Below are 57,671 nucleotides of genomic sequence, written 5' to 3'. Positions count from 1 at the left end.
GATTTCAACTTATCTTTCAAATTTGAATTCTCTTTGCAAATAGCATCATAATCTCCTGCTATCTTGTCAAGGAATTCATCCACTTCATCTATGTTGTAACCTCTAAGTGCCTTCTTAAATTCCTTATTGGTTATATCTAAAGTTGTTATTGCCATTATATATAACACCTCAAATCAACTGAATTTTTTTACAAGAACTTTAATTCTTCCCTTTGCTGTAATGCCAACCCTTTCAGAAAGCTTAAACTTACCATATCCTCTTATAGCTATTGTAGAATTACAATCCAAAACACTGTCCTTTTTATTGCATTCAAAATAATTTACTTGCACTTTTCCCTTTTTTATAAGTGTCTCACCATTATTTCTGGACAAATTGCAAAGAGAACTAACTATACAATCGAGCCTCATAGATGAAACATTTATAGTAATAAATTCAAAATCATAGTTTGGTATTTCAACCTCATTTAAATCTAAAATATCTACTTTACAACTCAAATTACCAACTTTAGTAAAACTAGATTCTATGTATTTGCTTATATCCCTGGAACAAGCCATATAACAGCATCCATTTTCCTTCAATATCACATCACCAAATTTTTCTCTTTTCAATCCAAGAGACATAAGTGCTCCTAAATAATCTCTATGATAAAGTCTCGAAAATTTACAATTTGAAGTTATCCTCATCAAATCAATAGGATACTCTTTTATCTCATTTCTAGAAAACGCAATCATTCTTCTCTCGGCATCCTCAAATATTCCATAGCTAAATACATTTAAGTCGATTTGGTTCTCCATACTTTTAATCATTTTCCATATATTTGGAGTATAAAACTCATTAGTATATATATTCCTGCCTGTTTTTTTTGCTAGCACTATTCTATCATATATATTAGACACAATATTTTCATGAAATAAACTTAATTCACTTATAAATTCCTTTTTATTCATAATTTACAATATAGAGAATATAATTCCTCTTAATATGTCAATTATAACAAATGCAATTATAGGAGAAAAATCTATCATAAGTCCTGGCATAATTTTCTGCTGGAGCTTTCTTCCGGGCTTCATGAAAGGTTCTGTAAACACGTGTAATAATTCTATAAAACCTCCTCTACCTCCCGGCATTACCCATGATAATATTACATCCAATAATATAGCACCTTCCAAAAATCTAAAAAGTAATTCTAGTGCAACTCTTAAAGTACTGCTTATCATATTTTCCTCCAATATGTTTTATTTCCAGTTAAACAACCCTTTTCCTGAAAGCTCATTTTTTAAATCATTACTTACTTCAACACATGATGGTGAAAGTATATAGACACCTTTTTCTATCTCTTCAAGACTTCCTCCCAGTGAATAGCTTGAACCACCCATAAAATCAAGTAATCTTTGAGCTATTCTATTTTCAAGTCCTGTAGTATTTATAACTACAATTTTTCTGTTTTTTAACTCATCACAAATATCTGCAGCCTCCTCATAAGTAGTAGGCTTAACTATTTTTATCTTAGCTGAAATAGTTGTATGTATACTGACTACTTTATTTTGCTTTTTTGAATTTATTATAGGATCCACCTCCGTAAATTCATTTACAACTTTTTTGTTGTCCTGCATTTCTGTTTCTTCAATTTCTTCCTCTAAATCATCCTCAAGTCCTAAAAAACTCATCATTTTATTTAACATCTTACCGGCCATAATAAAATTCCTCCTATGTTTAATTATAAATTATTTTTTAGAATAATTCCTTTTACCAAATATTCCTTCACCAATTCTGATTAAATTAGAGCCTTCTTCAATAGCTATCTTATAATCATGAGTCATACCCATAGACAATACATCCATATTTATGTTCCTGAAACTTCTCTTTTTCAGGTCATTGAAAATAGTATGTACTTTTTTAAAATAATATCTACAACTCTCCTCATTTCCCTTTGGAATTACCGACATAATTCCTTTAACTTTAACATTTTTGCACTTTTCACAAGTCTCTATCAAATTCTCCAAATCCTTAACATATATACCTGTTTTGCTTTCTTCTTCACCTATATTTATCTGAATAAGAGTATTTGCTATTAAATCTATAGCCTTATAATGTTTCTCTATTTCCTTAAGAAGTTTTACACTATCTAATGAATGGATTAAGTAAACCTTTCCTACTATGTATTTTACTTTGTTTCTCTGAAGATGTCCTATCAAATGCCATCTTATATCTCCTGGAAGTTCAGGTTCTTTTTTAATTAATTCTTGAACTTTATTCTCTCCAAAATCTCTGATTCCAAAATCATAAACTTTCTTTATATCTTCTATATGCTTAGTTTTAGAAACAGCCAATAAAGTTACATTGTCTCTTAGGTCCTTAATAATTTCATTCAAATTTTCTTCTATTGACAATACTCTCGTCTCCTTCATTATAAAAGCCAATTACAGAAATTCTTTATTATATTATTCTTCATTAAAGTTAAAAATCCTTCATTTTTTAATTATTTTTTTAGTTAAATACAATAAAAAATAAACAAATATAATATCTATTTATCTTCTTTCATAAATTTAATATCATAATCTCCATTATATGCAGGTATTTTTAAATTATCCAGTTCTTTTAAATTTACAAATATTTTTCTTGCCATCATTATTTTTAAGTAATTTTCATTTGCCATCATATAATTGTGAAGCACACTTTTATTGCCTATAGCATAAATTAAAAATGGAGCTGCTATCTTAACTCCATTTACTCTTAAAAAAGGTCCACTGCAATAGATTTCAGATCTGTCTATTATTCTATGTCCATTTATTGATATAGCCTCAGCTCCTGCATTATTCAGATCATTTATTACTTCTATTATATCAGTATTATGAACAATTCTCATCTGGTATTCAAAGGCATCCATGGAATCATTGGTAGATCCATCTTCTATGTTTATTTGTATTCCCTGTCCTTCTACAGCAGTTTTACCAAGTATTATCCTATTCTGTTTTAATTCTTCATCTATATTTTTCTTTACTTCTATTCGATTTTTATCATTGTTTTCATATTTTTCAAGTTTATCGGAGTATTCATTATATTGTTCCATATATCCCGATATATCATTACGCAACTTATTTCTATAATTATAGGCATCCTGATACTGTTCCGAGCTCAAAAACACCATTTTATTATCTTTTGAATTATTTTTGGTAATTGAAATATTCATGGATATAAGAATTCCAATTATAAGTGATGCCATAAATACAAATATATTGGCTTCATTGTTTTTCATTCACTTCACCTCACTGTTTTCGCGACCTTACTCTTTCCAGCAATAAACGTCGTATTATGGCAAAATTGTCAAATATTCTTCCTCCAAAAACTATAACTGCTGCCAAATATATTGGTACACCCAACTTATCTCCTAAATATGCCAAAGCAGCTGCAAGAACAGCATTTCCAAAAAATCCTGATATGAATATATCTGCCTGAAAATTTTTTGATAAACTTGCCCTTATAGCTCCAAACACTGAATCTAAACAAGCAAGGATGGCCACTGACATATATGGTGAAAATTTATCTGGAATATTTACATTCCAAACCACGCCAACTATTATTCCCAATATAAGACCTATAAACCCTATCATATTACATATTCACTCCCCAAATTAATCTTTCACTGGCTTAGCATATTGAAATTTGTATGTTTTATTGTACTTTTTTATACTTATGTTGCTTTTCTTTTCAAATTTTATATCTGCTAGATTTTTAAAATCAGCAAATACCTCTGGAAAGCTCATATCACTGTATAGGAGGTTCTGATCTCCTATGGCCTCAATTACTATTCTGCTCGATGGAGATATCTTTTCATCATTATTTATCAATATATAATTTCCTGCCGTTCTTATGCCTGTATTTGACACAATTCTTATATCATTTATAGACATCGCCTCAGCTCCTGCAAATCTTAGTTCATTTATTAAATAGGCTAGATGTTTATCTGTTATTTTATCTGAAATACTGTCATTTAAGTTATTCCCAAACATACTATTATTGGGTGTAATGTATATAACTATACCTGGCCCTTTTACATCCGTTTCTCCTGTCAATATTCTAGTATTTTCAAGTTCATCAAGGAGATTCTTTGTAGAAGTACTTGTACTTGCTGCAGCATCTTCATATTTTTTTACCTTGTCCTGCAGGTCGTCTACCTTCTTCTCCAATTTTTGCTTCTGAGTTTTATACCTTTCTATTTCAACTGTAATATCAGTACTGTTACTATTTTCAGTAAGATTTAAAGTATTGTCCTGATTCATAAGAACCTTAGACTGATAAGCAAGCATAAATCCCAATATGCAACATACAATAAAAACACTTATACCTGAACTAAATCTACGCATGCTATTTATCCTCCTGCTTACCATCAATAAAAAATACGGGATTTCCGTTAAATCTAACATCAACATAACCTTTTGCATTATCTAGCTTTTCCTGTTCTATTATATTTAAAGCTTTATTTAGTTTTTCTTTCATATCATCGGCACTCCCAAGTTTTATGCACATATTATTTATATAAGCTTTTATATTCAAAGAATCAGAAACATCTATCTGTATAATTCCGAATGACGTTTTGTTTCCTTCAATTAATTCTCCAATGTTTTTAATTCCATCAACTTTTCTATTGTTATTACTTTTTATCATATCCCCAATTCTGGTATTTCCAACATTTAATCCAGTTAATTTAACAAGTCTCATATCGGATATATCATCTTTTTTTTGAAGAAGTATTCCATTTTTATCTATTATATAGAACGCTCCATTTGAACCTATAAAAAACACGGCATTTCTCTCTGTTACATTTATATCTATATCAGAAGGTAGTTTTCTCTTTATTGTTACACTATCTATGTATGGATTACTCATTATACTTTTTTCAGCAGCATTTAAATTTATATAGAATATGTTATTTCCCCTGTATATCCTAGAGAGTTTTATGATATCACTTTCCTGTATATTTTTGTTGCCATATACTTTGATATTTCTAATATTAAAATATGGAAGTTTTATGGACAATATAAACAATACTGCTAGAAGAAATAAAAGCAACAAACAACTATTCCTTATTTTCCTCTTTCTTCTTCTCTTTATTATAAATTCATTATCAGTCTTAACCAGCTCATCACTCATATTTACACCTTTACACCAACTTATAGTAATCTAACTTACAACATATATATTAACACTTAATAAAATTAATTTCATTAAAATTATCATTCAATTTTTTATATATTTTTTATTAATTTTGTTATAAAATAGCAGCACTGATTGATTTATCAGTGCTGCTATATTTTACAATAACTATAATTTTTATTCAATTTTACATTTAAATCCTAGGTATGGTAATTTTCATTCTGCCGTGATATATTCAAGAGTATTCCCATGGCAAGCATATTAAAAAGTAAGGATGAACCTCCATAGCTTATAAATGGAAGTGGAACTCCTGTTACCGGCATAGAACCTGTGACAACTGCAATATTGATTATAGCTTGAACTGCTATTACAGAAGTTATTCCTGTAGCCAGTATTGTACCATAAGTATCCCTGGCTTTTATGGCAGTTACAATTCCTCTCCATATGAGAATTATAAACAGAGTAATTATTATAAGACACCCTATGAGGCCAAGTTCTTCGCCTATTATAGAAAATATGAAATCAGTGTGGGGTTCTGGTATATAATAACATTTTTGTCTTGACTTTCCAAGTCCTACTCCCCATATTCCCCCTGATCCCATAGCCAACAAAGATTGGATAAGCTGGTATCCCTTGCCTTTCGGATCTGCCCAGGGATCTAAAAAACTTGTAAATCTTGCCATTCTATATGGTTCCAGAATTATACCTGCAATTCCACCAATTATAACAACCAGCACGACACCTGCCATATGCTTAATCTTAGCCCCAGAAGAATATAGCACTATAAGCGTAACTATCATAATTACAGCCGCTATACTTAAATTCTTTTCTGCAAGCACAAGACCTGCATAAAAACCTGATACAATGAGATAGGGCAATACACCATAAAGAAAGCTTCCTATTTTCCTTCCACCCTTAATTTCTATACTTTTTGCCATATAAAGTACAACTATATATTTAGCTATTTCCGATGGCTGAAGTCCTACTGAACCAAACCTTATCCATCTCTGCGCACCCTTTGTAGCTGTAAAAGCAAACACAACCAGTAGCAGCAAGACTGTAACTATCATAAGTATTTTTGTATATTTCCTTATCCTGTGATAATCAAATTTTATTGCCGCAAACATCAGAACTGTTCCCAATATAGCCCATAATCCCTGCCTTTTTAGATAATACATGCTGTCCTGTATATTTTTATCAAAGAAAGCCATGTAGGAACTGGCACTGTACACCATAACAACTCCAATGGCTATAAGTAGCATTATAGTTGAAAATAGTATGAAATCTATAGACCCCATTTTCTCATTCAATTTGTACATACATATAATCCTCCTACCCAATTACTAAGCCGGCATGGATAAAGCACAGAACTACTTAACCAAATAGATAATTTTAAAGTGATAAAAATCCTATAAGGCAGAGTATAACTGTAATTATACAGAACATGGAAACCACTTTCGTTTCATGCCAACCTGAAAGTTCAAAATGATGATGTATAGGACTCATCTTGAATATTCTCTTTCCTGTAAGTTTAAAACTTGCAACTTGAAGTATGACAGATAATGCTTCTACAACATATATTCCACCAACTATTATAACCAATAATGGTAATTTTAGTATCATTGCTACAGCAGCAATTGCACCTCCCAATGCCAAAGAACCTGTATCACCCATAAATACCTGGGCAGGAAAAGCATTATATTTTAAGAAACCAAGAAGGGAGCCGGCTGTAATTGCACAAAAAATAGCAAGTGTAGTATGTCCCATGGCAAAACTTACAAGTGAAAAAAATGTCATTACTAAAATTGTAACGGATGAATCAAGACCATCAAGCCCATCCGTTAAATTTACGGCATTAGTAGTTGCCGCAAAAAATATAACTATAAACGGTATATAAAACATGCCGAAATCTATACTTCTATGAGTAAATGGAATTATTATTTCCGTACCTATATATGGATTGTTTGCTGAATAATAGGCGAAAATACAGCCAACTACAAGAAGCAGAAGCATTTTTTGATATGCTTTAAGTCCTAAATTTTTCCTTTTTGCTATTTTAAGTCCATCATCCAGTGCTCCTATTATTCCAAATGCCACAAAAGCATACAAGGCAATCATAGCTTCATCTGTAGGTCTTCTGACTATTACACACATCGTAATAAAAGATGCTACTATAAATATTATACCTCCCATAGTTGGTGTACCCGCTTTTTTTTGATGGCTTTTTGGACCTTCTTCTCTTTCACTTTGACCAAATTTAAGTTTATGTAATATTGGAATTAAAATGGCACCTCCCAAAATTGCCATAAAAAACGCCATTAATACTGAATAAATTAATATATACATATATGCGCTCCATAAAGAGCAGTGTCACCTCCTAATTATTGATCTTTTTTTCTAATTGATCTACTATTTTCTCAAATTTCATAGAGCGTGAAGCTTTTATAAGTACTACATCATCTTTTTCTATATATTTGTCATTAAGCAGACTTACTACATATTCATAATCTTTAATTTCCATTACTTCACATTTAGAGGATTTAAACTTTTTAAATCCTTCCCTGTAATCACTACTGTACTCTCCAACTGCAATCAATAAATCCACATTGCTCTTCGCTGCATATTCCCCCACCTTTTTATGAAGTTCATTTGAATCATCACCAAGTTCACCCATTGTTCCAAGTACTGCAATCTTTCTGCTTCCTTTATAATTCATAAGTACATCTATTGCCGCTATCATTGAATCAGGATTGGCATTGTAGCAATCATTTATTATAGTAAATTTGCTTCCTCTTATAGTTTCCAACCTCATTTTCGTAGTTTCAAGCTTTTTTAATCCATATCTTATCTCGTCATAACTCATATTGAAGATCCTACCTGTTAGAACTGCAAATAATGCATTCATCACGCTGTGTTTTCCTGGAACTGCTGCGCATATCTTCTCTTCTGTTATTCTATTATTTTCTCTTACATAAAATTCCACAGAATTTTCCATAAGTTTTATATTAAAAGCTGATATGTTGGCTCTCTCTTTCATAGAAACAGTCTTTATGTCAAATGTTTTGCTCTTTACTTTAGACAACATATCATTATCAATATTTATTATTAAAATATTTCCTTCTGAAAAAAAATCTGTTATCTCCATTTTAGCTTTTAATATATTCTCCCTGGACTTCAGCTTCCCGATATGCGCAGTACCAATATTAGTTATAAGCGCAATATCAGGTCTTGCAGCCTTTACCATATTATGAATTTCTCCCCTGCTATTCATTCCCATCTCAAGGACTGCAATATCATAATTATTATCCAGTTTGAATATCATATGTGGAAGTCCTATTTCATTATTAAAATTTCCCTCTGTCTTGAAAACTTTGAATCTAGAACTAAGTACAGCGGCAACAAGATCCTTCGTGGAAGTTTTTCCTACAGATCCTGTAATACCTATAATCTTCACATCAAGAAGACTTCTATAGAATTCTGCCAGATCAAGAAGAGCACGTCTTGTATTTTTTACCTTTACTATACTTGTATTTTCCTCTATTTCACTTTCCTCATATTTCACCTCATCTATAATACATATAGATGCGCCTTTTTCACTTGCCTGTTTTATATAATCATTTCCATTAAAATTTTCTCCTTTTAAAGCAATAAATATATCATTTTTTTCTATTTTTCTTGTATCTGAATTCACTTTATTAAAGCTACTATATTTTCCCTTCAATATAACCTTTCCATTTACCGCTTTAACAATATCATCAAAGCTCATATATTCCAAGATATGCACATCCTCTCTTCATATGTTATTTATGACTAATGATTTCCTTAACTATTTCTCTTTCATCAAAATGTATTGTCCTGTCTTTTAAGATCTGATAATCTTCATGTCCTTTTCCTGCTATTACTATTACGTCATCCTTTTCTGCCATGTTTATGGCCTCTTTTATGGCCTCTTTTCTGTTTTCAATAACAACATAATTATCCTTTTTAATTCCATCTACAATTTCATTTATTATATGCATTGGATCTTCAGTTCTTGGATTGTCCGAAGTAATTATTGAAAAATCCGATAATCTCGTACCTATCTCACCCATTATAGGTCTTTTGGTATTATCCCTGTCACCTCCACATCCGTACACAGCTATGAGCCTTCCTCTTGTAAATTCTCTTGCAGTTCTCAATATATTTTCAAGTCCATCGGGAGTATGTGCATAATCAACTATAACTTCATAACCAAGATTATAACCATGCGTTACTATTTCACATCTACCTGGTACCGAAAGCATCTTTTCAAGCCCAGATTTCACAGTATCCATGTCTATTCCCTCACTTACACATGCACCTATACTTCCAAGAGCATTCATCACATTGTATTTCCCTGGTATGTTTAAATTTATATGCTTTTTTTCACCTTTATATGTTACATCAAAGCCAGCACCCCTTGAATGTATATCTAGACTTCTTGCCCTTATATCTGCACAGTTGTCAACTCCATAAGTAAGTTTATTTCCAGAGACATCCTCATATACTCTCTTTCCATATTTGTCATCTATGTTTATTATTGAATTCCATGTATTCCTAAACAAGATCAACTTTGCTTCATAATAATTTTCAAAGGTCTTATGAAAATCAAGATGGTCCTGTGTAAGATTAGTAAATATAGCTTGAGAAAATTTAACTCCATAAACCCTGTTCAAGTATAGCGAATGAGACGATGTCTCCATAACACAATAATCTACTTCTAAATCAACCATATCCCTAAATAGCTTTTGAAGCTCCAGTGATTCAGGTGTAGTCCTATCTGAATGAAGCTTTTTATTTCCTATATAATTTGCAATAGTCCCAATCAATCCTACTTTATATCCGGCTTCCTCCAAAATTGATTTTATCATGAATGTGGAAGTAGTTTTTCCATTTGTACCGGTTACTCCTATTATTTTCATTTTCCCAGCTGGATTACCATAATAATTCGAAGCTGCAGCAGCCATTGTCTTTCTGCAGTCTTCTACTAAAATAACTGTACAATCTAGAAATTTTTCTATACTCTTGCTGCATACTATGGCTGCTGCACCATTTTGGCAGGCATTTTTTGCATACTTATGTCCATCCGTTTTATATCCTTCAATACATATAAAAAGATCTCCCTTTTTTACCTTTCTAGAATCGTACTGAATTTCTTCTATTTCTATATCTTCACTACCTCTGATTATCTTGTAATCTATATTAGCAAGTATATTTTTTAATTTCATGCTGATCACTCCTTAAATTCTCATTGCTGACCATAATTATTATACACATATATTTGTATAAATCAAAATATATTTAAAGTACTGGCATGTAGTACACTCTATGGTGATACTACATGCCAGAATTCAATCTCCAAGTATTTCAGTATGAATATTTATAACAGTACCCTTTTGAACTTCTTCACCTGGTTTTATGCTTTGCTCGTCAGCCATTCCACTCCCGTCAAACTGTGCTTTGAGTCCCAGGCTATTGAATACACTTACTACATTATCCGGACTCATTCCCTCTACATTCGGTACTATAACTACCTTCTTATAATCTTGACTTTGAGATGTATATAATAATACTTTACTGCCCTCTTTAATCGTATATCCAGGCTTAGGATTCATGTCAACTATATATTCACCATTATTGTCAGACTCTGGAACAAGATTCATCTTCTTTAACGTACTCTCTGCATCTGTAACTTTCATTCCCCTAACGTCTGGGACAATGATGTTTTTAAGCATGCTCTTTGCAATTTCCTCAGAACTTGCATCACTTTTCATTGCAAGATAATTGAATATATCAAGGAATAGTTGTTTTGCCGCAGGTGCTGCCGTCTGTGCTGCATAGTAATTAGAAGGATCCGGCTCATCTATGGATACTAGCAAAGTAATCTCAGGATTTTGGGCCGGTGCCATTCCTGCAAAGGAGGCAATATACTTTCCCGACTGGTATCCACCCACTCCAGCTTTCTGCGCGGTTCCAGTCTTTCCTGCTATATGATATCCGTCTATGAAGGCATTTTTACCTCCGCCCTCTGAAACTACATTCTCTAAATACCCCCTAAGCTGGGCAGCCTTGTCAGAATCTATAATTTTTTGCTTATTTTTGTCCGATAGATCATATTTTTTATCAACTACTTCTTGATTTTTGTCTTCGTTATAATGTCCTATTTGCCTCATCAAATGTGGAGTAATCAAATACCCCCCATTTGCAACGGTATTAAAAGCTCTCAGATACTGTATCATGGTAACGGTATTTGCCTGTCCAAATGATATTGTAGCCAAATCTATATCACTTATATCCTTGGTCTTTTTGACGATTCCCTTTGCTTCTCCAGGTAGATCTATTCCAGTTTTCTGACCAAATCCAAATTTTTGTATGTAATTGTTAAGCTTATCCTTCCCTATCATCTTTCCAAGCTGTGCAAATCCCACATTACATGAATTTTTCAATATGTCAGGGAACTTCTGTGTTCCATGTCCAGTAGATTTCCAGCAGTGTATCGTCCTGTTTCCTATAGTTATACTTCCATCACAGACAAAGGTATCATTATTTACGTCCACAGAATTTGTTTCAAGTGCTGTATCCGCCGTAACCACCTTGAATATGGATCCAGGTTCAAAAGTATCACTTACAGCTCTGTTTCTCCAGCTCTTCTGAAGTTCATCATAACTTTTCCCATTTACCCAGGGATCATTTGGATTATAATCCGGCTTGTTTACCATGGCGAGTACTTCACCATTGTTAGGATTCATAACAACTATACTTACAGCCTTTGCCTTGTTGTCCTTTAATGCCTGCTCTGCTGCCTTTTCTGAAAAGTGCTGTATCATACTATCTATTGTAAGCTCTACATCCTTTCCGTCTATAGGCTTTGTAAATTCCGATATAGTATATGGCAGGTCCTTGCTCTTGCTGTCTGTTTCAGCTATTCTACGGCCCGGTGTCCCTGAAAGCTCCTTGTTATAATACAATTCTATGCCCGTAAGTCCTACTCCATCTGAATTTGTATGTCCAAGTACATGAGCAAGAAAATTGTTATTTGGATAATACCTCTTTGTATCTGCAGATACAAGAACTCCATTCAAATTCAAATTTCTTATTTTATCAGCTTCTTCTTTTTCTATTCTTCTCTTCAAAGTAGCAGATGCAAGAGGAAGTCCTCCAGGAAGTCTTTTATCCAAAGTCTTTAAAATATCACTTTTTTCCATGGAAAGCGCTGAAGATAACATTGATGCAACCTGATCCTTAGATAATTTCTTATCTTTCATTGTATCCCTCAAAGCATTCATATCCAGATCAACTCTATATACATTGGCACTTACAGCTAATTCATTTCCGTTTCTATCTAAAATCCTTCCTCTTTTAGCATCAATCTTAACATCACTTGTCCACTGTGCTACAGCCATAGCTTTAAATTTAGGTGATTTATATACCATTATGTAGAACATTCTGCCAATCAGTAAAAAAAAAGTTATAAAAAGAAAACCAAATATAATTACCATTCTCTTTCTAGTTATAACTTTATCTCTATATTTATTTATAGACAACTATTTCTACCTCCATTTAAATTGCTTGATTATATTCAAAATACTGCTGAATTTTTTATTGCTTTTATCAGATGCTTTCTCTTTTACAATAGGTTTATCCAAATCTGCATATACTGCGATACTTTTTTCCGGTTCTCCCATATGAAGTTTTTTTACTGCATTGTCCTCTATGTACTGAAGATTATTGTACTTTACTAAATCCACTTTAAGATTTTCATTTTCCCTATTCAGTTCATTTACTCTACTTTGCGCAAAACTCAATTCTTTTTGCATATTGTATATAATTGAATATCGTGCAATAAGTACAATTCCTACCGCAAAAATTATGGCAATATTTCGCATTACCTTCAACTTGTTACTGGTACTTCTCTTTTTATTTTTGGTTTTAGTTTTTTTTCTTTGAACAACAGATTCATGAGACTCATATTCAGGATTTATTGCATTGTTTCCATTTATCATCTTATTTTCGTTCATCAATATCAATTTATTCACCCCACCTAAACTTTAGAACTAAATTCTTTCTGCTATTCTGAGCTTGGCACTTTTACTTCTACTATTCCTTGACAATTCATCACTACCAGGCTGTATAGGTTTTTTATTAATAACTTTTAAAATAGGAATTTTTCCACATACACACACAGGAAAATCAGGTGGGCACGTACAAGGGTTTTCAAGTTCTCTGAATTTAACTTTTATCTTTCTATCTTCAAGAGAATGAAAAGTTATAACCGCTATCCTTCCCCCAATTTTAAGTCTTTTCACACTGTTTTCCACTGCAGTATCCAGTATTTTAAGTTCACTGTTTACTTCTATCCTTATAGCTTGAAAAGTTCTTTTTGCTGGATGTCCATCTTTCTGGAACTTCATTGGTACAGCATTTTTTATTATATTTACCAACTGAAAAGTAGTCTCTACAGGAGATTTTTTTCTAGATTCAACTATGAACCTGGCAATTCTCCTTGAAAATCTGTCTTCTCCATAATCTTTTATTACCCTTGCTATATCATCTAAATCGTAGTTATTCACAACATCGTATGCAGTTAAACTTTTATCTGAGTTCATCCTCATATCAAGAGGTGCATCCTTCATATAACTGAAACCCCTTTCTGCATTATCAAGCTGATAGGAAGAAACTCCTAGATCCATTAGCACTCCATCTACGTTTTCAATATTTAGCTCTCTAAGTATATTATCTATATTATAAAAATTATCATGAACATAAGTTACATTATTATATTCCTTGAGTTTTTCTCTTGAAACTTTTATTGCTTCCATATCCTGATCGATTCCAATAAGTTTTCCATTCTTCCCTATCCTTTTTAATATCTCACTTGAATGTCCGCCTCCACCTAAAGTACAGTCTACATATATTCCTCCACTTTTTATGTCAAGTCCATCTATTGCTTCTTTCAAAAGTACGGGTACGTGTCTAAATTTCATAAAATGTATCCTCCAATTTGGATTAATTTATATTCCAAGATTACTCATCTGTTCAGCTATGTCATCAAAATCTATATTAGAATTATTATACTCAATCCAATTAATTTTACTCCATATTTCAATTCTATTTGATACTCCAATACTTACTACCTCTTTATTTATAGACGCATATTCCAGAAGCGACTGCGGTATGAGAACCCTTCCTTGTTTGTCCATATTGAGTTCATTTGCCCCTGAAAAGAAAAATCTTACAAAGGCTCTTGCACTTTTATTGGTAAGCGGAAGCTTTTCCAATTTGTCTTCTAATATTTTCCATTGGCCCTTAGTATATGCATAGAGACATTTATCCAAACCCTTTGTTATTATAAAGTCATTTCCAAGATTCTGTCTAAACTTCGAGGGTATAATTATTCTATTTTTATTGTCTAGACAATGTTCATATTCACCTATAAACATAATTACACCCTTTTCATATATTTTTACTCCACTTATTACCACTTTAAACCACTATTTTAATTTATTCTATGTTCATATAAAAAATCCTGCTTTTTTATAAAATTTTAATATTTATTTTAAATTCATTAAATTTTATATATCTAAAGATACTTGCTTACATTGAGTCTATTTTATTGAAATGATGTATTTTGTAGAGTATAATTTAAAATGAATTTTTATGAAAGGAATGTACATAGATGAAACTTGGAATCGTAGGCTTACCAAATGTAGGCAAAAGTACTTTATTCAACGCAATAACACAGGCAGGTGCTGAATCTGCTAATTATCCTTTTTGCACTATAGAGCCAAATGTAGGAGTAGTAAGTGTACCTGACAGTAGACTGGATACTCTTGAAAAGATGTATAAATCACAAAAAAAAGTTTATACTGCCATAGAATTTTATGATATTGCTGGTCTCGTAAAAGGTGCCAGCAAGGGAGAAGGTCTTGGAAATAAATTTTTATCACATATAAGAGAGGTTGAGGCCATTGTACATGTTGTAAGGTGTTTTGAAGATGAAAATATAGTACATGTAGATGGGTCAATAGATCCAATTCGTGATATCGAAACTATAAATTTAGAACTCATATTCTCTGATATTGAAGTAATGGACAGAAGAATAGAAAAAATAGTAAAATTGGCAAAGAGCGGCGCAGATAAAAATGCAAAAACAGAATATGAATTAATGCTTAAGATAAAAAAACATCTTGAAGACGGAAAACCGGTTAGAACCCTTGAACTTACAGAAAATGAAGCTATCAAGGTAAGAGGATATTTTCTTCTTACAACCAAGCCAGTGCTATATGTAGCAAATATTTCAGAAGATGACCTGCTCTCACAAAATCAGAACAATGAATTTGTAAAAAAGGTAAAAGAATATGCTAAAGATGAAAAAGCAGAGGTCATAATCATATCTGCAAAAATCGAAGAAGAACTTTCTTCTCTCGAGAAGGATGAAAAATCTGAAATGCTAAAAGAATATGGATTAAATGAAGCTGGATTGGACAAATTAATAAGTGCAAGCTATAAACTTCTTGGACTTATAAGCTTTTTAACTGCCGGCGAAAAGGAAGTAAGAGCATGGACAATAAAAAAGGGTACAAAGGCCCCACAGGCAGCAGGTAAAATACATTCGGATATAGAAAAAGGATTTATACGAGCTGAAGTCATATCCTATGATAAACTCATAGAATCCGGTTCAGAAACTGCTGCAAAGGAAAAGGGATATTTCAGACTTGAAGGAAAAGATTATCTAATGGAAGACGGAGACGTAGTAAATTTCAGATTCAATGTATAATCATTATATAATAAAGGCAATAGAAATTAATTTCTATTGCCTTTATATCTAGCTGTGCCTACTTTTTTTTTCTTGCTTTCCATAATACTTTTTACATTCTTTATTAATTAAATCTATAATATCCTCATATTCCAAATTATCCTCTCCCATTAGAATTTCCACAGCATCTTTCACTGTTCTCATAGAATATATATGAAAATTTCCTCTATTTATTTCCTCTTCCACTTCATTTTTAAGCGCCAGACTAATAATATTCGATTCGGGAATAAGTACACCTTTCCCTTTTGTATTACCGACTATACTGCATATATTAAAAAATCCCTCTATTTTTTCATTTACCCCTCCTACAGGTTGCACCTCTCCAAACTGATTAATTGAACCTGTAACTGCTATATTTTGCCTTATTCCAATTCTAGAAATAGAAGAAATAATGGATATCACCTCGGCTACAGATGCACTGTCTCCATCAATACTTCCATAGAGCTGCTCAAAACTGATATGAAAATTTACTGGAAGTTTGCTGTAGCCTCCAATTAAATTATTTATATATCCTTTTATTGTATTTATGGCTTTATTGTGTATTTTCCCGGATAGATTGCTTTCCCTCTGAACATCAAATATGTCACCATTTCCGCTAACACAGGAACAGGTGAGTTTTATAGGCTTTCCAAAAGTAAAATAACCAGTATTCAAAATGGAAAGTGCATTTACCTGACCTATCTTTTTATCATTTATATCTATAAATATTTGATTTTGCCTGTATCCTTCACTTATCTGCTGCTCTAAGAACTCCCTTGAATAAGCTGCATTTTCTATATCCTTAACTTCTATATAATCCCGACCGCCCTCTCTTGAACTGTTATCTGCAAGCACAAGCATCTTTTCAAGATCATAGTCATCTACAAATAACTTATTCCTATTCTCAGCTTTCCTCGATAAAAACTTGGCAATCTCTCTAAGTCCTTCATCAGTAACAGGTTTGAAATTTTTATTTCTACATAGATGTATTATCTTTTTCAAAAATGATTTTTTGACATCGTCATTTATATCTAAAAGTAACTTATATTCAGCCTTTATTTTAAATATTTTTTTAAAATCAGAATCATAGGAATATAAAAGATCGTAGGTATTATAATCTCCTACAAGTATTACTTTTTCATCAAGATCGATAGGTTCCGGATTTAAACCGTTCAAGGACAATATTTCAAGATATCCTTTCTTATAATTCAATTTCACTTGCCCACTTAAAAGTGATTTTTTTAAATAATAATATGAATTCTGATTATTTAGAAGACTGCTCATTCTAAGTATAAGACAGCCTCCATTAGCTTTAAGAAGTGAGCCAGGTTTTATGAGACTTACATCTGTTACATAATTTCCATCTTTATTTTCATATTCAATATTCCCAATAAGGTTTATAATACTTGGATCCTCTTCATATATTACAGGAGGTTTTTCTCTGCCATCATTGTCCACCAACACATTTACTGAATATTTAAATATTATTTTTTTTATTTCTTTTTCATCATCTTCATAGTTTATAGAATATATTTCCCTTATATTTTTTTCTATACTACTGCACATATTGTTTAAAAATTTCAATGCAGCTTCATTTCCCTGAAACATTTCTAAATATTCTTTTTTAATATCAGAAGTTTTATTATTATAGTAATTGTCCATAATTAATTTTATTTTTTCAATTTCAGTCGTTTCCATATCTTTTAATTTATCCAGTATTTCCTGTGAATTATTTTTTAAAGTTCCGACTTTATTTATTATATTCTGTTTTTCATTCAAACTTAGAAGATTATATTCTTCTTCATTCATGACATTTCCATTCTCCTTGATGGGAATAAATATAAAACCATCCTCCGTAGGCTTCAAGGTGAAATTATTCTTTTTTGCTTCATTTAGCAATTCTCCTATCAGATTATTCTTATTACTGTTAATTGACTCTATAATAAATTCCTTTTCTTCATTAGCACCATTGTAAAATTCAAATGTAATTTTAAAATAAAGCGTTTTTATTTCTTTTACCATATATTCAAGCTTTTTACCATATCCTGATTTTAAAAACAACGCTCTTGGGCTTTTTATGTCATCACAGATTACATAGCATATATCATGTACTTCTTTTCCTTCAATGTTCTTATATATGAAATCCCTGACATTTTCAAGTTTATCTTTGGAAAAGTCATCCACAATATATAAATTATACCCTTCCCTATCTATTTCAAATGCCTCTTTTATTTTCCTGTATACATCATTGTACTGTATATTGTCATCAATTCTGCTTTCTAAATCTACATTCTTTATATTAAAATCATATATAACTTCTTCAGGCTTCAATTCTCTCTTCATTTTCAGACCTCCCCAATTACATGTCCTCAGTTTTCCATATTTAACTTTATCATAGTATATTAATATTCCTAACATATATATTTAGGAACAAAAATCAAGAGTTTGGCACATAAAAATAAATTTCTCAAAGATAATAAAACTAATAAAAAGCTGCTTCAATCTATATAATTGAAGCAGCTTTCTAACTCAATATACTCATTATACTTTTGTTTTGTTATGAATAAATATTAGGAAAATTTTTAATATGAATTAAATCTAGTATTTAAAAATTCTAAGCCTATAAGAATTCATTGCCGTATAACCAAGCTTATCCATGAGCCTATAGTTTGCATATGCACCAACTACCGCTCCAATTCCGGGAACCAGCTGCAGCATCTTTGCAATATCAATATAATCTCTATACTCCTGCTGAAAAGTTTTCCAATCAAAGCCATCTTTATCCTCTGGAAGTGATTTGGCGTAATTATCCCAATCAGATATAACATCATAAACCTCAATTCTTCTCTTGTCACTTGAGAAGGCTATTTGAAATATATACAACATATACAGACGCTCTTTGTAGTTTTTCATGTTGAAACCGTAAACACCCGCTGTATCAAAGAGAAATTTCATCTTCAACCCCAAAAGTATTGGGAAATCGGCCAATCCCACCAAAATTCCTGCTCCACCTGTTCCAGCACCACTTAAAGCAGCGGTCTTTTTGTAAAATTCTATTTTTTCCCTAACAAGATCTTCTCTAGTTTTCAGATTTATCTTATAAAGAGGAGCTTTTGCTTTATATCCACTACCATATATAACTGCTTTCACCATGTTTTTTATAGAATCAGCAATAATAATATTTACCTTTTCTGGAATTATACTGTTCATTTTATTCTGAATAGTTTTTGCAAAGTCATTTGTTAGACCAGGCTTCTTTTTCACTTTCTCTTGCCAGCCCAGTAACTCTTCAAATGCTTTGTCTTCATATGGGCCCAATATGATACCTCCTTATTAATTTCTCTTTTAAAAACAAATTTCAATGACACCTGCATCAATAGTGACAATATTACAAGCTGGCTATCTTATCCAAAATTTTTCTTAATAATGGGGTTTTTATTTCAATTGCCTTTTCAGGACACATTTCCTGGCAACAGTAACATCGAATACATTTATCATAATTGTATTCTGGGGTTCTTCCACTCAACTTATCCAAGCTAATGGCTTTTCCTTCAATGGGACAACTTTTTACACATATACCACAGCGGATACATTTTTTCTCAACTACATATGGTCTCTGCCTTATAAGCTCTATAAGCCACTCTATCCTATGAAAACCTGCTTTTTTAATGTCACCTCTATAAACATCAAAATCTTTTCTACCATATTCTTCTACAATTTCATCCATTGATTTTTCTCCTTGGGGAGTTAAAATTTCTATACAATCATCCTTCCAATTTCCAAGCCCCCATTTTTCTCCATTTATATTAGTGGGTACTGAGGCCGGATCAAGATTGATAAGTCTGCAAAAAACACTGTCAAGGGCAACAGGATCCCGGGACATTAAAATAAGATTCATCTTTATAGGAGTTCCAGATGAAGGCCCATTTCCCTCCATGGCGACAATTCCATCCATGATATGAAGTCGTGATTTCAACATTTTATTTAGATCACAAAGCATTTTTGCAAACCGATCTGCATTTTGATATTTGGCATGGCTTAATCCTTTATTGAAACCATATATGCATCCAAATATATTCTTCACAGCACCTGTAATGCGTTCTAGAGCATGGGTTTTCATTTTGCATATATTTATAATGCAGTCAGAATCCAAAACTCCATTACTTATTATAAATTCTTTTGCAACTTTTCCCTCTGTAAAATCGACCTTTTTGCCCTGGCTGAAATCAGCTCCTTTAATTCCAAATTTCTCTGCTACTTTGGAAATTCCTGCATAATCGGATATTTTTACAGGGTTACCATTTCCAGGTGAATCTCCATAATATATTCTACCGTATCCCTCTTCTCTTAAAATTTTTGCCACGGCATTAAATACGACAGGATGAGTAGTTATAGCCTGATCGGGCACTGCTTTTTTCAAAAGATTAGGTTTTAAAAGAATTTTCTCATCCTTTTCTATAAAGCTCTCTATTCCTCCCAAAAGCTCCATTCCATTTTTTATGGCACTGTATACTTTGTCTTCATCATATTTCATACATTCAAGCAATACCACCCTGCTTTTTTTAGAATTACAGCTTTCCATTCTATCACTCCATGTCAAATCATTTTTTTATTATTTAGTGTAATAATTATATCATTATCAACAAAAAAGTCATCTTTTCATGTAATTCAAAGTTATAATATGATTATTGGGATTAAAAAATAGGAGCTGATTTATTTGCCAAAAAAAATTTTTTCACGCGTTTACAAAATAGTTTCAAAAATACCTGAAGGAAAAGTTGCCACCTATGGTCAAATAGCAATGATGCTTGGGGAACCAAGAAATGCAAGAGTGGTTGGCTGGGCTATGTCAAAAGCTCCTGAAAATCTTCATCTTCCCTGCCACAGGGTCGTAAAAAAGTCCGGCGAACTGTCACCGGACCATGTTTTTGGGAACTCTGATATTCAAAGATATACCTTGAAATCAGAAGGTATTATATTTAAAAGTGATGGTAAAATAGATATGAAAAAATGTTTATGGGACGGTACTTTTCTATAGGTGTCTGTTTATCAGCTCTTTTGGTATATGACAGTAGCCTCCTGGATTTTTCTCAAGATATTTCTGATGATATTCCTCGGCATCATGAAAATTTTCAAGTGAAAGAACTTCCGTTACAATTTTCTTACTATAATTTTTCTGCTGGGTTTTTATGAATTTTTCTATAATATTGACATCACTTTTATCTATATAATAAATTCCAGTTCTATATTGATTCCCTATGTCGTTTCCCTGCCTATCTAAAAGCGTTGGATCTATTATCTTCCAGTATACCTCAAGCAGTTTTTCAAGTTCTATGATTCTAGAATCATATTCCAAAAAGCAGGCTTCAACAAATCCCGTATTCCCGCTGCAAACTTCTTCATAACCGGGGTTTTTCACATTTCCATTTGCATAACCTACCTTTGTATTTAAAACTCCTTTTTTACTGTTAAAGTATGCCTGGACTCCCCAGAAACATCCTCCTGCAAATACAATACTCTTCATGGTTCACTCTCCTTACTACCTATATTATTACTATAGTATCCATTTTATCAAAATAAAATATAATTCCAATACTAATAGAAAACTATGATATAAAAATATTGTAATTCCAATATCATATGATATAATATAGTAAATACATTGATGTGAAAGAGTAATTACATACTTGAAACAAAGAGAGAGAACGCAGGTGAAAACTTCTCATGATTGATGTAATGAAGGTAGTCACGGAGTTTTAAACCGAAAGCCTTATAGGTGAGTAGACTTTAACAGAATCCCACTGTTAAAAGGGAGATAGTATCGGCACATATGCCCGTACTATACAAAGAGTGTACATTTGTACAAAATTAGGTGGTACCACGAATTTTACCCTTCGTCCTATTATAATAGGACGAAGGGTTTTTTAGGTTTCTCCAAATGCGCATTGGACAAAGACCTATAATAAACTTTAGAAAGTGGTGTAATATCAATGAATATATCATTTGCCGAAAGAATGAATAAAGTTCAAAAATCATTCATAAGAGAAATCCTTAAAGTAACAGAAAACCCTAAAATAATATCCTTTGCAGGTGGGCTTCCAAATCCATCTTCTTTCCCAATTAAAGAAATTGAAGAAGCTTCACAGAAAGTACTGGATGAAAACGGCAGTAATATCCTTCAATATAGTACTACCGAAGGTTATCTTCCTCTAAGAGAATATATCGCTAAAAGATATTTCAAGAGATTCGGATTAAAAATTAATGCTGATGAAATATTGATAACAAATGGTTCACAGCAAGGGTTGGACTTGCTTGGAAAAGTATTTCTAAACAAAAATGACAATGTTCTCATTGAACGTCCCGGTTATTTAGGTGCAATACAGGCCTTTTCACTTTTTGAACCCGTTTTTAATTCCGTGCCACTAAATAACGATGGCGTGGATACTAATGCACTTGAAGATTGTCTTGACTCCTGCAGTCCCAAATTATTTTATACGGTTCCAAATTTTCAAAATCCTTCTGGAATTACATATTCAGAAAAAAACAGAAAAACAACTGCAGATATCCTGAAAGAGCACAATACAATTCTCATTGAAGATGATCCTTATGGTGAATTGAGATTTATAGGGAAAGACCTTCCTCCTATAAAAACATATCTTGAAGATAATTCCATTATGCTTGGTTCATTTTCTAAAATAGTAGCCCCTGCAATGAGACTGGGCTGGATATGTGCCAGAGATGAAATAATGGAAAAATTAATAATAGCAAAGCAAGCGGCTGATCTGCACACTAATTATTATTCACAAAGAGTAGTATATCAGTTTTTGATAGACAATGATCTTGAAGATCATATAAGAAAAATCAGAGAACTATATAGAGGACAGAGAGATTGCATGGTATATATGATTGAAAAATATTTTCCTGAAAACATAAAAAATACAAAACCTGAAGGAGGTATGTTTCTCTGGATAACTCTTCCTGAAGAAATTTCATCACTGGATTTATTTAAAGTTGCAGCAGGAGAAAATGTTGCTTTCGTTCCCGGTGATCCATTTTATATCAATAAAAATGGAAGCAACACGCTAAGATTGAATTATACAAATTCCAATAAAGAAATGATTGAGGAGGGTATCAAAAGGTTGGCCAGAGCAATAAAAAATATTTTGTAAGCCTTAAAAGGCAGGCACAGAACGTACCCTCTAAAAATTCTGACCAGTGAATTACTTAATAAGCTTTGACTGGTCTAACTAAAACTTGCTTTAAAACATAATATTCCTTTGCTGAATCCTTCTATAATACTTTGGCTACGCTTTATATAAACTGGATTATCTCCATAAATAGGATGAATATATTTTACCTCTATCTTATGTACCTTACTAATAGAACAAAGTTCCTTCAAAATCAACAATCCCTGTACAATAGGATTTTCTGTAAGATGAATTGAATTTGTATCACCTGTCGTATGGCTAAAATCTGCAATGTCCTGTTTTGAAAAACTATGCCAAAAACTGCCTTCCTGCCTAAAATCTCCCCTGTTTTCATATTTTTTAGCTTTTACATTCATCATCAGATAAACTGTAAGCTTTTCTGCGGCTTCACCCTTAAAATATCCTGTACAGCATATTACACAAAGTCTTCTGCTGTTTTTAATGATTTCGTTTCTATAGGTTTCATGCTGCTCTTCAAAACTATCCTGAAAATTTTCATATAACACTTTGGCAATAAATGCTCCATCATAAAAAAAATCCTTTTCTGCGGCAAATGCCTTAAATAAATTTATCATTGTTTTTCTCCTTAAAAGTTATAATATTGCCACAACTCTCATATAACAGCAAATATTCCTTTGCAGCATAACTCTTCCTTAGATTTCTATTTTAACACACCCTTTTATTTGTAGGCAATTATAGCAAGCCTATAAAAAATATATATAAGGAGTTATAATATAATTATATTCTTTTGCATATTAATTAAAAAATATTTTGAATAGATATATAGTAAGGAAAGAAGGGGTTAAAGTTATGGAAATCAAAGATTTCAATATCGTTGTATCTGGTGATGTATGTGTGAACCTATTATTTTGGCAAATCAACAACGAGTATATAAGTGACTTAAGCTGGCAGCAGTACCCACATATATGCAGCAGATTAAGTGAAGGAGAAGCATTGCTTTTAGCCAAATTTGTAGCTCTGTCTACAGGTGCAAATGTTGTTTCACCAAAAATAAACTATGACAAAAATCGTCTGCCCGATGGTCTTCTAAATTCCACTATACAATTGGGTCTCTTTCCAACAGCAGCAGGCGAAAAAAATAAAAATAGGATATATAGAGTTAAGTCATTTTTGGGGTTTACAGAAATATTTTTTGGAAATCCAAAATTGTTTCCAATTATAGATGACAATAAAAATACAAACCTGGTTATACTAGACGATGAAAATAATGGTTTTAATAACAATGAAGAATTCTGGCCCTCAGCTCTAAAAGATACTAGTAGCCACCCAACAATTATATACAAGATGGATAATCCCTCTAATTCAACTAAACTCTGGAATCACCTAGAAAAATTTCATATGAAAAATACTTTAATAGTTATAAATGGAGATGACCTGCGTTCCAAAGAAGTTAATATAAGCAAAAATCTCTCCTGGGAAAAAACTGCGCTAGACTTTGTATGGCAAATAAAAAATAATCCAAGCCTTACTTTTTTATCAAAGTGCAGTCGCCTGATCGTTCCACTAGGTTTGGAAGGCGCCATATATTATAGAAATGACGGGAAAACTAAATCAAAACTGTATTTTTTGACATATGCCTTTGAAGGAGATTTAATAAAGCAAATCAATGGTAAAATGTACGGGCTCACTTCCTGTTTTGTTGCCGGGCTGGCAAAATCAGTAGCTTTTGGAAAACTAAAAAATAAATCTATCGATGAATCCATTGATGATGGTATAAGAGAGGGAATCGTTGCCACACAAAAATATTTCAGACATGGCTTCGGGAAAAATATTGTAGAAGGTATTTTCCCTAGTCCTTCAATTTTCAGTGAAGGCGAAAATGATTTTATATACAAAAAATATATACAGGATGTAGAAATACCCAATTCAAATAATCCCAAGTATCAATCATCCTGGTATATTATAAAAGACAAAAGTTCTACCAATCTCACTGAAATAGCCTACGACATCGTTAAAAATGGAGAAGAAAGTGCTCTTAAATACATACCAATAGCACAATTTGGTAAATTGAAAACTGTTGACAGAGATGAATTTGAAGCTTATAAGAGTATTAAAAACCTAATGTCAGAATACATTCTTTCCAGAAATGTAGTTCGACCACTATGTATTGCTGTATTTGGAACGCCTGGTTCCGGAAAATCTTTTGGAGTAACTGAAGTTGCTTCTTGTGTGGCTCCAAATCTGATTAAAAAACTGGATTTTAATTTATCTCAGTTTCAAACATTGTCGGATCTAATTATAAGCTTCCATAAAATAAGGGACATTTCTCTTATTGGTAAGATTCCTCTTGTATTCTTTGATGAATTTGATTCAACTTTTGAGAAAAAACTTGGATGGTTAAAGTACTTTCTGGCTCCTATGCAGGATGGTATATTCAGAGAAGACAATTCAATTCATCCTATCGGAAAAGCTATTTTTGTATTTGCAGGAGGAACAAGCAGTACATTTAAAGAATTTTGTGGAGAAAACATTACAGATGAAACTGAATATAAAGAATTCAGCAGGGAATTTCAAAGTGCAAAAGGTCCTGATTTCATAAGCAGACTAAGGGGCTATGTGAATATTTTAGGACTCAATCAAACAGATGAACAACATGATCAACTGTTCATTATACGGAGGGCAATGTTGCTCAGATCCCTTATGGAACGCAAAGTACCTCATCTCATAAGTGAAAGAGGAGAAGCACAGATAGACAGGGGAGTATTACGGGCACTCTTGAAAATAAGTATATATAAACATGAATCAAGATCCATGGAAGCAATATTGGAAATGAGCAGACTGACGAACTCAAAAAAATGGGAACAATCTTATCTGCCGCCTAAGGATCAATTAAGACTCCATGTTGACGAAGATGAGTTTTATCGTCATTTAATGAGAGAGGAATTCTTTAATGAAAAAATCGATGAACTTTCCACTGCCTTTAACTATAACTACATTTTAATACAGAAAGGCATGGATAATGTCAGTCTCAATCCCGATGAATACTGGGATAAACTTGACAATAATCAAAAGGAATTCATTAGAGATAATATACGACATATTCCTAACATGCTATGCAATGCTTACTATGATTTAATCTCCGTATCCAAAATAAACGATACTGAAATAATTGAATTTACAGAAGAGGAATCGGAAATTCTAGCAAAATGCGAACAGAAATATTTACTTCACAAAATATCGGAGTCTAATTTTACAATACTATCTTTCGACAAAATAATGGACTATGTTAAATACTGGCCGAAGATACTTGCAAATTCCAACTTTAAAATAGAAAAGTTAAAATTTGGATTATCATCAGATGTGAAAAATACCTAAGAATTCATTTTCTCCAAATTCACTTCTCATATTCTTTATTCGATGACATATAATCTGATAACACTGTGGTAATAATAATATTACAAATAATTAATTTTGTTGTTTTCAAATTATTGTGTAGAAAGGATGTATTATAATATGATTGGCTTAGCTTTAGAAGGCGGAGGTGCGAAAGGTGCTTTTCACATGGGAGCCACGAAAGCATTTCTTGAAGAAGGATACAAATTTGATGGTGTAGTAGGAACATCAATTGGAGCAATTAATGGAGCAGTTATTGCTCAGGATGATTTTGAAAGGGGCTATAATTGGTGGAGTAAAATAGATATATCTACAATCTTTGATATTGAAAAAGTTCATATAGAAAAATTTATGAATAAAAATATAGACAGTGAAACTTTCTTTTATATATTATCAACAATAAAAAATATTATACAAAACAGAGGTATTGATACAAAAAAAAATAAAAGAAATATTAAGTAATATTATAGATGAAGATAAATTAAGAAAATCTAAAATTGACTTTGGAATGGTTACAGTTTCCATATCTGATTTAAAACCATTAAATCTTTATAAAGAAGATATACCAAATGGCAAGATTATAAATTACTTAATGGCTAGTGCAAATTTTCCTGTCTTTAAAATAGAACCTTTAGAAGGCAGTTATTATATAGATGGAGGTTTCTATGACAATTGTCCTATCAACCTTCTTGCAAAAAAAGGATACACAGAAGTAATAGCTATAAGAACTTTGGGTATGGCTCCCGTACAAAAAGTTAAAAATAGAAATATAAAAATAGTAAATATTATTCCTTCTGAAGATTTAGGAAGAGTTTTAAATTTTGATAATAATCTTATTCAAACAAATTTAAAAATGGGATATTGTAATGCTATGCGCTTTATTAGAGGACTCAAAGGTAAAAAATATTATATAGAATCTAATTATACTGAAGAAATACTTTTTTATAAATTATCATCTATATCTAAAAAAGAAATAAATGAGCTAGGTATAATGATGAAGTTACCTCCAATGGAATCAAGAAAACTATTATTTGAAAAAATTCTCCCGAACATATCTAAAATTGTTAATATTCAATTTTTTTCTAATTATGAAGATATTGTAATAGGAATTTTAGAATATATGGCAGGACTAAGACAAATAGAAAGATATAAGGTGTATACCTTCAATAACTTTATAGCAGCCATTAAAAATGCAGATTTAGAAAAGGTAAATTATTCAAACAACTTAACTTTAGAGATTATGGGAAAAATGAAGTTGGCATTAACATATCCAAAAGAAATTATACTTCAAAAAATTGGAAATGAATTATTAAGAGTTTTTAGCTAGGTTAATTGGTTCTCATATTATAAGCAAAATAAGTATAAGTATTAAATTTATTATGACTTAACACTTACACTTAGACTTGCCTTTTATATGTTAAAATTTTATATCTTTAGTTTCAATCAAGTATCAGCTTTAATGTGGATAATGCATTCAGACAATCCTCCTTTTCATCTGTCAGCATTACTTGGATTGATGTTCCTAAAAGTGTACCCAACATCAACCTTGATAATGAAAGTGAAGAACATGTTTTTAGTTTTTCATTATTTGCAGAATTATTCACTACATACTTTTCAATTAGTTTAGCCAACCCCTCAAAAAGATTTTTAAGAAGCTTTTTTAAGGGTTCTGACCAAAGCGACATACTGGCTAAATCAAAAAGGATTCTAAATAATTCAGGTTTGTTACTCAGCATTTCTTTAAAATATTTTATTAGGTATAGTGAACTTTCACTTCCTGTAGTACCTTTTTTTAAATTATCTTCAATTTCATCAAAGTACTTCTTAGATAACATCTCTACAACTTTTTTAAATAATCCCTCTTTATTCTTATAGTAATAATTTAACTGACTAAGAGCAACACCAGCTTCTTTTGCAATATCTCTTGAAGAAACATTAGCATATCCTTTTGTAGAGATACATTTAAAAGCTGCATTTAATATTCTTTCAGATTGATTGATATTTTCAATTTTTTCACCCATTTGATTTCAACTCCTACATAGCTTACATATATAAATTACCTGCTTGGAAAATTAAATAATTTTACAAATATATATTAGCATACTGGAATACATTTTTAAATTGGAGTTAGATATTCTTTTAACCTTTGGACATGTTGTAATTGCCTTCATCATTAAAATCTTCCTTGAATGCTTTGTCTGAAAAAGGTTTAAAATCTTTGGCCAATTTATCTAATTTATACATGAATTCTTTATCCTTTACCATCAATTCGGCACTGGGGTGAGTGGCATAGGCACCAAGTCTCCTTTACGATATTACGAATATACTGCGGATCGTCGATCATCGGGCACGGCATTAACAGATTTTTATTGTAAGGCTGATTAGCTCTTAAGCTTTTAAAATAAGGCGATTTAAAAGCGTCTATCAGAGATTTGTTTTTTACATTTGTTACAGCAAAATGGGAAAATATACATGGCTCCACATCTTCTTTTGAATTTATATGACAATAACATTTACCTGAAATACATCCTCCAACATAGGGTGCATCATTGAAAAAATCAATTGTAAATATTTTTTTGCTGGTTCTAATTTGTCTGTTCCTTCTCCCCAGGTATATCCTTCCCTCCGGCGAAAGCATATAATTCATCTCCTCCACAGGACTATCTCCCACTGGCATAAACATATTTATAACTAAATCGTAGATTCCACTTCCTCTTCTTTCATCTGTTTCCTTTTTCCATCCTTCAATTGAAAACATTGGCATCACATTTCCCAGTTCAACCAACTTTTGGGCTAATTTTTCATCAAACAGAGTTCCATTGGTAAATGATGTAAAATACATATCATTATATTTTCTGTAAATATCCAGCATATATTCGTTAAAAAATGGTTCTCCGCCTAAAAACCACTATATAATATATTCCCATATCTCTTGCCTCTTTTATAAGCCTATCTACTTCATCCCGTGAGATATCGTCTTTTTTACTGTAGTTTGCAGCATAACAGCCAGTGCATCTTAGATTACACCTCATTGATGGACTTATAAGCAGTACAAAGGGAATTTTTGTGCTATTCAGGTTTCCGATTTTTTTCTTTTGTGGATTCCATACCACATGGCATTGCCTATAAAATCTGAATAAAAATTTTTCAAACAATTTTTATCTGTATTTTTCAGTATATCCTGGACATATTCTTTTATTGAAGGAATTTCATCATAGTATTCTTTAACACTTCTAATTTTGTCTTTTGTAAATTCATCCTTTCCAATTTTCTCTGTGAGTTGAAATAATCTATCTACATTCTTTTCAGGGTTTTGATCAATTATTTTGAACCCGACCTTTATGGTCATTTCTTTTATACTCTTGTTAAAATTGTCTAAATCAAATTTCATATAAAAATCCTCCTTGAGTTTAATAGCAAAGTTATTTTATCAATTAATATTCTTTTTTGATTTTGCTGACCTTATTGTTGTATTTGATTCTTTTTTTATAATAAATTTGTTCATGAACATCTGTTGAAATATCTGATATATATTGCTTATTATCCAGTAAAGCCCCATTCCTGCAGGTACCTGAAACGAAATAAATCCAGTCATAACCGGTGATAACAAAAGCATATTCTTTCGAATTGAATCCTGCATTTTATCTTCAGATGAAGGCATATCCTGTGAAGAATATTTAGTGGATATATAAGTAGTTATTACAGCTAGAATAGGTATTATCATCAAAGTCATGTCATGGGTACTAATATTGTGAAAATTAAAAGTTGGTATATAGCCCAGATTTATGCCAAAAAAGTTCATATTCAGCAATTCATTTTTATTCAGCATTGAATTCACAAGAGTTAATTTATCCATATTATTGTTGTAATAATTTATTATACTTAAGTCATGCATATTTTTTACAGTTACCATATTTTGAGGTATAGTATTGAATAATTTCTCAATTATCGATGACTTTATTCCGAACATATATTTTAGAGGCTGGGATATAACATAATAAAGAGAAAATAAAATAGGTATTTGCAAAAGCATAGGAAGGCATCCTCCTGCCGGATTTATGTTATTCTCCTTATACAGTTCAGCCATATGCTGGCTCAACTTTTCTCTATCATTCTTATACTTTTCCTGAATCTTTTTTATTTTTGGTTGAATTTCACCGATCTTTGAAGTCGACCTGTACTGTTTTATATACAGTGGAAGCAGCAATGTTCTTATAATAACTGTCAACATAATAATGGAAATCCCGTAATTTTTAAATGATGATATTTCATATATGAATTTCAAAAGGTGTCCTATGGGATATGCAATAAAATCAAACATAGTAGTTTATCCTCTCTTATCTTTTTCAATATTTTAGGTATATATTTTTTCTATCTCTTTGATATAATTTTTAGTTTTACTGCTGCAGGTTTCTGTAAAAGCACAATATTTATCTACGAATGATATTAGAAATGATTCTTTGTATTTTGGAAATTTTAAGGTTAATGGCCACATATGCTTTACTATTATGTCTTTTTCTACATCATTTAAATTAAAATACATACTGGCATTTTTCAATGCTGCAGCAGGATGGGTAAAAGCATGTAATCCATTTCCAGGCTTTGATATATGCCAATCATATAAAAACAAATCATGAAGCAGACCACCTCTGGCTGCAAAACGATAATTCAAATTTAAATATTTGCATATGACATAGCTCTTATAGGAAACATTAATGCAATGTTCAAGGCATGATAAATTGCTGTGCTGTACAAAATTCCTCATGGATAACACAATCGGGCTAGTAATTAAATCATCAATACATTGCCTGTATTCATTATTAAGATCAATTTTAGAATATATTCTTAAATGCAATTTTGATTCTATAGATTTTATCATTTACTACACCTCTTATATTCTGATTTGCCATTTCTAAAATCAAAATGACTATTCTAGGGCATGCCTTTAAAAATCTTTCATATTTCATTATTTTTTTGTAGTAAGTATTTACAGGAAAATTCAAGTAGTTGATAATTATATTTCTAAGTTTCAATGCATCAATTGTAGATTTTATTGTATCCAATATAAAATAAATCATCAAAAATAGTAGAATATAAATTTTACTTTTATGAGGAACATACAAAAATGCTGATAATGCCAATGGTTGAATTATTTGAACTACCATAAATGCAAGTATTCCCCATAGCAATGAATATTTTGGGCAAACATATCCTTTGATATTTCCATAATTGTCACTGTAATCCCACCATTTGCAATTAAAAAGTTTTTCCAAAATAAAGCCAGTTACATACTCCAGCAATGTAACCATGATAACAGATAATAAAATGCCTATAAGTAAAGAATAATTTTCAGAATAAGTGCCTGTTAGTGAGGGTATCTGCAATACCAGAACAGCTCCAACTCCATATATTGGACAAAAAGGTCCGTTTAGAAATCCTCTGTTGACAAAGCTTTTTTTATTTATACTTGCAAAAGTGGTTTCAATTAACCATCCCAGGAAAGAGTAAAAAGTAAAAAACAAAAATAGAATACTGTAATCATTCATAATATTTCACTCCTAAATGCATCTAGTTTGTAAAGTATAAAGATATTTATTAATTCGTACGTTTGAATGATAACATTTTATCATGATATCTACAGTGCAGTCAATACCATAAATGTGGAAAAGAAAAAAGTTAAATGTTAAGGAATCTGGAGAATATCTTTACCTGGACTCTGGTACCCTGACACCAGTTTTAAAAAAGCTGGAATCCAAAAGATGCATTACACTTACCAGTTCAAAAAATGATAGAAATAACCTAGTGGTTACATTAACTGATGATGGGATCAGACTTAAAAAGCAGGCGGTTGAAATTCCCATACTGCTTAAAAAATATGTGAAACTGAAATTGGAAGAAATGGATGAACTGTATAAGCTACTTTATAAAATGCTGAACAATATGACAGAATAATTCAAGTCCATCAAAAGAAAAATTCTCTTGATGGACTCCAGTTAAAAAACCTTATGAAGTGAAACCACCTTCTTTGAAATCATCAGTGGAATTTAATTTCAATCCTATTGGGAATCTGCACCAAAAACTTTACGCATACCTTGATAAATTTCTATTAAAAACCTCATCTGATTTTCTAGCGTATCTTCATACTGATCAGTTCTTCGATTATAATATGGTGATAAGAATTGGTTCACTAAGTAGCCGTGGATTCCATGGATTGGACACATGTTCTTTTGAAAGAGTTCTTGGTGCTCATATTCAACAACTACATTGCCGGGTTCGTCTAATGCATTGTGTTCAAAAATTTCTGAAATTCACTATGCTGAAATTCAGATTAAAAGTGCACTAGGTAAAGGCACTATAATAAAGCTTCATTTTATGAGTAACTGTGACCTATTAGGCGTAAAATCCGATGATAATATTATCTAATGTGTACTCAAATCAGTTTTTCAGGAATAAACCTAGAGGAAATCCTTTTTATCAACATGTAATCAAGTATTAGCAGAACGCCGCCGCCTATAAACATTACAAGATTATTGAGCAAAAGTACTCCTGTCATCTGACCCACCAATAAAAGAATTACCGGAATGATAAGAAACCCGCTTACCTGCTGTGCCTCCTGGAAGGTTTCCGATTTTGCAGATACCATCACAGTAAATGTCAGCGACAATAAGTTGACTGCAGGTGAAATCCAGAATATGATTATGAGCCATTTTATATCCGGGAAAATTAGTTTTCCAAAATAGATGAAACCACCAATATCAAATATAATGCCAAAGATTATAAATGAAATAAAGGTAATTACATAAGATGGCACAAAGACACCTAAAATCTTGGCTCTGAGCAGCTGTTCCATGGATATCGGCGTATAAAGCAGGGACTCCATGGTCTTGTGTTCCTTTTCCCCCACAAAACTGCTGGCTCCGATAACTCCTGAACACATTATTGGAATTATAAGAAAATATGACGGAAACATAAAGTTCAGCGATACCTTTATTAAAAGCTGAGCAGGAGTATATACACTATATTCTGAAGGCAGCTTTTTTAAAAGAGGAGCCATCTTTGTAAACGCACCTGAATCACTTCCGATAAAATTAGCACCGATAAGTATTGACAGAGGTATGATTACAATCAGAACAATTGGTACGATAGTCATGGTAAGAATAATCCGCTTTGAACTTGTTATTTCATTTATATCTTTATATATCAACGCTTTTTCACTTTTATTCATCATTCTTTCAGTCACCTCAAATTTATAGTGTTGTATCACCGGATACACCTTTTATCCGATCGCTACCATTGCTAATACTTCCCAGCTTCTCAAAGTAGGAGATAAGCACTGTTACGCGCCTGGATAAGTTCTTCTAAGGTTCAGGTGGAGAAAAGTATTCCTTATTAGCAAAACTCCACCTGAACCTAAGAATCACTTGATATATTTAAAGTACAGCTGCTCCAGGGACCATTTCTGCTGTACTGCCTCATAGATTTCACCACCATCTGCTAGTATGCTTTGTATTAAAGTATTTACCTCTTTGTCTCCTGCAATGGATTTGCTGTATATGTCACTATCTTCATGAATAAATCCGAGTTTCTTCGAAATATTTTTCCCTCTTATCTTCAACTGAAGAGCTGCATTTTTTCTTGAAGCAAGCTCGTCAAAGGTACCAAGACCAAGGACATTGCCATTATTTATAAAACCATATAGTGTACAAATATCCTCAGCATATTTTAGTTGATGGGTACAGAGAAATATCGTAACCTGGTTTTCCTCAGCAAGTTCTTTTATAAGCCTTGTAACATTCAATGCATTTTCCGGATCCAAACCCGAAGTAGGTTCATCAAGAAATAAAATCTGAGGATTGTGAATTAATGCCACAGCCAGTGAAACCCTCCTTCTCATTCCCGTACTGAAAGATTTTACCTTCTTGTCCTTTACATACCAAAGCTCCAGCCTTTTTAATATAAAATCAACTCGTTCGTCAATCAGTTTTTCACCCATCTCGTGCATTTTCCCAAAGAATATCAGATTTTGCATTGCAGTAAGATTTTCATAACAAGAGGCACTTTCAGTCATAACTCCACACAATCTATGAATCTCAATATTATTTTTCCCCAAAGGTCTTCCGAAAATTTCAGCATTACCTGATGTGGCTGAAAGAATCCCATTTAGTATTCTGACTGTGGTGGTTTTTCCCGATCCATTGGGCCCGAGAAAACCGAATATCTCACCTTTCGGTATGCTCAAACTTACATTGTTCAAAGCATTGACCTTCCCATCATAGGATTTTCTAAGATTTTCTATATTTATGGCATCCATCTGTCTCACCTAATTTCCCTTTCAATCTTTCAACAAGCAAATTGTACCGCTCATCACCTCTTAATGATTTGAACACAGGATTTTCAGCAATCGTATCAACAAAATTTTTCTTGATTGTTATCTCATCTATTGGAGTATTTGTTCCGATGCAGCTATTGTCCTCAAACCATTCGACTACCTGGTTAAAATACTCATTTCCTTTAAAATACAATGGAAATTGAATTTTGCATACAGTATCCACATATCGCTCTAAAGCATCAATTGCCTTTTCTTTCCTTTGCTCCGTAAGATATCCCTGCGCGGCAGTAATATGAATTCCAAAACATCATTTGTCAAAATCTCCGTGAGCTGAAAAGAATCGATGATTTGAAGACCCTGGGAATAGATCTTCTCAAATAGAACTGGTTTTCCCACATTCAAGAAAAGATAATTGTTTAAAAGTGTCAATGTGTTTATTATGTTGTTATAAAGCAGTATCTGATTCACGAGCTTTGCCTGGTCAGCTTTTCCCTGCATCCTGTATGCATTGACAAGTATGACATCATCTCCGCTGTAGGGAGCCAATTCATTATCCAACAGGCGGATGACTTCTTCACTGTTTCCCAATGCCATTTCTGCCAACGCTTCCTTGGTATTTGCATCTTTTATATCAGAAATATTCTCCGACTCCTCTTTTATCCTCTTACTCAGCAATATGCACTGTTGAAAAATTTGTTTTTTCACCTCTTCCGTTTTTGCCAGTATGGAGTAATTTAATAACAATTGAATCATGGAGAGCAAAAAAGGAAAACATGAATAATACTTTTTTATTAATTTGTTACACTGCTTTATCACTTCATCAAAGGACTTCACGGAAAATTCATGTGAAAGATTATTATATATTTTTTTAATCTCTTCCTTTGTAAGTTGCGGTGAATATCCCAGTAATTCATCCACTGAAATGTTAAAATAGGATGCAAGCTCTGGAAGAAGCAAAATATCAGGGTAGCACAAGCCAGACTCCCATTTGGAAACAGATGCTTTGGAAACTCCAATGTAATCTGCCAGCTGTTCCTGTGTTATTCCCCTCTTCTTTCTCATCTGAACAATGTATTTGCCTATATTAAGCACCTTCATATCCATCACCTCTAATAATATTTTACATGTTCATCTGTTTACCGTAAATGGATTTATAGTTGATTTTAGTAGAAAAAGTCAACCTGAAGGAAACCTGAAAACAGCTGCTATCTCTCATCCAAAAGAAGATGCACTTGGTTCTCATTTTTGCCTCTAAGTTCTCCTTTTATGAATAAAAGGCCTTTCAGCTAGGTAATTGCTGGAGGCCCTTCCTTTTTGTGCTTAAAAATATTTTACCTACTTGTTCTCGCGTTGGATTGTACTTTTAATGTAATCCATAAAGTCATCTCTGCCATTGAAATATGAGGAAGACTTCAATTTAATATTAACATCTGGATAAATTGAATCCAGATCTTTATCACTTGTTTTAAAATAGTTACTTGAATACTGTATATCAACATTTACATTTGACAAATTGAGCATTTTTACTTCTCCAAAATGATTTGGCTTTCCCCCTGTTGGTTCTCCAACAAGAATTGCATTAGTACCATTTTTTAAGTCCATAGCATTTAATATAGCAGATGAAAATGTTTTTCTACCTATTATGACAAATAGATGTCCTTTACTATTTATATTGCCTCTCTTTTTAAGTTCATCCAGAAAAGTATTGAAAATTTTAGAATTTCCCCCTCCATTGTCTCTTAGATCTACAACAAGTATACTTGCTTTTTTATTATCAATAATTTTAAATGTATCCCCGGTAAACTTTGAAAATGAATAACCTTTCATATTCTGACAGCTATTGTATTTAACATAAGCTATCTTACCGTCTTCAATATACTTGAACCAATAATTTTCATCCATTTTTTGTTTTGTAAAAGGAATCTTTGAAACATATTTTGAGTCATTTGATAAAAACTTTATATTTTCATAGTCAGATTCTTTCAAAGGCTCTACCTTTACATTATTATTTTGATCTCCTGAAAAATTCATGACCACATTATTTCCTTCAGCTATTCCTGAAATTCTAAGAACTTCATTAGATCTTATCAAATTACAAAATTGATTTTTTAAAATGGCATTATTGTCTTTGGATATAAACGGATCAATTTTGGAATGCAGCTGTTCTATTGAATATCCATTTATTCCAGTCAATTTTTTCTCCCATAAACTCTCATATTTAAGAGGTGCATCCACTACATATATACCATCTTCAAATTCAAAAAACTTTATGGGATAAGCTGAATCACCATATATATCAACAGCTGTATGACTATCATTCATAGAACTTACTATTTTTGAAAGCTGTCCTTTCATTTGCATATCATTATATTTTCCAACTCTGCTTATAAGTAAATCCATATCCCTATCAAATTCAGTTTTACTCTTTGAAAAAAATAAATTTTTATGTTTTTTTTGTAATTCTCTTTTTACAAACTGCAAATCCACCCTCCACTTCTCATTTCTATCTGCTGATTTCAATACAGGTGAGTTTGTACTTCTATTAAATAAATTATATATAAAAATACCAGCTGTAATTATTATTATCAGTATTATTATTGATACAATGATCATTTTTCTTTTTTTTAATTTCATAATTTACCTCTTTTTACCTAGAATTATATATAGAAGAATACAATTTATTAAAAAAATCTATAAGGTTACTTTTTTATACATACCATTTACTTGATAATACATCATTCTTATTATCATAAGATATAACATGTATTTTATCAGAAAATAAAATTAAGGTTTGATAAGCTATTTTTATTGAATATATATTCCCCTCTAAATCATCTTTTAAATTTATGGTATCTATATTCTCTTTTAAAAAATTCTTATTTATATTTACATACATTAAATATAATAAAATACAATTCTTAAGATTTTCTTGCATACCAGCTTAAAATTTGCATTAAACATGCCGCTGTATACTAGGCCATTGTAGTATTTCCAAAAAAATAAAATGTACTTCCTGAAGAATATGCTTGTTTATAACATTCATAAGCAGGATACATTAGAACTAATGCATTATCATCCTCAGATGTTATCCATCCATTTATGACTGCAGCATGATCTTCTATAGTAGAAGTTAACCTCATATATACGACTTTATTATATATATTATAACAATATAGGTAAATACTTTCAATTTATTTGCACTTTATGGATTGCAGAAAGTAATATCATAATATTAAATACTGTATTAAAAGAATCAGTGCAGTAGCCAAAGACAGGATTAACAAACAAATTTATCATAATGCTCATTGCTAGGCGGGCGGAAACTGATATTCCGGAAACAATGAGCGACATGCCGTAAATAGAGCATCGGATGCACCATTCCACAACTTTTACAGCTATATTATCAGAAAAACTGCTTAAGTTTCTTATCACCGATATCAGTGTTTAGCTTAATAACACATAGCCAAGGCAAACAATTGTTGATACCATACTGTTTTTAATCGCATAGCAAGCAAACAGATTACCAATCCCAATGCGGATACTCCATACGAAAGCACAACTTTTGATAAACAAATTAAAACACAATTATTGCTTGTCATCCACTTCTGCTGCCATGTTTGCCATTGGAAACATCCTGTAAAATTGTACTTCTGCTGTATTTTTTTGAGTATATTCTCCTATTCAATTATAGTGGTCTACATTATTTTCCTTCAATCAATAAGGTTTGGGTTCAATTCTAAAACCTATAAAGCAATAGAGAAGCAGAGCAAGAAAAGCCATTACCACGATTGTCATTAAAATGCCCCTTAATAATGATTTTACCATTCCTTTCTTCCACCTTTTTGATAATTTTTTTACTGCCTCAGCATCCTTCAAATTCTGTTCTGCATTGTTAACCAATAATGATACATCCTCCATTGCCTGCAGCTGTCGGTCTTCCCGAATAACTCACCAATTTAAATAAAAGGCAGTTCTCCGAATACCCTTAAAGTAAAAAACTCTTTGTATGGTTCATTCAGATTATGGAGCAGAACGTGCAATCGTCTCGCCTCATCTTTATCAAGGTAATCTCTTTCTAAATCTGATGTTGTATATGTAAAATCCGTATCTGCTTTCAGGGAACCCCCCTTTTGTTTTTTAGAAAACGAGAAGTAAGTATTTTTAGCAATCTGACAAAGCCATACGTACAATTTACAGCTACCATTGAACTTATCTATATGCCGCATGGCTTTGAAAAAAGTTTCCTATGTAACTTCTTCGGCAATATCCCCATTACAACACAGGGACAGCACGTATTTATATACATCAGAAAAGTTTTCTGCATATATTTCTTCAAAGTCTGCCATTTTACACCTCCCATATATAAGACTCAACTATCGTAAAAGCGTTTCAAGGTTTTTAATTTTTTTCTATTTCAATACCAGCTAATTTCATTAAATATACAGCATTTCTCGTGTCTGAAATTCCTTCTTTCAATTTATAGTCAAAATAAATCTTGTTATTCCTGTAATATTCGGAAAAATGATAATTTCTAATTTTCGATTCTTTATAATTTGTCATTTCGCCTAGCTCCAAATCATGAGTAGATATAAATCCTAAATTATCGGTTTTACTCAATTGTTTTACTAAGATCATTGCTCCAGTATGCCTGTCTATAGAATTGGTTCCTTTAAAAATTTCATCTAATAAAAACAATATCCTTTGTCCTTTTTTTGAGCCTTCAACAATATTCTTAATTCTCAATATCTCTGCATAAAAAGAAGATATATTTTGTTCCAAGTTATCATTTATCCTCATACAGCTGTAAAGATCCATAATAGTGCAGAAAAATTTCTCGGCACATACAGGAGCCCCGGCATATGCCAATACAATATTAATCCCTACAGTTCTCAAAAATGTGCTCTTTCCAGACATATTAGACCCTGTTACAAGCATAACCGAATAAGCTTTTCCTATATTCAAGTCATTACATACACGCTTTTTTTCTTCCAGAAGAGGATGCCCCATATTTTTTGCTGTAATTTTTGATGATCCAGCTACAATCCCAGGCATAACCCAATGTGGATTATCATATTTAATAACTGCAATGCTGCATAAAGCTTCCAATTCTCCTATTACATCAATCCACTCCTGGAAGCTGTTTCCCGACTTAATCTTCCATTTTTCAACAGAAATATTCCAGTAATATTCTATCATGAGGATTGGATTCAAAATGGGATACAACATATTACGCCTATTGGCTATAGACCCACATATTTTAGAAAAAGCCTCTATTTGGCTGTATGCACTTGATCCATCATTACTGTAAAGTTTTCTACATAAATTTACAATATACTTTGATTTAAATTCATGCTCCTCTATAAGTCTAAACATATTTTTATACATTTTTATATCAGAATTATATCTTTCAGCAATAACTAAATTTTTAATTCTGTCTTTTTTATTTATTTTTAGAATAATACACTGAACTAAAATTAGAGTGACAGGAACATAAGAGGGCATCAAATAAAATATTTTTGGTACAGTTTTATGAACATCAAATAAGGCAGCTAAAATAAAGGAAACTATTTTAACCACTAGGGTTAAAGTAGTTACTGCTGTTACAGTTGAAAGAATTCTTAAAATCCAAATTGTTTGTTTTTTTAATATGGAATTTTTTCTCTCTTTTAACCATAAAAAAAGTTCCTTTGAATTCTGTTTGTTATTTGAAATCATTTTTCCTTCTGCTTCAAATCGCTGTCTAAAATAGATTTTATGTGCAAGCTCTATAACTGCGGACTGTCTGTCATATATACTTTGCTTATCTCGAGGCTTTTCTACCAGCAATTTTTTTAACTTCTGCCTCCCAATACAAGTGTGGGCTGTATTTATCAATTGAAATAGAGAACCTTTGCCAAAAATATCAAGATCATATGAATAATTGTGATTTTTATCTATAAAGTCCTCGCCAACATCCTCAAAATTCTTCCATTCTCCATTTAATCGTTTTATTGAAGTGTGATTTACTTCAGTCAATACAACCGAGTACATTATTTTAGCTTTCATGTTTGTCTGTAAATAAACTAGATAGAATAACAAACTGATTATAATTAAAACTATAAGATTAAATATAAAAGGTTTTCTTAATATATACATTTCTATTAAAACTATAAATCCTGTTATAAAAATAATAAGTCTTAGATTACTTATGCCAGTCATACATTTTTGTTGTCTTTTAATTAATAAATTGTACCTGTGTTTTCTTTTTTCATATTCTTCCAGTGCCGATAACATTTCCTTAATCCCTCCAATTAAATCATCCTTCATCTGTTTTGTCCTGAAACCACCTTTTTAAAGGAGTTATAAAAATTTTTACCTGAATTCTTGAATCTATTATAATACTACCATTGCTTACTTTCATTTCAACTGTTTTCCGTAAATGAAAATATTGATATATCATTACAATTGAGTTATAATAAAACACGTATTAAACATGTTTGAAAATGAGGTGTTAAATTGAAGCCATCAAATAATACAAAGGCTCTATTGATAAAAACTGTAATAGAATTATTGCAGGAATGCGATGATATTTCAGAAATAACCTCAAGAAAAATAACAAAAAGAGCCAACGTGAATTTATCAACAATAAATTACTACTTTAATTCCAAAGATGAGCTGGTAAATATTTCAGTAAATAAATTAATAGGCGACACCGCAGATATATATTTTCAAAATATGACAAACAGCAGCAGTTCGCCAAAAGATAAGCTTAGAAATTTCTTGATTAGTATTAGTGATATGATTGTCAATTATGAAAAATATACAAAACAGATAATTCCCTATATTTTATTAAAGAAGGAATTTATTCAAACTCTGGGAATACTTCCTCTGGTCAAAAGTTGTTTTAAAGAAAACAAAAGTGAGAAAAAGTACAAAATTATTTCATATCAATTGATTTCATTTATGCAGCTGGTATTTTATAGATCAGATGAATTTAAATCTTTCAGTAAAATTGACATCATGAACAAAAAAGAAAGAGATGAACTCATCGATATGGAATTGAATCTATTGATCGAATCAGAAGCTTTGGAGGTTAATGATGGAAAAAGCATTTAATTTATCTGAATATATGAGCAGTGGTATTGAAATTATAATAAAGAACGTTTTGAAATCATCTGTAAAAAATCCAAAAGAAACTAAATTTTTAATAAAATATATGCTATCGGTAACAGCTGCAAAGGATAGAAGAAATATGCTTGAAAGTGAAGGAGAACATATTCCTCCATTTTTAATGGCAAGCATTTCCTCCAGCTGCAATTTATACTGCAAGGGGTGTTATGCACGGGCCAACAACTCCTGCGGAGATAATTTAAAGAACAGTGAAATATCAGAAGAAAGATGGGAACAGCTATTTAATGAAGCAAAGGAACTTGGGATCTCATTTATATTGCTTTTAGGTGGAGAACCTTTAATGAGGAGAGGTATTATTGAAAAAGCTTCTTCTGTTAAAGAAATAGTTTTTCCGATTTTCACAAATGGAACCATGCTTGATGAAGATTATATGAATTTATTTGATAAAAATAGAAATCTGGTGCCAATGATAAGTATTGAAGGCAATGAGTGTCAAACTGACTCCAGGCGTGGGAAAAATACCTATAATTCAATAATGACTGCAGTGGATAATTTAAATAAAAAAAGAATTTTGTTTGGATGTTCTATAACTGTAACAACTGAAAATATAACAACTGTCACAAACAAAGGATTTGTACAGGAGCTTTATAATAAAGGAACAAAAATACTGATATTTGTAGAGTATACTCCGGTAATCAAATCCACTGAAAAACTTGCACCTACAACCAAAGAACGCCTCTTACTGGGAAAAAATCTGGAAGAATTAAGACAATCATTTGAAAACATGGTATTTTTATCATTTCCTGGTGATGAGAAATACATGGGTGGATGTCTGGCGGCTGGAAGAGGATTTTTTCACATAAGTGCCAATGGTAACACAGAACCATGCCCGCTCTCACCCTATTCAGATGTAAATTTGAAAGAATCCAGCCTAAAAGAGGCTTTAAAATCACCATTATTCAAAAAACTTAAGGATAATAAAATGCTAGCTGGAGAACATGAGGGCGGATGTCTGTTATTTGAAAATGAAGATGATGTTAAAAAACTATTAAATACATGATTATAAAACATACTTTTATCTCATACCCAATTGATATACTTATTAATTACGAATTTTAACTATTTTATATATTATTTCTTAATTTGATATATATTATAAAGGTATTGTTTTTGTTTTCCGCCCATACTTCTCCCTTATGCAGCCCCACAATATTCTTGACTATGGCGAGTCCCAATCCTGAATTATTTTCATGTGAATTTCTTGACTTGTCCCCCATATAAAACCTTTCAAATATCTTTCCAATTTGCTCATCCGACAAATTCTGAATTGGCTTGCTTTGAAAGCTCACCGCTGTGTTTTCTTTATCTGAAGTTATATCAACGTATACACTGCTATTTTTTACACTGTATTTTACAGCGTTTGTCAATATGTTTTGAAAAGCCCTGCTAATAAGATAGGGATCAACATTCAATTTCAGATTCGGTATATCATACTTTTTTACAAATTCAATTCCCGATTTCTCCGCTAGAATTGACATCTCCCCTATAATCTGTTCCATGATTTCAACAATATTCACATTACACAGCTCAGGTTCTACTTCACCGCTTTCCAGCTTTGAATACTGAAACAGATTGTCTACCAACAGCTTGAGTTTTTCCGCCCTTTCCAGGGACTTTTTACTGTAGATTTCTCTATCTTTTACGGAAGTGTTTTCGTCGTTTAACAGATACAGGTAGCCAATTAAAGACGTAAGAGGTGTTCTCAAATCATGGGACATATTCGTTATCAATTCATTTTTAAACCTCTGAAGAGATTTTTCACGATTCATCATGTTTTTCAGATTAAAGGACATCCTATTTATTTCCTCTGCCAGAATTCTCAGTTCGTCGCTGCCTATTTTTTCAAGTTTACAGTCTAAGTTTTGCTGGGAAATTTTTACTATACACTTACAGATATATTTTATATACCTGGCTTTTTTATAAGACCAGAAATAAATAATTCCCAGCGAGATAACGATTGGGAATGCTATTATATATACATGCTTAAATATTTCATAGTAAGTACCTGAAACTTTCCAGGTAACAAGTACATATTTATTTCCTGATATATTCAAATCATATAATTCATATACTGTTTTTCCAGTGTGATCTTTCACCATACACTCTCTTATAAAATTCAAATCCATATATTTGTCTTTTACTGTATTTGATTTAAGAACTACATTGCCTTTCATGTCGGCAATTGCTATATTCACATTATTCAATTTTGACAGATTATTTATATAGTAATTATTTTGGATATCAGTGGACTTAACATATCTTACAACCTGTACATAAGTATCATTTGATGCATTGAGAAAATTTTGGGTATTATTTTTATCATAAATTATGATCTGGACAGAAACAGCTATTCCAATTACCAGCACCATAAAACTGAATATATTAATTATAAGAAGTTGCCTGGATATACTTTTTAGAAAAAATTTTCTAATTCTATCTATCAATTTTATAGCCTACCCCCCAGACAACTTTTATGTATTTTGGCCTTCCTGGATTTATCTCTATCTTCTCCCTTATATTTCTTATATGAACTGCCACTGTATTCTTGGAATTGTAAAAAGGTTCATTCCATACATTTTCATATATAATTTCTGTACTAAGCACCCTTCCTCTATTCTCCGCAAGCACCTTCAAAATTGAGAATTCAATGGGAGTGAGTCCTACTGAATTTTCTCCCACAAATACCTCATGGGATTCAGTATCTATTGTAAGATCATCTATAACAATTTTACCTCTATCCTGGTGTTTTTCTCCATTGAATTCTGAATATCTCCTGATTTGGGATCTCACTCTGGCCACAAGTTCCAGTGGATTAAAGGGTTTGGTAACATAGTCATCGGCACCTATGTCAAGACTAAGTATTTTGCTGCTGGGATCATCTTTTGCAGAAAGCATTATTATAGGTATTTTTTTCTCTTTTCTAATTTCAATGCAGGTATGCAATCCATCCGGCCCAGGCATCATTATATCCAATATTATCAAATCCACATGCTGTTTTTTCAATTTTTCTATTGCTGATCCTCCGTTACAAGCAGTAATTACTTCAAATTTATCATTCTGAAGATAAATTTTTATTATATCCAGAATATCCTTGTCATCATCTACTACCAATACGCTGTATCCCTTCATGCCAAATTCACCTTTCTGCAGCTCAAAGTTTGAACTTCAACTTAAATTATAACAATAATTTTATTATAACATGTTTTACAATTTTACCTTTTTTATAAATTTCATAAGGTTAATTTTCTCAGCAAAATATGAGAAAAAATAAATCATGACAAAGGTACATGGAAATGAATAGCGTGGTTGACCTTCAGAAATGAAATACATAAAGGCAAACATATAAAAGCAAACAAGATTATATATTAAATAATGATCTACAGGCTTTTTACTTGAAAATTCTTTAATTGTTCTTATACTATATACAAACAACATGATTAAAGCTGGGATAAATATCGCATATCTTGCAGCATAAGCATAAAATGAAAATATAAATTTTAAAATTGGATTTATGTCTGCACCGTTGAAACTGTAACCTATTTCACTGAAACCAACATAGGTAATGAACAGCCTTTTAAACCCAAGCTGAATGAATTCTACAGGATGTGCTTTTATCCATTTTTGTGCTGCACTTGAGAGCATTTTGCTTTTTTCTGTAGCATTGGCATTTATATACTTAGTCTTTTTAACAATAGAATTGTCCACATTTCCGGCATCCATCCACATACCATATTTGTTCTGGGAATTATTATTTATATAAAGCACTATCCCTCCGTTATTGGATATAAAAGTCAATTGTCCCATAAGTCTAGTATTTCTATACAACCATGGGGATATTGCTAAAATACTTATTACAAATATGATAATCGAATGTTTCAATACCGTCAAAAACTTTATTTTCAAGCACAGTTCCACTATAAAGACCAGAAGAAAAAGCCCTAGAAAAAATGGTTTTATCATGGCACCCGCTGCTACCAGTACACCAATTAATATATATTTATATTTAACATCATGGAAATACAAATACGTTATTAAAAGCAATATCGTAGTAAATAGTATTTCCCCCGCCAAAATGCTATTGTAAAATATATTGCTCGGGAAAACAACAAATAGACCATATATAAATCTACGTCTCTTTTCACTCAAGTCCGCCTTTTTTAATATTTTATAAAAAAGTATGTAGTTTACTAATGTAAGCATTAAATTAAAAATTTTTGCTGCTGCCAGACTACTGCCAAAAATTCTATATACAAGCCCCAGCACAATTGGATATCCAACAGAAGTATATGTATCTCCCCAGGCTCCTCCTACAGCTATCTGCCTAGCCAGTCCATAGTAGTAGGCAAAATCTGAAAATGGCTGCGTATTTACCAAAACCACCCACAGTATACCAATTAAAATTCCAAACAAGGTAACTTTTTTATAATATTTCTCCATGACAATCCTCCTTTTGATTTTCATCTCAAATTTCATTTTAAAAAAACTTTTTAAAGAATCAACTATAGAATTTATGAAGATTTAATGAAGATTATACTGATATGTCATTTTATATAGTCCTTAAAATAGTAAAAGCTAATAGGTTAATTCCCTATTAGCAAGCCCAAAATATTCCATCCAGTAGAAGACTGATCTTTATACAATTCCGTATATCCACATCTCTTGCAGCTGACAGTAATAAATTTCTTATTCTGTACATCAAATATTTTTGCGAAATTTCCTCCTGTTGCCTGAAGATGTATGGAAATATCACCGTACTGTCATGAGACGTATAACAATATAGTATAATGGCCCCAAGAATTTAGACAAAAAATGCTTGCTTTTTAGTTAGCCATAATATCTTCATACTGTGGCTGATGGATTAATCTAATTGCTTTTTTTAACTTTATTTATTAGTTCTTTTATATCTTCATCTATATCTGGATATCTTAACTTTAGATTATCAAGTACATTCACCGTAGTTTTTAACACAATATAGTCTCTAAACCATCTTTTATTGGCAGGAACAATATTCCATGGAGCTTCATCAGTACTGCAATTACATAGCAAGTCTTCGTAATATTGCTGGTACTTATTCCAAAACTTTCTCTCCTTAAGATCTGATGCTGAAAATTTCCAGTGCTTTTCTGGAATCTCCAATCTATCTTCTAATTTTTTCTTCTGAAAGTCCTTCGATATATGCAGAAAAAATTTTATTATTACAGTATTGTTGCTTACAAGAAATTTTTCAAACATATTTATTTCTTTGAATCTATTAAAAGCTGTATTATCATCTATAAGCCCATGTACACGTGTAACCAGTACATCTTCATAATATGATCTGTTAAAAATGGTTATGATACCCCTTTTGGGAACTGATTTGTGTATTCTCCAAAGATAATCGTGCCCTAATTCTTCTTGAGTTGGCTCTTTAAAGCTTTCTACTCTGAATCCATTGGGATTTATTCCGGTGAATAGCTTCCTGGTAGTTCCATCCTTGCCGCTGCAGTCTATTCCCTGCAGTACTATAAGCAGTGCAAATTTTTTGGAAGCATAGAAAATATCCTGAAGGTGTGCAAACTTCTTTTGTAAATTTAAGTATTCTTCATTAATGGAATCCTTTGATAATCCATCAGTATCATTAGGATCAAAAGTTCTCAAATCAATTTGCTGTTGTGACTCAATTATAAATTTGTTCATAGTTTTAATCTCCTCTATATATCTTACTTAAAATAGTTTTACAAGTACTTTAAAAATTATACATATTCAATGAACTTATTTTCTGGACATAGAGAAACACCCTTAACGTAGTTTTGGCTATTTGCCATGTCTACTTTAAGGGGTCATACTCCAAAGGAAATGTCTCCATGTCCCCTGAAGTGATGGCCATGTTCCATAAATTTCTCCAGCATCTGTTTGCGAAGATCCTCGTTGTCACCTCCGAACTGCTCTTGAAGCCCTTTAATAATACGCTTGAGATATTCACTGAGATTGGATAGTTCCTCATTGCTCAGGCAGTCAAACACTTTCTCCAGTTCAGGCGACGTATCATCATCTATCTCACTGGCTGCTGCAGCACCTTTTTCAGTCAGTTTTACATTGAAGCTGCGACGGTCTTTCTCTGATGTCTCACGCTGGGGATATATCCGTTTTTTCCAATTTGTTCAGAAGTTCCGCCAGAGCCTGCCTGCTCATATCTAAAAGATAAGTCAATTCTTTCTGACTAATTTCGGGTTTCATCTTCAATATTGAAAGAACACGACCCTGACCTCTATGTGGATTGCTAAAAGGTCCAAAATCCCTAAGATTTTGCATTTGATAACGGTGCAGTAGTTTATGCAGATATGTGAACTGTTCTAAAATTTCTTCTCTTATTTCACTCATGTGAAATACCTTCCTTTCACTAATTTTAATTACCTAGGTATTTTTGTCAAGTACTTGACTATAGTATAATAATCCAAAGCGGACTTGTCAAGTACCTGACAAAAATTTATGAGGATTTTTTAGCAGCATCCAAACATAATTTATAAAAATCTCAAATGTACTAATCTGTCGTTAAAATTGTTTTTAAAGGCAGGAATAAGTGACGGTATCCTCAGCCATCTCCATCTTGCTCTATGATAGTCAAAAAAATTCTTCTCTGATACAAATTCAATATTTTTATTGTATTTCAGCATTTCCTTTCCTGACTTTATGCCCCATTTGAATGTAACTCCAACCTTCTTGGCAGTATCATGATGTCTGCTGCCTTTTACTACAATTGGAGTCATCATTTCAAAAATCATTTCCGACTCCGGGAATCCGTTCACCAATTTGTTCATAAGCTCTTTGATTTCACTTTCTTCAAAATACATGAGTACTCCTTCAGCTATAATAAGTACAGCTCGGTCAAGTGCATCTATTTCTTGAATCCATGAATAATCTAAAACCGATTTGGATATCATCCTGTATCTTTCCGTTTCTTTTAAAAATTTTTTCTTTATTCTGATAGGCTCCGGCAGATCCAGATCATACCACACGATTTTCCCATTATCCACTCTAAAATATCGGGTATCCAATCCACAGCCTATGTTCACAATCACAACTTCAGGATTCCTATTTATAAATTTCCTGGTTTCATTGTCAAATAGCTCAGTACGGACAGCAACACCAGTTTGTGAAACCCACGCTCCATCAAATTTTGAAAAATCATAATCAATTTTTTCAACCATTTCCACTGCCATATAATCCTTAAACATGGAATCTTTCCGCTTTGTTTCAGCCGCCCTTGCCCAAAGCGGTATAAGGAGTGTTTCTGGAATTCCAGTCAATTTCTGTATCATTTTAAGCCTCCTGTTAGGTACTATACCTACAACCAATTTGAACTTTTATAATAACTTAATTATATTGCAATTGATACTCATTTTCAATATGTCTTTTGCACATACCTGCGCTTCTTGAACGCCAATGAAAAAGCGATATATGTTATATAGTTGGAAAGTATGGGGATTGGTATAAAACATCCTGTAAAAGGAGAAGAAATATGTTCCGTAATTTTATCAAAAGACCATACTCTAACTGTAGAAGATGTTAGAAAATATTGCATAGAGTGTCTTTAACCATACTTACAACTAAAGAGGACACAGATGGTTAACAAATTAAAATTAAATTCAAACGGCAAAATTGATATTAATAGTTTATTTCATTCAAATTTTTAATTCAAGATATTTTTCCCTCAATATATCACTATATTGCTACTTCTACCCTTAAAATGAACTAGATAGAGTTAATATGTTAAACATTACTTTCTTTTTTCATCATCATTATCCAATCAGAAATTGTATCCATTACCAGTTTGCAGTTTCCACAATTACAGTGGTTGCTTGCCTGCTCTGCTTCTGTCATTAAGCGAAAGGTCATGGAATGAACATTTGTAAGAAGATTTATTTCCTGACTAACTTTTCGATAATTGACGAAATGGTCCTGAGATGCCCCGATAATTAAAATATCTTGGTATATCCTATCCGCTACTGGCGCTATTTTATATTGGCTTATTTTCTGCAGATATTCATAGGGAGTACTGGCTTCATATGCATACATTCCATGTTTAAGTCCCCAGTTGATCATTTCATTACTCTGTTTTAATTTTTTGCCAATTATAAAATTTATGATCCTGCCGGCCTTTAACTTAAATAAAAGCCGGGTCAGCTTTTGAGATTTAGGAGGAATTGCCTCTATTACTACGTCTGAAAAATCAGGGAAAACGGACCATGCCACAACTTTTTTAATTCTTTTTTCAAAAGCAGCTGCAATACGCCGCCTTGACCGGGTCCTTCAAAAAGATATACATCAAATCCCCGTTGTGAAAGGTACAGCATGGGAAAAAAGAATTCCTCAAAGTATGAATCATTGCCTCCGTGAAGCAAGTCTGTAATAGGCCATTGCATTTTCAATTCTCCCCTCTGTTTCAGCTTCCTGCGCCAGTTTTATAAGTTCTTCCTTCCAGCTCCTGCTGCTCACAATTTTAGAAGCAATCTTCTCAATGTCCTCCAGGCGCCCGCCATTCCACATTATCGCTCTATTTAACTGAAAGTTAAAATTAGGTTCTGAATTCAACTGATATAGTCCTTTCTTAAAGGAAATTTCTTTTGCTTTCATTTTATCATCTCCAAAAAATAAATAAGAACATGGAAACAGTAATATTTTATCTCTGCTACCCATGCCTTTATTATAATAAAGAAATAATAAGCTGACTTTCAAATACATGCTGATTCTTATAACCGGTTAAAATATTTTACACTGCCCTTTAATCTCACTGGCAGTTATTCCAAGAAATTTTCTGCTGGTGGAAGAAAAGTGAGATGGGCTATTAAATCCAGCAGTCATAGCGGCAAAAGTAATATTAAAATTCTTCAATAAAAATTGATATGCCTTTCTCAATTTAAGCAAAGCCAGATAGCTGCTCAAGGGCACACCCACCTGCTCTTTGAAAAGATGAGAAAATCTACTTTGGGAAAGATGAACACTCCTGCAAATTGCAGAGATTGTTTCAGTGTCAATACTGCTTGCATTAGAAACATGATTCAGCGCCCATTGAATTCTATCGTCTTTAGCAATTTGTTCTTCAAAATTCAAATTAAGCAGTGAAAATGTCCGGTGGCAAGAGTAATCATATTGCTTTCTTGTGGTTTCCTGCAAATCAACAGATTTCTTATAAGTTCTTCTCATTTTACAAACCACTTCCGACGGTATAATAGAATAAGATGCTCCACATAATAAATTTTTTTCTATACCTTCAGCTAGACTGCTCGCCTCATCTATAAGAAATACAAGCAGTTTGTTATTCTTGGACTGAACCGTATGCAGTACACATTAAGTCTCCATCAAGGGACAATATAATATGTTTGGCAAGATGATGGTGAACAAAAGGTTGTCTGTATCCCGCATTTATTAAAATGTAATTTGGTTTCATATAAACTGTAGTCATAATTATTCCTCTCTTTTTAAAATACAATCTTTTGGAGAAAAATGCAATGAATATTCAGAGTTTTAAATAGACAACCCTAAAATTCCACAGTACCCTTGTCTCCATCTTTAAGTACACTTGTAGCACTGCCGCAGCCAAGCACCACAGGAATATTGTACTCCCTTGCTACAATGGCATTATGGGAAAGAGGTCCTCCAGTATCGGAAATTACTGCCTTTGCCATGTACAAACTTTCTTCCCTGTTTAGGAGTTGTATTATGGATTGTAATTATAAATTCCTTTAAAATATTAAATTTACATTAAAACTTCTTAGAATTGCTTTTAAATAGATAAAATGATATACTTTTCATATCCCCCCATATGGGATATGAAAAGAGGTCTATTTATGAATAAAAACAATAACCATGAAAGTACAAAAGCCGTTGTAAACCGTCTTTCAAGAGCTATAGGCCATCTACAATATGTAAAAAAGATGGTTGAAGATGGACGTGACTGCAGTGAAATCCTAATTCAAATAGCAGCTGTAAGAAATGCAATCAACAATACAGGTAAAGTAATCCTTAAAGATCATATAAATCACTGTGTAGTAACAGCAATAGAAAATAATGATAAAAAAACTCTTGAAGATCTAAACAAGGCAATTGATAAATTTATAAAATAACTACTACAGGTGGCGTTAGAAATGAAATCAAATAAATATAATTCAATTTTTTTTGCAGTATCTTCCTCATTATTATATGCAATTAGCATTCCCGTATCAAAAGTACTGCTAAAAGAAATAACTCCTACTATGATGTCTACACTTCTTTACTTTGGAGCAGGATCAGGTATGTTTTTTATCAATTTAATTATTCAAAAAAAAGGCAAAAGTAAAAATGAAGAAAAATTAACAAAAAATGAACTTCCTTTTATAATTGGAATGATTGTCTCAGATATCGCTGCTCCTATTTTTTTGATGATGGGATTGACTTTAACCACCTCTTCAAATGCTTCACTATTAAGCAATTTTGAAATTGCGGCCACCTCAATAATTGCTTTTATTATATTCAATGAACCTGTAAATAAAAGACTTTGGACTGCAATTATTTTGATAACAATTTCTTGTATTATTTTATCAATACATAACACAGGAAGCTTTTCTTTTTCAATTGGTTCACTATTTATTGTATCATGCTGTATCTTTTGGGGATTTGAAAACAACTGCACTAGAATGCTTTCAACAAAAGATCCTATGGAAATAGTAATCATCAAAGGCCTTGGTTCAAGTGCAGGTTCATTTCTAATTGCTCTTTTTCTAAATCAATGGAGCACCAATATTTTATTTATTATATCGGCAATCATAATTGGTTTTTTTTCATATGGATTAAGCATATTTTTTTATGTTTATGCACAGAGATATCTTGGAGCTGCAAAGACTAGCGCCTATTATGCACTAACTCCCTTTATTTCAGCAGGACTCTCGTTTATTATTTTAAAGGAGACTCCAAATACATACTTTTTTCTAGCACTAATAATTATGATAGCAGGAACTTATCTGGTATCAACAGACAGCAGTTAAATTATGGATTCTTATTAATGATGAAATAGTCTTAAATTTGAAAAGGCCATTACCATATTATAATCATTGCATGCTTCTATCACAATATCATCTCTTACAGAACCACCCGGCTCGACAATATACTCAACTCCGCTTTTAGACGCTCTGTCTATATTATCTCTGAATGGGAAAAATGCATCAGAACCTAGAGAAACTCCATTAAGTTTTGAAAGCCAATTTTCCTTCTCTTCTTCTGTAAGTTTTCTTGGGACTTCAGTAAATATCTCCCTCCAGCATCGGATCTCCTCCTCTGTTACATCATTGCGGAGATATTGATCTATTGCATTATCTTTCTCTGCTTTTTTAAGTCCAGCTTTAAATGGAAGTGACAAAACTGAAGGATGCTGTCTTAAAAACCATATATCTGCTTTCGATCCAGCCAGCCTTGTACAGTGAATTCTGGATTGCTGTCCTGCTCCGACTCCAATTACTTGCCCATCAAGTACAAAGCATACAGAATTGGATTGAGTGTATTTAAGTGTAATCATGGATATTAAAAGATCTCTTTTTACGCTTTTAGTTATATCTTTTCTTTTTGTTACTATATTTTTTAAAAGTTCATCTGTTATAATTGCATCATTTCTTTTCTGCTCAAAGGTTATTCCAAATATTTCTCTTTTTTCTATTTTACGTGGTTCATAATCTTTATCAATTTGTATTATACAATAATTTCCTCCTTTTTTCTTCTTCAAAATCTCAAGAGCATCCTTATTGTAAGATGGTGCAATTACCCCATCCGAAACAGTACTCTTTAATACCTTAGCTGTAGATAAATCGACTTCATCACTTAAAGCCGCAAAATCTCCATAAGAAGACATTCTATCAGCACCTCTCGCCCTGCAATATGCAGTAGCTGCAGGCGAAAGATCCACACCTTCAACTGAATATGCCTTTCTTAATGTGTCATCAAGTGGTACCGCAACTGCAGCACCTGCAGGACTTACATGTTTAAAAGAAGCTGCGCTTGCAAGACCTGTAGCATTTTTCAATTCCTTAACAAGCTGCCATGAATTAAGTGCATCCATAAGGTTTATGTATCCAGGCTCACCATTTATAACCTCAAATGGAAGTACTCCTCTTTTAACATAAACTCTTGCTGGTTTCTGGTGTGGATTACATCCATACTTTAATACGAGTTCATTATTTCTCATCTAAATTACTTCCTTTCAAAATTTAAGCACAAAAAAAACCGGGTAAATATCTAAAACTACCCAGGCGGTCGATACAAATTATATTCAATCATGCTTCATATGGTAAACTCCATTTCCGCCAGTCGCATGATTACTCATTGTTTACTAAATTATATTATACTCCAATTGTCATGTCAATCCAAATAAAAGACAATCATACAATTTTATAAACTAATCAGCTAGATCGTAATTTAAGGTAGTATCTTATTCTTAAATAAGAAGACAACAATCCTAACGCTAAAGTAGCATAAAGCAAAAAATTCATCAAATAATTTAGCTCAGCATAAAGCAAAAAATTAAAAATACATGCTGCTCCAGGAACAACAAAGAACAAGGCCGCTGTGACTTTTCCCCACTTATCAAAAACAAAAGGATTTATTGATATACTATAGTATTTTTTTATAAAAACTGAGGTAAATAAAAATTCCACAAATTTAAAACATATAAATACAAAAAACCACAATGGTAACATATTTAAAATTATTAAAGTCAAATAAGAAGAAAATATGAAGATCAAATCTGCAAAAATATCAAGTTTGGCACCTAATTTTGAAGTACAGTTTATTTTTCTTGCAATATAACCATCCACAAAATCAGATATACATATACATAAAAATATAATTAGCATCTCAAAGAATTTATGTTGTGTATATTTAAAATTATCCAGTATATTTAAAACAAATAAAATTGACATAAATATCCTTGTTGTAGTAATACTGTTAGGTATAAACTTAACTATTTTATGCAATTTAAATTAATCCTTTCTACATTTTTAATTTACTTCCAGTTAAGGGTAATATTAAATATAATTCCCACAAATTATATTTACAATGTTATCGAAACTTTCGTGCCATCTTTTGCTCTGACTTCTAGAATTTCCAGCCCCCTGTATTCCTTAAGCAGTCCAATACATTTTGAAAGCTGTTTAAAATCAATTATTTCAATATATTTTCTGTGTCTTTCAGGAATATTTCTTTTTATAAAAGATGAATTCACCATAGCTACTCCAAATTTCAAAAATACAAGCGGTATAGGCATTATAAATCTTATACTTCCAGTTCTTATATACACTTTCATAGCTGCACTTCCTATTCTATGCTAACTTCTACTATGTCACCATCTGCACTTTTAACATCTACTATATTTCCTGAAAGTCCATTGTCTATGGCTTCTAAAATAAGATCCAAATCTATACTCTCCATTCCTTTTACGTCGTTATTTATTGGAAGTTTTCCAACAGTTTTAAGAATTACCTTTATAAATTTTACTGGAAGTTTTACATTTACATTATCCCCTTCATGGGAATTCACTTTTATTTTCAGCATCTTGTTCATTATGTCACCCTCATCTGCAATTTGAATATCGGTATTTTTTTCCTTCAATGACTCTATAATCTCCTGAGCCTTATCAGATGTAAGTTTTCCCTCCTCCACCATTTTTAATACTCTTAATATTTCCTCATTCATTTTATCATCCTCCTTTTTATACTACTGATTGAGCATTTTTATAGCCTGATCTGCATTTATTTCTCCATTTTCCAACATATCCACTATTTTCTTTTTACCAGTCCCTGTATTTTGTGATACACTATGGCCCAAAGCCGCTATTACTTCATCCAGTTTCGACCTTACAGTCGGGTAAGATATGCCAAGTTCTTTTTCAACATCTTTTATATTTCCTCTGTTTTTTAGAAACACCTCTATGAATTTAAGTTGATCTTTGTTAAGATATTCAAACTTTGACATTTCAAACTCATTTTCAATTACAGTACTGCACTTTGGACAATAAAGTTTTGAAATTAAAAGTTTTGATCCACACACCGGACATTTCTCAATAACTTTATACGTCAAGTTATCACCTTCCTCTCTAAACATAGTATATCATATATTTTTAATATATTCAATATATTAATTAATAATATTATGTTTTATTTAAAAATATATTAATATATTTAAAATTTATATTAATATATTTAAACAATAACCTTTAGATCCTTAAAGGAGCTTCTCATGGAATTCATCTTCCATAAAAAGCTCCTTGTAATCAACTTTTCCACTTGTTTATCTAAATAATTTCTACACCTTTCAAGACATTCAATTATTGAATATTATCCATTATTCATCTTTCCAGTCTTCAAAAAATACTCCAGAATAACTAATTGGCATATATATTAGAAAATTTTTCTTTTAAATCCCCTTCCGGCAAAACAGGAAGAATATATGCAATATTACTTTACAGGCTCCATCTGCAGGTAAATTATAAATTTTTAGCCAATATAGCTCAATTAAATTTCATCCAGTGACTTTTGCTTTGTTTCAACTCCCAACAGGGCAATAATAAATGCTACTATTATAAGCACACATCCAAGTGCCATAAAAACAGCTTTCGTATCATAATTTTTAAGTATCCATGCTACTCCATATGGGCTGAATATAGTCGCCAATCTTCCTACCGCATTACAAAATCCTGATCCTCTTAGCCTTATATTTGTAGGAAACAATTCTGGAACATAAATAGCAAGGCCGAGTGTAAGAAGTATATATATAATTATAGTTAGAAAAAAACCTATAGTTAGTATTATAACCATAATACTCTGTGAAGCATACGTATATCCAAGTATTCCTGCTATAAGCATAAATACAATAAGGCACCATTTACGTCCCAGTTTATCTACTATAAAGCTTCCAATTAATGCACCAAGAGGGGCACCTATCATCATTATAGTTGTATATCCTAATGATCTAGAGACATTTATACCTTTTCTCAAGAAAAATGTAGGTGCCCAGCTTACAAAAGTATATATTAATGTATTTATTGCAACTAATACTGCACATCCTACAATAGTTCTCGAAATCATATTTTTACTAAATAAATCCCTAAATTCTCCTGATTTTTTATTACGTTCTTTCTTTATGACATCTGGCTGTGATATAGAACTGCTTAATTCCTTTTCTGCCTCACCGTAAAATATATCTACAACATGCTGTGCATTTTCCTCCATTCCTTTGGACTCATACCATCTTGGAGATTCTGGCATATTTTTTCTCAAGCACCATACAACTATAGAAAACAACCCTACAAATACAAACATCCATCTCCAACCAAACCTTGGTATTATAAGATATCCTAGAAATGCAGCTGCCGGCGTAGAGACATTTGTTATGAGAGAAAGCATGGACACCCACTTTCCCCTTGTTTTTGATGGCACAAACTCTGCAAGCAATGCATATCCTGTAACAATTTCAGCACCAAGCCCAATTCCCATTATTCCCCTGCATGCTATTAAAAAAATCATATTAGGTGAAAATGCAGCTATAAGAGATGCCCCACCAAATATTAAAAGATTTAACTGATATGAAAATTTGCGTCCAAAGCTATCACCTAAAAATCCTGTAATAAGTGAGCCTATCAAAA

General features: G+C 32.0%; 61 protein-coding genes, 5 pseudogenes, 1 riboswitch and 1 other annotated feature (2 of these 68 running past the window's edge). Of the genes and pseudogenes, 11 read left to right on the top strand and 55 right to left on the bottom strand.

Annotation, left to right across the window (positions count from 1 at the left end; genetic code table 11):
- The 17 genes from ACSVC9_RS05430 to mraZ form a co-directional block, all read right to left on the bottom strand.
- A protein-coding gene (locus tag ACSVC9_RS05430; protein WP_446899328.1) for a DivIVA domain-containing protein crosses the window boundary here: on the bottom strand, positions 1 to 155 show its start. It extends 496 nt beyond the left edge of the window; the window shows 155 of its 651 coding nt (coding positions 1-155); the start codon lies at positions 153 to 155; its stop codon lies off the left edge, out of view.
- A gap of 18 nt (positions 156 to 173) precedes the next feature.
- Entirely contained in the window at positions 174 to 947 is a 774-nt protein-coding gene (locus ACSVC9_RS05425) for a YlmH family RNA-binding protein (RefSeq protein ID WP_446899327.1), read from the bottom strand.
- 3 nt (positions 948 to 950) lie between these two features.
- Positions 951 to 1,217: a YggT family protein gene (locus ACSVC9_RS05420; protein ID WP_446899326.1), complete on the bottom strand. Its 267-nt coding sequence runs from the start codon at positions 1,215 to 1,217 to the stop codon at positions 951 to 953.
- 18 nt (positions 1,218 to 1,235) lie between these two features.
- A complete protein-coding gene (locus tag ACSVC9_RS05415; protein ID WP_446899325.1) occupies positions 1,236 to 1,694 on the bottom strand; it encodes a cell division protein SepF in 459 nt (152 codons plus the stop codon).
- Positions 1,695 to 1,724: 30 nt separating this feature from the next.
- Positions 1,725 to 2,390, bottom strand: a complete 666-nt coding sequence (locus ACSVC9_RS05410; protein ID WP_446899324.1) for a YggS family pyridoxal phosphate-dependent enzyme — start codon at positions 2,388 to 2,390, stop codon at positions 1,725 to 1,727.
- Positions 2,391 to 2,524: 134 nt separating this feature from the next.
- On the bottom strand, positions 2,525 to 3,256 hold the full coding sequence (locus ACSVC9_RS05405; RefSeq protein ID WP_446899323.1) for a DUF881 domain-containing protein: 732 nt from the start codon (positions 3,254 to 3,256) through the stop codon (positions 2,525 to 2,527).
- Between the two features lie 10 nt (positions 3,257 to 3,266).
- On the bottom strand, positions 3,267 to 3,611 hold the full coding sequence (locus ACSVC9_RS05400; protein ID WP_446899322.1) for a small basic family protein: 345 nt from the start codon (positions 3,609 to 3,611) through the stop codon (positions 3,267 to 3,269).
- A 21-nt stretch (positions 3,612 to 3,632) separates the two neighbouring features.
- Complete coding sequence (locus ACSVC9_RS05395; protein ID WP_446899321.1) at positions 3,633 to 4,364, bottom strand: DUF881 domain-containing protein; 732 nt, start codon at positions 4,362 to 4,364, stop codon at positions 3,633 to 3,635.
- A gap of 1 nt (position 4,365) precedes the next feature.
- Entirely contained in the window at positions 4,366 to 5,151 is a 786-nt protein-coding gene (locus ACSVC9_RS05390) for a cell division protein FtsQ/DivIB (protein ID WP_446899320.1), read from the bottom strand.
- Between the two features lie 203 nt (positions 5,152 to 5,354).
- The gene (spoVE, locus tag ACSVC9_RS05385; protein ID WP_446899319.1) at positions 5,355 to 6,473 is read right to left on the bottom strand and encodes a stage V sporulation protein E; all 1,119 of its coding nucleotides are present in this window, start codon (positions 6,471 to 6,473) and stop codon (positions 5,355 to 5,357) included.
- Between the two features lie 73 nt (positions 6,474 to 6,546).
- Entirely contained in the window at positions 6,547 to 7,500 is a 954-nt protein-coding gene (mraY, locus tag ACSVC9_RS05380) for a phospho-N-acetylmuramoyl-pentapeptide-transferase (RefSeq protein WP_446899318.1), read from the bottom strand.
- Positions 7,501 to 7,531: 31 nt separating this feature from the next.
- Positions 7,532 to 8,929, bottom strand: a complete 1,398-nt coding sequence (locus tag ACSVC9_RS05375; protein ID WP_446899317.1) for a UDP-N-acetylmuramoyl-tripeptide--D-alanyl-D-alanine ligase — start codon at positions 8,927 to 8,929, stop codon at positions 7,532 to 7,534.
- A 25-nt stretch (positions 8,930 to 8,954) separates the two neighbouring features.
- A complete protein-coding gene (locus ACSVC9_RS05370) occupies positions 8,955 to 10,400 on the bottom strand; it encodes a UDP-N-acetylmuramoyl-L-alanyl-D-glutamate--2,6-diaminopimelate ligase (protein WP_446899316.1) in 1,446 nt (481 codons plus the stop codon).
- A 123-nt stretch (positions 10,401 to 10,523) separates the two neighbouring features.
- On the bottom strand, positions 10,524 to 12,716 hold the full coding sequence (locus tag ACSVC9_RS05365; protein ID WP_446899315.1) for a stage V sporulation protein D: 2,193 nt from the start codon (positions 12,714 to 12,716) through the stop codon (positions 10,524 to 10,526).
- 6 nt (positions 12,717 to 12,722) lie between these two features.
- Positions 12,723 to 13,208 (bottom strand): hypothetical protein, encoded by a 486-nt coding sequence (locus tag ACSVC9_RS05360; protein ID WP_446899314.1) that lies wholly within the window; start codon positions 13,206 to 13,208, stop codon positions 12,723 to 12,725.
- A gap of 18 nt (positions 13,209 to 13,226) precedes the next feature.
- On the bottom strand, positions 13,227 to 14,156 hold the full coding sequence (rsmH, locus tag ACSVC9_RS05355; protein ID WP_446899313.1) for a 16S rRNA (cytosine(1402)-N(4))-methyltransferase RsmH: 930 nt from the start codon (positions 14,154 to 14,156) through the stop codon (positions 13,227 to 13,229).
- A gap of 27 nt (positions 14,157 to 14,183) precedes the next feature.
- Positions 14,184 to 14,612: a division/cell wall cluster transcriptional repressor MraZ gene (mraZ, locus tag ACSVC9_RS05350; RefSeq protein WP_446899312.1), complete on the bottom strand. Its 429-nt coding sequence runs from the start codon at positions 14,610 to 14,612 to the stop codon at positions 14,184 to 14,186.
- Positions 14,613 to 14,848: 236 nt separating this feature from the next.
- On the opposite strand from mraZ, the gene ychF reads away from it, so the two are divergent.
- A complete protein-coding gene (gene ychF / locus ACSVC9_RS05345; protein WP_446899311.1) occupies positions 14,849 to 15,949 on the top strand; it encodes a redox-regulated ATPase YchF in 1,101 nt (366 codons plus the stop codon).
- A 48-nt stretch (positions 15,950 to 15,997) separates the two neighbouring features.
- Here ychF and ACSVC9_RS05340 read toward each other — a convergent pair whose 3' ends face one another.
- The 3 genes from ACSVC9_RS05340 to ACSVC9_RS05330 form a co-directional block, all read right to left on the bottom strand.
- Positions 15,998 to 18,310, bottom strand: a complete 2,313-nt coding sequence (locus ACSVC9_RS05340) for an AAA family ATPase (RefSeq protein ID WP_446899310.1) — start codon at positions 18,308 to 18,310, stop codon at positions 15,998 to 16,000.
- 255 nt (positions 18,311 to 18,565) lie between these two features.
- Positions 18,566 to 19,285, bottom strand: coding sequence for an EcsC family protein (locus ACSVC9_RS05335; protein ID WP_446899309.1), 720 nt, complete (start codon positions 19,283 to 19,285; stop codon positions 18,566 to 18,568).
- Between the two features lie 70 nt (positions 19,286 to 19,355).
- On the bottom strand, positions 19,356 to 20,549 hold the full coding sequence (locus tag ACSVC9_RS05330) for a DUF362 domain-containing protein (protein WP_446899308.1): 1,194 nt from the start codon (positions 20,547 to 20,549) through the stop codon (positions 19,356 to 19,358).
- A gap of 135 nt (positions 20,550 to 20,684) precedes the next feature.
- On the opposite strand from ACSVC9_RS05330, the gene ACSVC9_RS05325 reads away from it, so the two are divergent.
- Positions 20,685 to 21,005: an MGMT family protein gene (locus ACSVC9_RS05325; RefSeq protein ID WP_446899307.1), complete on the top strand. Its 321-nt coding sequence runs from the start codon at positions 20,685 to 20,687 to the stop codon at positions 21,003 to 21,005.
- Here the strand turns inward: ACSVC9_RS05325 and msrA are convergent.
- Positions 21,000 to 21,491, bottom strand: coding sequence for a peptide-methionine (S)-S-oxide reductase MsrA (gene msrA / locus ACSVC9_RS05320; RefSeq protein ID WP_446899306.1), 492 nt, complete (start codon positions 21,489 to 21,491; stop codon positions 21,000 to 21,002). The two genes, ACSVC9_RS05325 and msrA, sit on opposite strands and share 6 nt — an antisense overlap.
- 129 nt (positions 21,492 to 21,620) lie before the next feature.
- Positions 21,621 to 21,872, top strand: a binding site (T-box leader).
- 85 nt (positions 21,873 to 21,957) lie between these two features.
- Here msrA and ACSVC9_RS05315 point away from each other — a divergent pair.
- A complete protein-coding gene (locus ACSVC9_RS05315; protein WP_446899305.1) occupies positions 21,958 to 23,136 on the top strand; it encodes an aminotransferase-like domain-containing protein in 1,179 nt (392 codons plus the stop codon).
- Between the two features lie 74 nt (positions 23,137 to 23,210).
- On the opposite strand, the gene ACSVC9_RS05310 is transcribed toward ACSVC9_RS05315, so the two are convergent.
- Positions 23,211 to 23,750: a hypothetical protein gene (locus ACSVC9_RS05310; RefSeq protein WP_446899304.1), complete on the bottom strand. Its 540-nt coding sequence runs from the start codon at positions 23,748 to 23,750 to the stop codon at positions 23,211 to 23,213.
- 235 nt (positions 23,751 to 23,985) lie between these two features.
- Here ACSVC9_RS05310 and ACSVC9_RS05305 point away from each other — a divergent pair, with 235 nt between their 5' ends.
- Both ACSVC9_RS05305 and ACSVC9_RS05300 read left to right on the top strand, forming a co-directional pair.
- A complete protein-coding gene (locus tag ACSVC9_RS05305) occupies positions 23,986 to 26,511 on the top strand; it encodes a Ryanodine receptor Ryr (protein WP_446899303.1) in 2,526 nt (841 codons plus the stop codon).
- Between the two features lie 126 nt (positions 26,512 to 26,637).
- A pseudogene (locus ACSVC9_RS05300) lies at positions 26,638 to 27,856 on the top strand (patatin-like phospholipase family protein).
- A 112-nt stretch (positions 27,857 to 27,968) separates the two neighbouring features.
- Here ACSVC9_RS05300 and ACSVC9_RS05295 read toward each other — a convergent pair.
- From ACSVC9_RS05295 to ACSVC9_RS05275, 5 genes and pseudogenes are all read right to left on the bottom strand, one after another.
- A complete protein-coding gene (locus ACSVC9_RS05295; RefSeq protein ID WP_446899302.1) occupies positions 27,969 to 28,550 on the bottom strand; it encodes a TetR/AcrR family transcriptional regulator in 582 nt (193 codons plus the stop codon).
- A 118-nt stretch (positions 28,551 to 28,668) separates the two neighbouring features.
- Positions 28,669 to 29,920: pseudogene (locus ACSVC9_RS05290) on the bottom strand (radical SAM protein).
- Between the two features lie 39 nt (positions 29,921 to 29,959).
- Complete coding sequence (locus ACSVC9_RS05285; RefSeq protein ID WP_446899301.1) at positions 29,960 to 30,850, bottom strand: YidC/Oxa1 family membrane protein insertase; 891 nt, start codon at positions 30,848 to 30,850, stop codon at positions 29,960 to 29,962.
- A gap of 33 nt (positions 30,851 to 30,883) precedes the next feature.
- The gene (locus tag ACSVC9_RS05280) at positions 30,884 to 31,408 is read right to left on the bottom strand and encodes an HD family phosphohydrolase (RefSeq protein WP_446899300.1); all 525 of its coding nucleotides are present in this window, start codon (positions 31,406 to 31,408) and stop codon (positions 30,884 to 30,886) included.
- A complete protein-coding gene (locus ACSVC9_RS05275; RefSeq protein ID WP_446899299.1) occupies positions 31,362 to 32,075 on the bottom strand; it encodes a putative ABC transporter permease in 714 nt (237 codons plus the stop codon). The genes ACSVC9_RS05280 and ACSVC9_RS05275 overlap by 47 nt, the downstream gene beginning before the upstream one ends.
- 112 nt (positions 32,076 to 32,187) lie before the next feature.
- Between ACSVC9_RS05275 and ACSVC9_RS05270 the strand changes: the two genes are divergently transcribed.
- Positions 32,188 to 32,481: a hypothetical protein gene (locus ACSVC9_RS05270; RefSeq protein WP_446899298.1), complete on the top strand. Its 294-nt coding sequence runs from the start codon at positions 32,188 to 32,190 to the stop codon at positions 32,479 to 32,481.
- A gap of 104 nt (positions 32,482 to 32,585) precedes the next feature.
- Here the strand turns inward: ACSVC9_RS05270 and ACSVC9_RS05265 are convergent, their stop codons facing one another.
- From ACSVC9_RS05265 to ACSVC9_RS05220, 10 genes and pseudogenes are all read right to left on the bottom strand, one after another.
- Positions 32,586 to 32,750, bottom strand: a complete 165-nt coding sequence (locus tag ACSVC9_RS05265) for an oxidoreductase (RefSeq protein WP_446899297.1) — start codon at positions 32,748 to 32,750, stop codon at positions 32,586 to 32,588.
- A 209-nt stretch (positions 32,751 to 32,959) separates the two neighbouring features.
- Positions 32,960 to 33,754: an ABC transporter permease subunit gene (locus tag ACSVC9_RS05260; protein ID WP_446899810.1), complete on the bottom strand. Its 795-nt coding sequence runs from the start codon at positions 33,752 to 33,754 to the stop codon at positions 32,960 to 32,962.
- 192 nt (positions 33,755 to 33,946) lie between these two features.
- On the bottom strand, positions 33,947 to 34,840 hold the full coding sequence (locus tag ACSVC9_RS05255) for an ABC transporter ATP-binding protein (RefSeq protein WP_446899809.1): 894 nt from the start codon (positions 34,838 to 34,840) through the stop codon (positions 33,947 to 33,949).
- Positions 34,812 to 35,956 (bottom strand): annotated as a pseudogene (locus tag ACSVC9_RS05250) (helix-turn-helix domain-containing protein). The gene ACSVC9_RS05255 and the pseudogene ACSVC9_RS05250 overlap by 29 nt, the downstream one beginning before the upstream one ends.
- A 237-nt stretch (positions 35,957 to 36,193) precedes the next feature.
- Positions 36,194 to 37,492, bottom strand: a complete 1,299-nt coding sequence (locus tag ACSVC9_RS05245; protein ID WP_446899296.1) for a S41 family peptidase — start codon at positions 37,490 to 37,492, stop codon at positions 36,194 to 36,196.
- A 73-nt stretch (positions 37,493 to 37,565) separates the two neighbouring features.
- Positions 37,566 to 37,793, bottom strand: a complete 228-nt coding sequence (locus ACSVC9_RS05240) for a hypothetical protein (protein ID WP_446899295.1) — start codon at positions 37,791 to 37,793, stop codon at positions 37,566 to 37,568.
- A gap of 37 nt (positions 37,794 to 37,830) precedes the next feature.
- Positions 37,831 to 37,998, bottom strand: coding sequence for a hypothetical protein (locus tag ACSVC9_RS05235; RefSeq protein WP_446899294.1), 168 nt, complete (start codon positions 37,996 to 37,998; stop codon positions 37,831 to 37,833).
- Positions 37,999 to 38,572: 574 nt separating this feature from the next.
- Positions 38,573 to 38,776, bottom strand: coding sequence for a hypothetical protein (locus ACSVC9_RS05230; RefSeq protein ID WP_446899293.1), 204 nt, complete (start codon positions 38,774 to 38,776; stop codon positions 38,573 to 38,575).
- Positions 38,777 to 38,817: 41 nt separating this feature from the next.
- Positions 38,818 to 39,204, bottom strand: a pseudogene (locus ACSVC9_RS05225) (RNA polymerase sigma factor); the annotation flags it as partial.
- Between the two features lie 52 nt (positions 39,205 to 39,256).
- Entirely contained in the window at positions 39,257 to 41,164 is a 1,908-nt protein-coding gene (locus ACSVC9_RS05220; protein ID WP_446899292.1) for a MutS-related protein, read from the bottom strand.
- A gap of 189 nt (positions 41,165 to 41,353) precedes the next feature.
- On the opposite strand from ACSVC9_RS05220, the gene ACSVC9_RS05215 reads away from it, so the two are divergent.
- Both ACSVC9_RS05215 and ACSVC9_RS05210 read left to right on the top strand, forming a co-directional pair.
- Positions 41,354 to 41,953 carry a TetR/AcrR family transcriptional regulator gene (locus ACSVC9_RS05215; protein ID WP_446899291.1) on the top strand — a complete coding sequence of 200 codons (600 nt, stop codon included), beginning with the start codon at positions 41,354 to 41,356 and terminating at the stop codon, positions 41,951 to 41,953.
- Positions 41,937 to 43,028, top strand: coding sequence for a radical SAM protein (locus ACSVC9_RS05210; RefSeq protein WP_446899290.1), 1,092 nt, complete (start codon positions 41,937 to 41,939; stop codon positions 43,026 to 43,028). Before ACSVC9_RS05215 ends, ACSVC9_RS05210 begins: the two co-directional genes overlap by 17 nt.
- Before the next feature lie 64 nt (positions 43,029 to 43,092).
- Here the strand turns inward: ACSVC9_RS05210 and ACSVC9_RS05205 are convergent, their stop codons facing one another.
- The 8 genes from ACSVC9_RS05205 to ACSVC9_RS05170 form a co-directional block, all read right to left on the bottom strand.
- Positions 43,093 to 44,472, bottom strand: coding sequence for a HAMP domain-containing sensor histidine kinase (locus ACSVC9_RS05205; protein WP_446899289.1), 1,380 nt, complete (start codon positions 44,470 to 44,472; stop codon positions 43,093 to 43,095).
- Positions 44,462 to 45,157 (bottom strand): response regulator transcription factor, encoded by a 696-nt coding sequence (locus ACSVC9_RS05200; protein WP_446899288.1) that lies wholly within the window; start codon positions 45,155 to 45,157, stop codon positions 44,462 to 44,464. Before ACSVC9_RS05200 ends, ACSVC9_RS05205 begins: the two co-directional genes overlap by 11 nt.
- 75 nt (positions 45,158 to 45,232) lie before the next feature.
- On the bottom strand, positions 45,233 to 46,465 hold the full coding sequence (locus ACSVC9_RS05195) for a hypothetical protein (protein WP_446899287.1): 1,233 nt from the start codon (positions 46,463 to 46,465) through the stop codon (positions 45,233 to 45,235).
- Positions 46,466 to 46,608: 143 nt separating this feature from the next.
- Complete coding sequence (locus ACSVC9_RS05190; RefSeq protein ID WP_446899808.1) at positions 46,609 to 46,773, bottom strand: zinc ribbon domain-containing protein; 165 nt, start codon at positions 46,771 to 46,773, stop codon at positions 46,609 to 46,611.
- A 118-nt stretch (positions 46,774 to 46,891) separates the two neighbouring features.
- Entirely contained in the window at positions 46,892 to 47,704 is an 813-nt protein-coding gene (locus ACSVC9_RS05185) for a PPK2 family polyphosphate kinase (protein ID WP_446899286.1), read from the bottom strand.
- A gap of 143 nt (positions 47,705 to 47,847) precedes the next feature.
- The gene (locus tag ACSVC9_RS05180; protein WP_446899285.1) at positions 47,848 to 48,030 is read right to left on the bottom strand and encodes a hypothetical protein; all 183 of its coding nucleotides are present in this window, start codon (positions 48,028 to 48,030) and stop codon (positions 47,848 to 47,850) included.
- A gap of 103 nt (positions 48,031 to 48,133) precedes the next feature.
- Positions 48,134 to 48,388: a hypothetical protein gene (locus ACSVC9_RS05175; RefSeq protein WP_446899284.1), complete on the bottom strand. Its 255-nt coding sequence runs from the start codon at positions 48,386 to 48,388 to the stop codon at positions 48,134 to 48,136.
- A 140-nt stretch (positions 48,389 to 48,528) separates the two neighbouring features.
- Positions 48,529 to 49,326, bottom strand: a complete 798-nt coding sequence (locus ACSVC9_RS05170; RefSeq protein ID WP_446899283.1) for a class I SAM-dependent methyltransferase — start codon at positions 49,324 to 49,326, stop codon at positions 48,529 to 48,531.
- A 150-nt stretch (positions 49,327 to 49,476) separates the two neighbouring features.
- On the opposite strand from ACSVC9_RS05170, the gene ACSVC9_RS05165 reads away from it, so the two are divergent.
- Positions 49,477 to 49,602 carry a hypothetical protein gene (locus tag ACSVC9_RS05165; protein WP_446899282.1) on the top strand — a complete coding sequence of 42 codons (126 nt, stop codon included), beginning with the start codon at positions 49,477 to 49,479 and terminating at the stop codon, positions 49,600 to 49,602.
- Positions 49,603 to 49,777: 175 nt separating this feature from the next.
- On the opposite strand, the gene ACSVC9_RS05160 is transcribed toward ACSVC9_RS05165, so the two are convergent.
- The 4 genes and pseudogenes from ACSVC9_RS05160 to ACSVC9_RS05145 all read right to left on the bottom strand — a co-directional run.
- Complete coding sequence (locus ACSVC9_RS05160) at positions 49,778 to 50,260, bottom strand: hypothetical protein (protein ID WP_446899281.1); 483 nt, start codon at positions 50,258 to 50,260, stop codon at positions 49,778 to 49,780.
- 129 nt (positions 50,261 to 50,389) lie between these two features.
- Positions 50,390 to 50,641, bottom strand: a complete 252-nt coding sequence (locus ACSVC9_RS05155) for a hypothetical protein (protein WP_446899280.1) — start codon at positions 50,639 to 50,641, stop codon at positions 50,390 to 50,392.
- 126 nt (positions 50,642 to 50,767) lie between these two features.
- Positions 50,768 to 51,211 (bottom strand): helix-turn-helix transcriptional regulator, encoded by a 444-nt coding sequence (locus ACSVC9_RS05150; protein WP_446899279.1) that lies wholly within the window; start codon positions 51,209 to 51,211, stop codon positions 50,768 to 50,770.
- A 335-nt stretch (positions 51,212 to 51,546) separates the two neighbouring features.
- Positions 51,547 to 51,693 (bottom strand): annotated as a pseudogene (locus ACSVC9_RS05145) (PEP-utilizing enzyme); the annotation flags it as partial.
- Positions 51,694 to 51,855: 162 nt separating this feature from the next.
- Between ACSVC9_RS05145 and ACSVC9_RS05140 the strand changes: the two are divergent.
- Positions 51,856 to 52,131, top strand: coding sequence for a metal-sensing transcriptional repressor (locus tag ACSVC9_RS05140; protein WP_446899278.1), 276 nt, complete (start codon positions 51,856 to 51,858; stop codon positions 52,129 to 52,131).
- Positions 52,132 to 52,152: 21 nt separating this feature from the next.
- The gene (locus ACSVC9_RS05135) at positions 52,153 to 53,028 is read left to right on the top strand and encodes a DMT family transporter (protein WP_446899277.1); all 876 of its coding nucleotides are present in this window, start codon (positions 52,153 to 52,155) and stop codon (positions 53,026 to 53,028) included.
- Between the two features lie 14 nt (positions 53,029 to 53,042).
- On the opposite strand, the gene ACSVC9_RS05130 is transcribed toward ACSVC9_RS05135, so the two are convergent.
- From ACSVC9_RS05130 to ACSVC9_RS05105, 6 genes are all read right to left on the bottom strand, one after another.
- Entirely contained in the window at positions 53,043 to 54,218 is a 1,176-nt protein-coding gene (locus ACSVC9_RS05130) for a phosphoribosylaminoimidazolecarboxamide formyltransferase (protein ID WP_446899276.1), read from the bottom strand.
- 51 nt (positions 54,219 to 54,269) lie between these two features.
- Positions 54,270 to 54,354: riboswitch (ZMP/ZTP riboswitch) on the bottom strand.
- Positions 54,355 to 54,432: 78 nt separating this feature from the next.
- Complete coding sequence (locus ACSVC9_RS05125) at positions 54,433 to 54,951, bottom strand: CDP-alcohol phosphatidyltransferase family protein (RefSeq protein ID WP_446899807.1); 519 nt, start codon at positions 54,949 to 54,951, stop codon at positions 54,433 to 54,435.
- Positions 54,952 to 55,082: 131 nt separating this feature from the next.
- Complete coding sequence (locus ACSVC9_RS05120; RefSeq protein WP_446899275.1) at positions 55,083 to 55,334, bottom strand: hypothetical protein; 252 nt, start codon at positions 55,332 to 55,334, stop codon at positions 55,083 to 55,085.
- Between the two features lie 11 nt (positions 55,335 to 55,345).
- Positions 55,346 to 55,723 carry an SHOCT-like domain-containing protein gene (locus tag ACSVC9_RS05115; RefSeq protein WP_446899274.1) on the bottom strand — a complete coding sequence of 126 codons (378 nt, stop codon included), beginning with the start codon at positions 55,721 to 55,723 and terminating at the stop codon, positions 55,346 to 55,348.
- Positions 55,724 to 55,744: 21 nt separating this feature from the next.
- Positions 55,745 to 56,107 carry a DUF2089 family protein gene (locus ACSVC9_RS05110; RefSeq protein WP_446899273.1) on the bottom strand — a complete coding sequence of 121 codons (363 nt, stop codon included), beginning with the start codon at positions 56,105 to 56,107 and terminating at the stop codon, positions 55,745 to 55,747.
- A 434-nt stretch (positions 56,108 to 56,541) separates the two neighbouring features.
- On the bottom strand, positions 56,542 to 57,671 hold the 3' portion of the coding sequence (locus tag ACSVC9_RS05105; protein ID WP_446899272.1) for an MFS transporter. It continues 208 nt past the right edge of the window; the window shows 1,130 of its 1,338 coding nt (coding positions 209-1,338); the start codon falls outside the window, past its right edge; it ends in the stop codon at positions 56,542 to 56,544.

Source organism: Clostridium sp. LBM24168 (assembly GCF_052953915.1).
This window is presented reverse-complemented; position numbering and strand designations above follow the sequence as displayed.

Coding starts and splice junctions, on each gene's coding strand:
- ACSVC9_RS05245 (WP_446899296.1), bottom strand. CDS start 37,492: ATGAAATTAAAAAAAAGAAAAATGATCATTGTATCAATAATAATACTG.
- msrA (WP_446899306.1), bottom strand. CDS start 21,491: ATGAAGAGTATTGTATTTGCAGGAGGATGTTTCTGGGGAGTCCAGGCA.
- ACSVC9_RS05285 (WP_446899301.1), bottom strand. CDS start 30,850: ATGTTTGATTTTATTGCATATCCCATAGGACACCTTTTGAAATTCATA.
- ACSVC9_RS05170 (WP_446899283.1), bottom strand. CDS start 49,326: ATGATACAGAAATTGACTGGAATTCCAGAAACACTCCTTATACCGCTT.
- ACSVC9_RS05280 (WP_446899300.1), bottom strand. CDS start 31,408: ATGATAAAATCTATAGAATCAAAATTGCATTTAAGAATATATTCTAAA.
- ACSVC9_RS05270 (WP_446899298.1), top strand. CDS start 32,188: ATGTGGAAAAGAAAAAAGTTAAATGTTAAGGAATCTGGAGAATATCTT.
- ACSVC9_RS05210 (WP_446899290.1), top strand. CDS start 41,937: ATGGAAAAAGCATTTAATTTATCTGAATATATGAGCAGTGGTATTGAA.
- mraZ (WP_446899312.1), bottom strand. CDS start 14,612: ATGTTTATAGGTGAATATGAACATTGTCTAGACAATAAAAATAGAATA.
- ACSVC9_RS05135 (WP_446899277.1), top strand. CDS start 52,153: ATGAAATCAAATAAATATAATTCAATTTTTTTTGCAGTATCTTCCTCA.
- ACSVC9_RS05295 (WP_446899302.1), bottom strand. CDS start 28,550: ATGGGTGAAAAAATTGAAAATATCAATCAATCTGAAAGAATATTAAAT.
- ychF (WP_446899311.1), top strand. CDS start 14,849: ATGAAACTTGGAATCGTAGGCTTACCAAATGTAGGCAAAAGTACTTTA.
- ACSVC9_RS05150 (WP_446899279.1), bottom strand. CDS start 51,211: ATGAGAAGAACTTATAAGAAATCTGTTGATTTGCAGGAAACCACAAGA.
- ACSVC9_RS05315 (WP_446899305.1), top strand. CDS start 21,958: ATGAATATATCATTTGCCGAAAGAATGAATAAAGTTCAAAAATCATTC.
- ACSVC9_RS05115 (WP_446899274.1), bottom strand. CDS start 55,723: ATGAATGAGGAAATATTAAGAGTATTAAAAATGGTGGAGGAGGGAAAA.
- ACSVC9_RS05330 (WP_446899308.1), bottom strand. CDS start 20,549: ATGGAAAGCTGTAATTCTAAAAAAAGCAGGGTGGTATTGCTTGAATGT.
- ACSVC9_RS05405 (WP_446899323.1), bottom strand. CDS start 3,256: ATGAAAAACAATGAAGCCAATATATTTGTATTTATGGCATCACTTATA.
- ACSVC9_RS05120 (WP_446899275.1), bottom strand. CDS start 55,334: ATGAAAGTGTATATAAGAACTGGAAGTATAAGATTTATAATGCCTATA.
- ACSVC9_RS05230 (WP_446899293.1), bottom strand. CDS start 38,776: ATGGAGGATGTATCATTATTGGTTAACAATGCAGAACAGAATTTGAAG.
- ACSVC9_RS05265 (WP_446899297.1), bottom strand. CDS start 32,750: ATGTGTCCAATCCATGGAATCCACGGCTACTTAGTGAACCAATTCTTA.
- ACSVC9_RS05260 (WP_446899810.1), bottom strand. CDS start 33,754: ATGAATAAAAGTGAAAAAGCGTTGATATATAAAGATATAAATGAAATA.
- ACSVC9_RS05200 (WP_446899288.1), bottom strand. CDS start 45,157: ATGAAGGGATACAGCGTATTGGTAGTAGATGATGACAAGGATATTCTG.
- ACSVC9_RS05195 (WP_446899287.1), bottom strand. CDS start 46,465: ATGGAGAAATATTATAAAAAAGTTACCTTGTTTGGAATTTTAATTGGT.
- ACSVC9_RS05390 (WP_446899320.1), bottom strand. CDS start 5,151: ATGAGTGATGAGCTGGTTAAGACTGATAATGAATTTATAATAAAGAGA.
- ACSVC9_RS05130 (WP_446899276.1), bottom strand. CDS start 54,218: ATGAGAAATAATGAACTCGTATTAAAGTATGGATGTAATCCACACCAG.
- ACSVC9_RS05155 (WP_446899280.1), bottom strand. CDS start 50,641: ATGAAAGCAAAAGAAATTTCCTTTAAGAAAGGACTATATCAGTTGAAT.
- ACSVC9_RS05305 (WP_446899303.1), top strand. CDS start 23,986: ATGGAAATCAAAGATTTCAATATCGTTGTATCTGGTGATGTATGTGTG.
- ACSVC9_RS05370 (WP_446899316.1), bottom strand. CDS start 10,400: ATGAAATTAAAAAATATACTTGCTAATATAGATTACAAGATAATCAGA.
- ACSVC9_RS05175 (WP_446899284.1), bottom strand. CDS start 48,388: ATGAGTGAAATAAGAGAAGAAATTTTAGAACAGTTCACATATCTGCAT.
- ACSVC9_RS05425 (WP_446899327.1), bottom strand. CDS start 947: ATGAATAAAAAGGAATTTATAAGTGAATTAAGTTTATTTCATGAAAAT.
- ACSVC9_RS05235 (WP_446899294.1), bottom strand. CDS start 37,998: ATGAGGTTAACTTCTACTATAGAAGATCATGCTGCAGTCATAAATGGA.
- ACSVC9_RS05395 (WP_446899321.1), bottom strand. CDS start 4,364: ATGCGTAGATTTAGTTCAGGTATAAGTGTTTTTATTGTATGTTGCATA.
- ACSVC9_RS05340 (WP_446899310.1), bottom strand. CDS start 18,310: ATGAAGAGAGAATTGAAGCCTGAAGAAGTTATATATGATTTTAATATA.
- spoVE (WP_446899319.1), bottom strand. CDS start 6,473: ATGTACAAATTGAATGAGAAAATGGGGTCTATAGATTTCATACTATTT.
- mraY (WP_446899318.1), bottom strand. CDS start 7,500: ATGTATATATTAATTTATTCAGTATTAATGGCGTTTTTTATGGCAATT.
- ACSVC9_RS05185 (WP_446899286.1), bottom strand. CDS start 47,704: ATGAACAAATTTATAATTGAGTCACAACAGCAAATTGATTTGAGAACT.
- ACSVC9_RS05220 (WP_446899292.1), bottom strand. CDS start 41,164: ATGAAGGATGATTTAATTGGAGGGATTAAGGAAATGTTATCGGCACTG.
- ACSVC9_RS05275 (WP_446899299.1), bottom strand. CDS start 32,075: ATGAATGATTACAGTATTCTATTTTTGTTTTTTACTTTTTACTCTTTC.
- ACSVC9_RS05240 (WP_446899295.1), bottom strand. CDS start 37,793: ATGCAAGAAAATCTTAAGAATTGTATTTTATTATATTTAATGTATGTA.
- ACSVC9_RS05420 (WP_446899326.1), bottom strand. CDS start 1,217: ATGATAAGCAGTACTTTAAGAGTTGCACTAGAATTACTTTTTAGATTT.
- ACSVC9_RS05310 (WP_446899304.1), bottom strand. CDS start 23,750: ATGATAAATTTATTTAAGGCATTTGCCGCAGAAAAGGATTTTTTTTAT.
- rsmH (WP_446899313.1), bottom strand. CDS start 14,156: ATGAAATTTAGACACGTACCCGTACTTTTGAAAGAAGCAATAGATGGA.
- ACSVC9_RS05125 (WP_446899807.1), bottom strand. CDS start 54,951: ATGTCAATTTTATTTGTTTTAAATATACTGGATAATTTTAAATATACA.
- ACSVC9_RS05415 (WP_446899325.1), bottom strand. CDS start 1,694: ATGGCCGGTAAGATGTTAAATAAAATGATGAGTTTTTTAGGACTTGAG.
- ACSVC9_RS05255 (WP_446899809.1), bottom strand. CDS start 34,840: ATGGATGCCATAAATATAGAAAATCTTAGAAAATCCTATGATGGGAAG.
- ACSVC9_RS05140 (WP_446899278.1), top strand. CDS start 51,856: ATGAATAAAAACAATAACCATGAAAGTACAAAAGCCGTTGTAAACCGT.
- ACSVC9_RS05400 (WP_446899322.1), bottom strand. CDS start 3,611: ATGATAGGGTTTATAGGTCTTATATTGGGAATAATAGTTGGCGTGGTT.